This is a genomic window from Aliidiomarina sp. (assembly GCF_022565475.1).
GTDB lineage: Bacteria > Pseudomonadota > Gammaproteobacteria > Enterobacterales > Alteromonadaceae > Aliidiomarina.
Map to the genome: position 1 here is coordinate 1 of NZ_JAIUMR010000007.1, position 57,671 is coordinate 57,671.

A 57,671-nucleotide genomic window follows, 5' to 3' on the forward strand; every position below is an offset into this window, starting at 1 on the left:
CTCCAACCACCTTTTGCACGAAACAGTACAATTTCAAGCAAGTAATTGTCAACCACCTTTTGCACAAAAGAGAGTTGATTCCAGTTTAACTACTCAGATAGAATCCAACCTTGTATTGCAAATAGCCTATTAATCCAGCATTTGCTCGAATTACCGGTTGGAGCCAAGAAGAAATGCTCGGTCAGAGCTGTCGGGTGCTGCAAGGTGAGGGCACGGATCCACGTGCCATTGAGCAAATTCGCAGTCGCTTACGGCGCTTCAAAGAAGTGCAGACGGTGATTCGTAATTATAAAAAGGACGGCACACCGTTCTGGAATGATTTATACATTGCGCCAGTGAAAGACGCCCAGGGCGTGGTGACGCATTTTATTGGTGTCCAAAACGACATTTCTGATCGTAAAAAACAAGAAGAACGCATTGCGTGGCATGCGAACCACGACTCCTTAACGGAACTTCCAAACCGCGCCTTGTTAGCAGATCGACTTGATCAAGCGTTACGTTTTGTCCGTCGTTACCATTTGCAATTAACCGTCATGTTTATCGATTTAGACGGCTTTAAGCCCATTAATGACACCTTAGGTCATTCAGTGGGGGACAAAGTCTTGAAAGTCGTCGCCCAGCGTTTAAGTCAATCACTACGCGATGGTGACACGCTGGCGCGTTTCGGAGGCGATGAATTTGTCATTGTGCTACCGAATGCGGGAAATGTGGACGAAGTGAACAGCATTGCTGAGCGGTTACTGGTGAATCTTTCCGAGCCTTATGAAATTGATGGCAAGGCACTGACACTGACCGCGAGTATCGGTATCGCGCAAGGCAATGAAGACATCAAAGATCCCAATATGTTGGTTCAGCAAGCGGATATGGCGATGTATAAAGCGAAGCGCCGCGGCCACCATAATTTTGAATGGTTTAGCCATGACATTAATAAAAAGGTTGAGCGTCATGTGGTCGTCCGCCATGAAATTCAGGAAGCGATGGCGAATGGCGAGTTTCGCTTGGTCTATCAGCCTATTTTTAATGCGCAGCGGCAAATCGTCTCGGTCGAGGCTTTGTTGCGATGGCATCACCCCGTCCAAGGCGAGGTGTCGCCAGCAGAATTCATTCCCATCGCCGAGCATACCGGACAAATCATCCCGCTCGGCCGTTGGGTGATTGAACAGGTGTGTCGTGATATCGGCCGTTTTCGACAGCTTGGCATTGAGAAAGTCTCGGTGAATTTATCACCCATCCAGTTAAGTCGCAGTCGTTTTGTTGAAAATCTTGAGCAAATCCTCGAACAGTATCAGGTATCACCCGCTCAATTGATGCTCGAAATCACTGAAAATGTCCTCGTCAACGAGCTCACCCATGCCCCTGAATTGCTGCAAACACTGCACGACAAAGGCTTCACCATTGCGCTTGATGACTTTGGCTCGGGTTATTCGAGTTTACGGTATCTCCACGAACTACCGATCGATGTGGTCAAAATCGATCGCGTGTTTACGAGCCATATTGGTGGTCAGCAAGGCAAAGACAGCATTGTGCGAGCCATGTTAGCAATTGCCGCAGAGCTTGACATGAACGTTATCGCCGAGGGCATCGAAACCGCAGAGCAATTGGAATTTCTTCAAGACAAGCATTGTACTGGCTATCAAGGCTTTTATTTAGGTCGGCCGATTGCTATTGAACAGTTTGTTCATTTGATTGGTGCACAACAGTAAGCTCGGCGGGTGAATGCTGGTGAAGAGACGTGCGAACCATGGCAAATCTGTTACAATCGGTCACATCATAACGCCACGGCAAAATTCTTGTGATGTTTAAATGGATTCGACATTGTACTCTGATCGCAGTCACGAGTACCTTACTCGGTTGCTCAATGCTCCCTCCAGCTCTTCCTGGGGTGACTTTGCCGGTGCTCGAAGAACGCACGTTAACCTCGGCTCTATCCCTCGCTGATGCGCAAGAGACCAGTTTAGGCCAAGCGATTACGCCAATGGTCGATGAACATCCCGGCCTATCCGGCATTGTTGCATTAACGGATGCTTTGGAAGCGTTTGCTGCCCGTCTGATGTTAGTTGAAAACGCTGAACGTACGTTAGATGTGCAATATTACATCTGGCGTAACGATGAAACGGGGCGTTTGTTACTGAATGCAATTCATGATGCTGCAGAGCGTGGCGTTCGTGTTCGTTTGCTCCTCGATGACCTTAATTCAGCGCCGTTAGAAGGTGTTTTGGCACATTTACATAGCCATCCATTGATTGAAGTCCGGATGTTTAATCCATTCCCCGCACGAAGTTCACGAACGCTCGGCTTTATTACCGATTTTAATCGGGCGAATCGGCGCATGCACAATAAGTCACTGACTGCAGATAACCAAGCGACCATTATTGGTGGCCGCAATATCGGTGACTCGTATTTTGGTGCTGGTGAAGGATTCTTGTTTACCGATTTGGATGTACTTGCGATTGGTCCAGTGGTGCAGGATGTTTCCCATGACTTTGACCGTTTTTGGAGTAGCCCTTCGGCCTATCCGTTGCATCAGCTGATTGATACGCGACACAAACGATCGCGTTACCAACCCAAGTCTGTTGCCAATATGCTATCGAATAACGCGCAGTTACTCGCCTATGTGGATGAAGTGATGGCCACCGACCTCGCTGCGAACGTTATTCAAGGCGAAGTCGAGTTTCTCTGGGCGCGCACCACCATGGTTAGTGATGATCCCTTAAAAGGGCTTGGTCAAGCGGAAGAGCAAGATATGATTGTTTATCAGTTGCATAAGGCGATTGGCGAGCCGCAACACTATCTTGAGCTCATTTCACCGTATTTTGTGCCTACGCGTTGGGGCGTTGAAGCATTGATTGACCTTGCAGAGCGCGGTGTTGAGATCATTATTCTGACCAATTCACTTGAAGCAACGGACGTCGCCATTGTGCACGCAGGTTACGCAAAATGGCGCAAAAAGTTGTTACGAGCAGGTATTCGTATCTTTGAAAAACGCCAGATTCTCCCCGAAGATCCATTCTTAGACGATGACCCACAGTTGGCTCGCTTGGGCAGTAGTGCTGCAAGTTTACATGCCAAAACCTTTGCCATTGACGGTAAACGCGTCTTTGTGGGTTCCTTTAACTTCGACCCACGTTCAGCACTTTTGAATACCGAATTGGGATTTGTTATCGACAGCCCAGAACTTGCACACATGGTCGACCAAACCTTTACCGAGCGAATGCCGATGCAAGCATACGAGCTGCAATTGTCGCCAGCTGGACGTTTATATTGGTTAGAGCGAAAACCGGGCCACATCATTCGTCATGAGCATGACCCCTACACAACGCGCATGCAACGACTGTCGATGCGTTTTTTCTCCTGGTTACCGATTGATTGGTTATTATAATCGGTCAAGTGCTTCGTTCGTCGAAGAAATTAGGGGTTTCCCCTAGAAATTCCCTGATTTCATGTGCAACGTCATAATTTGTCGCTATAGTCATCTTATCGTACTCATAATAGAAAAATTATCATGCAGAAAAAGGTCCACAACGATGTTGCTGGGGATGCTGACGGTCTGAATATCGATCAGCATGACCAGTATGTGTGGCGCTTAGCTTATTTTGATCCCGTCACACAATTACCAAATCGAACAGCACTGACGGAAACGCTAACGGTGTTGCAAGCGATAATGCAACACCAAGTCAGCGAGCCGTTACCACCGTTTTTCCGCGGTTCAAGCGAGAGCAAGGACGCTGACTCATGCGCTTTTCAGCTTCCTGAAAACCTGCATCATCTTTCGCTGTTGCTGATCAATATTCGCCGCTTCAAAGAAGTGAATGACAACTACGGACTCGACATTGGTGATCGGCTCTTGTCTGCCATTGGCCAACGCTTGCAGGGGCAAGTTGAGGCAGGCAAGTTGGTGGCGCGCACCGCCAATGATGAGTTTGCAATCGTCTTACCGGAAACCGCAGGGATAGCGTTACCTCTGGCGATTGAACATGTGAAAATGGCCTTTATGGAACCTTTTTACATTGATGAGCATCGCTTGACTATCGACGCATACATTGGTGCTGCACAATGCTGTGAATTGACACAAAAGCAGGCAACGGAACACGCGAATTTATTTCAGCATGCTAGTATCGCCCTTGACTATGCACGGCAAGTGGAAACCCAATCGCGAATATATGACGCGTCCATGGGGCGCAAGATTCGTTATCGCCAAAACCTCATTGAACGTTTAAAGACTGCGATTTATCAGGATCAGCTCGAGCTTGTATATCAGCCTCAGTTTTCGCTGACAACGGGTGATCTGGTGGGTGCGGAAGCTTTGTGTCGCTGGCACGACGAAACCTTGGGCTACGTCAGCCCGCTGGAATTCATTCCATTGGCTGAAGAACGCGGCTTGATTCGGGCGCTGGGTGACTGGGTGATTCAGTCCGCGGTTGCTCAGCTTCAGGATTGGCAGCGGGACGGGTTACCACCGCCGGGCTTGTTAAGTATCAATACCTCGGCGCAACAATTTGATACCCCCTATATGGTCGATTACTTTCTCGATCGTACGCGGGCTATTTCCGCTGAGCACATTGGCATTGAATTGACCGAAAGCGTGATGATGCGGCACCCCGAGAAAAGCATGAAACTTTTACAACGTTTACGTGAGCATGGTTTTCACGTTGCCGTCGACGATTTTGGTACGGGGTTCTCGTCGCTGGCTTATTTGAGTCGTTTTCCCGTAACCAGCTTAAAGATCGACAAGTCGTTTGTCGAAGATATGGAAACCAGTCATGACCATTTCACCTTAGTGCAAACGATTGTTGCCATGGCCAAGTCATTGGGCTTAAAAACAGTTGCTGAAGGGGTGGAGAATCATGCCCAGGAGCGCTTGTTAGAGCAACTTGGCTGTGACGCAACGCAAGGATTTTTGCGCGGCAAGCCGGTCGCTGCGAATGAGTTTGCACAGTTGTGGTTAAGCCAGTAAGCTAGGGCGTATATTATAACAATTAGAGGACGTGCTATGGCCATGGGCCCGGTGTTAATGTTGGTGTTTATTCCTGTCGCTGTGATTGCTTTGATTGCTGGCTACCTCATCTATTTTTTCCGCAAAGAAGAAGAAAAACGCACGCAGCAACACAAAAACAGCCAAGAGTAAGTCTGCTTGACACATAATATGAACCGTGATTCACTCTTTGCATGAGACCTTCATGCAAGGAGTAGGTTATGGCCTACCGTGAAACTGAAAAAGTTCGTAGCCGCAAAGCAAAAACCTTCGATAGTATTTTAGTGACAGCATTGTACATGGTGGCTGAACACGGGTTCAGCACGGTACAAATGGCCGAGCTCGCGAGACGCGCCGGCGTTGCAACCGGTACTCTCTATCGTTATTTCCCTTCCAAAGAAGCCTTATGCACCGAAGTATTTAAGCGTGCGACCGAGGTTGAAGTCAGTAAAGTACAGCAAGCGTTAGAACAAACCGTTGGCCATGGTGCCGAGCGTATTGCCGCGGCGCTTACGGTTTTTGCCGAGCGGGCGTTGCGGGCGCCGACCATGGCTTGGGCATTGATTGCTGAGCCGGTCGACCCCTTGGTTGATCAAGCGCGTCTAGATTATCGCCAGCGCTATGCCCGTTTATTTGAACTCGCGATTCATGACGGCATTCGTGACGGTTCGCTGCCCGATCAGAACGCTCAGTTTGCCAGTACGGCTTTGGTCGGGTGTATCGCCGAAAGTTTAGTCGGCCCTTTGGCACCCGCTCGCCAAGGTGACGATGTGACCACGTTAGATTCAGCACACATTATCGCCCCCATTCTTCGCTTTTGTTTACAGGGGCTGACCGCTAGCCCGTATGAGGTTCACCGACATGAACATTAATTTCCTTGGCAATACCCACAGCGTCGATAACCAACCTGCGCCACTGCAAAATTACAATTTATTCACCGCAGACCGTGCTTTGCAAGACGCCGTGCGACGCGAGGGCGCGCAGTGGGCAGCGCAAGAATTGCACGATTTTGGTCGTTTAGCCGGTTTATCGGAAACGATTGCATTAGGCTTCGACGCCAATCACTATAAACCAGAATTGCGTACCCATGACCGTTATGGTCACCGAATTGATCAGATTAACTTTCATCCGGCCTATCACGCGTTAATGCAGATTGCCATCGAACATGGTTTGCATTCGAGTCCTTGGCAACAGCCTCAGCCTGGTGCTCATGTTGCTCGGGCGGCGAAGTATTACCTGCACACGCAAGTGGAAGCCGCGCATGGCTGCCCGATTACGATGACGTTTGCCGCTATTCCTGCGTTGCAGCATCAACCCGATTTGCTCGACCGGTTTGGTGCGAAAATCATGGCGACCACCTACGACCCACGCAATGTACCCGACGGTCAAAAACATGGCTTAACCATTGGTATGGCGATGACCGAAAAGCAGGGTGGTTCCGATGTTCGCAGTAATACCACCCGAGCCTATCCTGTTGGTCAGCGTGGCCCGGGACAGGCTTATGAGTTAGTCGGACACAAATGGTTCGTGTCAGCCCCCATGTGTGATGCTTTTTTAGTGTTGGCACAAACCGAAGGCGGTTTGTCGTGCTTTTTCCTACCGCGTTGGCGGCCTGACGGCAGCAAAAATGAGCTACACATTCAACAGCTGAAGCAAAAAATGGGCAACGTCGCCAATGCCTCAAGCGAAACCGAGTTGCGTGGAGCGTTGGCGTGGTTAGTCGGCGAAGAAGGGCGTGGTGTACGTACCATCATCGAAATGGTGGCGATGACGCGCTATGACTGCATGATTGGCTCGTCTTCGGGTATGCGCCAAGCAACGGTGCAAGCGATTCACCATGCACAGAATCGTATGGCTTTTGGCGCGCGTTTGTCCGCGCAGCCGTTAATGCAAAACGTATTAGCGGACTTGGCGCTGGAGAACGAGGCTGCTATGACGCTGACGATGCGCGTCGCAAGAGCCATGGATCAGCAAGACAATGAGCATGAGCGTTTGTTGTCGCGGATTGCAACGCCCGTAGGCAAGTACTGGATTTGTAAGCGCACGCCAAACCATGCCTATGAAGCGATGGAAGCAATTGGCGGCACAGGCACCATGGAAACGCATATTACCGCACGTTTGTTCCGTGAGTCACCGATTAATGCGATATGGGAAGGGAGCGGTAACGTCCAATGTTTAGACATATTGCGGGCGTTGCAAAAAGAGCCAGAGGTTTTAGCCGCTTACTTCGACGAAGTTGAACGCGCGCGCGGCGCTGACAAACGACTTGATGCCACGATTGATGAACTGAAAAAGCAGTTCGCAGCCGGTGGTGACGCCGAGACGTTGCAATATCGAGCCCGCAGTATGGCCGATCAAATGGCGCTGACCTTGCAAGGTGCATTATTGGTTCAACATGCGCCACAAGCCGTCGCTGATGCATTTTGCCTCGGTCGACTGGGCGGCCAAGAGGGACTGAACTATGGCACCTTACCGCGCAGTGTCGACACAAAAACAATCATAGAGCGCGCAGCGCCGACAGAATAAGACAACAACAAGACTTGGAGGAAACATGAATATTCCAAATTATGTGGCGCGGAATGCCCGCAAGTACACCCGCCACGAAGCGGTCGTGGCTTATGAGCCCACCGGTGCCAGTCGCCATTCGTGGGGGGAACTGAACATTCACGTTAATCAGTTTGCGCGCTACCTGCAAAAAGAGCACGGCATTGAAGACGGTGATCGTGTGGCTTTGTTTTTACCGAATACCTATGCATTTGTTGTGGCACATTTTGCGATTCAACGTCTTGGTGCGATTGTTGTGCCGGTGAATGTGCGTTTAGCCACACCTGAGCTTGCGTATATTTTGGAAAACAGCGGGGCGCGCTTAGTCATCACGTGTAAACTGACTGACGCGGCGGTCAAGCCACTGCAAGAGGACGGTATGCAGGCACTTTGGCTTGACGATGTGAACGCCATGCTCGACGGCTTGCCGGCACAAGAAGTTATTTGTGACAGCGATGCCGAAGATCCCTGTACCTTGTTGTACACCTCAGGGACAACGGGTAAACCGAAAGGTGTGCTGTTTAATCACCAAGCGTTGTTGCACGTCGGCATGATGTTTGCCGTCGAGATGCAGTATCAGCCGCAGAGCCGTTTATTGAGCTTGATGCCGTTCACCCACTCGGCGCCGCTGAACCTTGAACTCATTGGTGGCACGATCATAGGCTGTACGCATGTCATTGCGCCGACGTTCACACCCGACCTATTGTTAGATTTAACTGAAAAAGAACGCACCACGCACTTCTTTGGTGCGCCGGTGGCGTATTTGCTCACGGCGCAGCATCCGAGTATTCAAAGTCGCGACTTAAGCAGCACGACCCATTGGATTTATGGTGGCGGCCCGATGGCCCCAGAACACGCGAAGCTCGCGCAAGCTGCCTTCCAAAGCGATCAGTTTTACTGTGTCTACGGTTTAACGGAGGCGGGGCCAACGGGAACGTTACTGTTACCCGACGAACATGTCGACAAAGCCGGCGCTTGTGGTAAGCGCGCAGCAGTGTTTACGGAAGTACGTTTAGTGGATGACTTCAACAATCCTGTGGGCAACAACGAGCCGGGAGAAATGCAAATTACCGGCGAAGGCTTGATGATGGAATATTGGCAGAATCCGGAAGCAACAGCGGAGCTATTCACCGAAGACGGTTGGATTCGCACCGGCGATATTGCCGTACGCGACGACGATGGTTTTTACTGGATTAAAGATCGCATGAAAGATCTGATTATTTCTGGTGGCGTGAACGTGTATCCGCGCGAAATCGAAGACGCGTTGGCGACTCACCCAGCAGTGCTGGAGGCCGCTGTCATCGGCATTCCGCACCCGGAGTGGGGTGAGTCGGTGAAAGCCTGTGTGGTGTTGAAAACAGAGCTTGCCGCGGCGGAAGACGAGCTCAAGGCGCATTTGCAGCCATTATTGGCGGATTACAAGATCCCGCGTCATATCGAAGTCCTAGCCGAATTGCCGCACAACGCCAATGGCAAAGTTTTGAAACATGTGTTGCGCCAGCAACAAAGCCAATAAGTTGTTGTTTTTGCGAAAATGATTAGCAATTTTTGCGATTGTGGTTAATAGTTTCACTGATTGTACCGCTGATGCGCGGCACAACAGTGAAATTTTCAGCTGAATAGAAGAATAATCACCCAGCGAGAACCGCAATGAGTACGGAAGGAACTGCAAATAAAGTAGAGCAACAGTCTGCAACGATAGAGGCAGACAATCCGCAAGCAGCCGCGCAAAGTTCTGCGCCGATAACGCCAGACCTGTGCGCAAATTGCAGCACTCCGTTACAAGGTGGCTTTTGCCATGCCTGTGGCCAAGAAAACACCAACCCGATTCGTAATATGCTTAGCCTTGTGCACGAATTCTTTGGTGAAATGGGCAACTGGGACGGTCGCTTTTGGCGCACAATCTGGCCGCTTTTAACCAAGCCTGGTTTTCTCAGCAATCAATATGTGCGCGGTAAACGAGTGCCTTATGTGCCGCCGTTGCGGATGTATTTGTTTGTTTCAATTTTTGCCTTTGTGGTCTTTTCACAAGCGTCAGGGAAGCTGAACTTTTTGCAAGGCTCGCCGTTAACTGCGACGACTGATGTTGAGTTGAGTGCGCAGGATCGCGCTGATTTACGTGACACCAATGCGCGTTTTCGTGAGCAATTTGGCCGTGATCTGGTCAACCCTGATCTGCTCCTTGAACCGGAAGGGGATGCGGCCAGCAGTGCTGAAGCGACCGATGCTGCTGACGGTGAAGCGGTTCTTGCACCGCCAAGACCGCCGCGAACCGGCAATGACTTAGATCGCTTAGCCCGCGGCGAAGAATCGTTTTCGGTCGGCTTTTTATCCGCTGAACAAAATGCAGAACTGACCGAAAAGGTGCGGTTCTTGGCGCAGCGTCCCAAGCTCTTAGTCGATCGCTTTCTCTCGATTGCTCCGCAAATGATGTTAATCATGTTGCCGATCTTTGCGTTGGTGTTAAAACTGTTTTACGCATTTTCACGACGTTATTACATTGAACACGTCGTTGTTGCGCTGCATACACATGCGTTTTTGTTGCTGATGACCTCGCTGATTATCGGTGTGAGTGCCTTAAAAGCAGTGTTCGCACACTTAGGGCTCGCTGCCGGCGGACTCGGCTGGATGGTGACGGTTATGTTGTGGTGGATGCCCATCTATTTGCTCCTGACGCAAAAGCGCTTCTATCGCCAGTCGTGGTTACCGACGGTGTTCAAATTTCTCTTTATTGGCTTCTTGTACACCCTGATCATTACCTCGACGATCATCATTGGGCTGATTTGGAGTGTTTGGCGATCCTAGTTGCGCGCAGCTTGCCGCATGGTAGCTGCGGTTAATGGCGTTCGCTCGGTCTTAGTGCTTGAGGCCGCGGGGGAATTCTTATAGGCTCAGCGGTTATAAAAAAAATCCGCACACGAACCGAAGGAACCCCGCTGTGAGCAGTTCAAACACCGAAAGCCAAAAAGGTTTTATTGCCTTTGTTGAGCGCGTTGGCAAACGCATTCCTGACCCCGTCATTATCTTCATTTACTTTCTGGTTGGTGCATTATTGCTGACCGCACTCATTGGTGGTTTAACCTTTGAAACCTACGGTGCGGGCGGCGAACCCGTGGTGCATGAAATCCGTAATATGTTGGCCAGTGAAAACGTGGTTTGGCTGTTTGATAATGCCTTGTTGGCGAATTGGCTCGGCTTCGGTGGCGGCGTCCTCGGTGTCATTTTAATCGTGATGTTAGGTGTGGGCATTGCCGAGCATTCGGGTTTGTTTGCGGCGGTGTTGAAGAAAGTCAGCCGTGGTTTGCCGGTAAAATGGTTGCCGTTATTTTTAGTCTTTATCGGCATCATGTCATCGATTGCCACGGACGCCGGTTATTTGATTCTCATTCCTCTCGCTGGTTTGCTGTATGCGGGACTCGGTAAAAATCCACTTATCGGTATGGCTGCCGCCTTTGCTGGGGTCTCGGCAGGATTCAGTGCCAACCTCATTCCAGCAACGCCGATTGACGTAATCATTGGTGTCAACGCACAAGTCTTTGCCGAAGCGCAAGGGGTGCCATTCGTGAACGCCAATGGTGAGCCTCTGACACCAGCGACCATGCATTACTATTTTATTTTGGTGTCGACCTTTGTGTTGGCAACGGTCGGTGCGTGGGTGACGTTAAAATTTGTTGCTCCGCGTCTTGAGCAAAAAGAATTCACAGTTCCGGAAGAGCTGAAAATCTCTGACTTTGACGTTACCCCGGAAGAAAATCGGGGATTGCGCGCGTCGGGTGTAGCGCTTGTGCTTAGCTTACTGGCCGTGTTCGGTTTGGCCATGGGGCCACTGGCACCTTACACGAATGAAGCCGGGCAGGAAGTAACACCGTACTTGAATAACGTCATTCTGCTGATTACCTTTGTCTTTGCAACCGTCGGTATTGCCTTTGGTGTGGCCAGCGGCAAATTCACCAGCATGATCGATGTGGTCAAGGCCATGGTGAAGCAAATGGACACGATGGGCTATATCTTGGTGTTGACCTTCTTCTGTTATAACTTCCTCGGCGTGCTGAGTTATAGTGGTTTAGGCGCGTACATTACTTATTTAGGCGCAACTGCGCTGACCACGCTCGGTTTGCAAAGTTATCCAGTGTTACTCTTACTGGGTTTTGTGGTCGTGACCGCAATTATTAATATATTTGTTGGCGGTTTAACCTCAAAGTGGATGTTGCTTGGGCCTATCTTTATTCCGATGTTATACATGGTCAACCCAGCAATGACGCCAGACCTTGTCGCCGCGGCATTCCGGGTAGCGGATTCAGCCACGAACATCATTACCCCGATGATGAGTTATGCAGGAATTATTTTGGCCTTTATGCGTAAGTACAATCCGAAACTCAGTTTCGGTGAAATGATTGCCATGATGTTGCCTTATTCGATTGCGTTTATGGTGGTATGGTCGATTCTTTTGGTGATCTTCTTTAGTTTTGGTATTCCACTTGGTTTTTAAGGGGCCCTTGAAAAAGGAGCGTCAGCACCAAATATTACCATTAACTAATTCAAGCGTGGTGACCGTAATGGTCACCACAGGATCAAAAAGGCTAAATCATGAGTGAAGCAGTGATTGTTGCTTGCCCACATTGCGGCCAGCGCAATAAATTTCTGAAAGAACGTTTAAGTCAACATCCGCACTGTGGCGCCTGCAAGCAGGAGCTGGTCACCGGTGTTCCGTTCGACCTGACCGTCAATAACCTGCAAGCACACATGCGCAGCGACATGCCGGTGGTTGTCGACTTTTGGGCGCCTTGGTGCGGTCCATGTAAACAATTCGGCCCGATTTATAAAATGGTTGCAGCACCGTTTGCAGAGCGTGCGCGCTTTGCGAAGTGCAATACCCAAGTCGAAACCACTCTTGGTCAACGCTACAATGTGCGCAGTATTCCGACCACAGCGGTATTTATACGTGATCAAGAGATTGCACGCACCAGTGGCGCCATGCCACCGCAGCAACTGCATCAGTGGCTTGACGGGGTTTTACAACAAGTGGGTTGGTAAGTCGTCTTAGCGTCAGTCAAACGACAAAAACACCGCTCGATGAAGCGGTGTTTTTGTTTTTAAGCAATTAACATGAATAGAATTCATGTTAATTCGTAATAAAATGAATTCAATTCACTTTAGTGGCTGGTATTTCTTGACCGGCTTGGTGAATGACCATGTGCGTAATGACACCGTTTTCGTCGGTTTTGAACTCAAATTCTGCAATTAAGTCTTCGCTAATTAAATGCAGAGGCTTCAGTGCCATCAGTCGACCGGCGTTTTGCCCCGTGCCTTGTAGATACAATTGATCCTTGTCGATGAAGAGCTCAAAGCCAAACTCAGGTGCGAGTTGATAGTAGCCACTGAGCGCTGCCTGTTGCTCATCACTCAGCGTCACTTCATGATAATGTGGCGCTTCAGCATGGATGCGTTCAGAACGGCTTTGTTCGCCAGCGCGGCTGTACAGAACCAATTGTTGCTCGCCAGCCGCATCGGTTTCGAGCGCTAGATAGCTGACGCTGTCGGTGTAGTGTAAATAGCCGCTGCGATCGGGTAACAAGCGAAAGGCACTGCCGTGACCGCGTTGAATATAGAATTCGCCATTCCGCAGACCAATTCGACGCTGTACGCCAGACTCGTCAACCCAGACGCCTTGCCAGTGATCGACCATAGCGTCGGTAACGGCAACATAATGGGGCTCAGGAAATGGCTGGCCCAAAATAGCGGCCGCCAAGCGGGTGGTTACATCGATTGGATCGTAACTGCGTGAATTCACAAACGCAGCAACAAACAGGTTTTCGTCTGGGACAGTGAGTACCGAAGTAAAGTAACCAGGAAAGTAGCCGCCATGTTCAACAGTGGCAAACCCTTGAACCTGTTTAAGCTCCCAACCATAGCCATAACCGGTCGAGCGTCCTGACGTGGTGACATAGTCCGTTTGCGCGGCTTTGAGTTGCGCGGTATTCAATAAGTCTCCGCGCTGTAACGCCAGATGCCACTGGTAGAGGCCTTCCACAGTGCCAATCAATGAGCCAGCCCCAAGGACTTGCGATGGATCGTAAAAGTCAGCAGGGCGGTGACCCGCACCATGAGCAATATAGCCGTTCACATAACCGGGGTAAATACGGCTCGCTTCGTGTGGCCAAATTGCATCAAGGCCTGCGGCATCAAGCAAGTGCTCCTGAATATAAGCGTTAAACGACTGCCCGCTCACTTGCTGGACGATATCGGCGAGCAGGAAGTAACCGGAATTACTGTAATCCCAAGCTGCGCCAGCTGGAAAGCGGGTGGGGAGCTGGCAATACAGCGCATGAATTTCACTACTTTGTGCTGGTAACCGCGCTTGTTCGCGCCATGCGGGCAACTCGAGGTAGTTAACAATACCGGAGGTATGCGTAAGCAAATGTTCAACCGTGATATCAGTCGGCACGGCGCAGCTGTCCGGTAAATAGTGCGCAGCAGGATCGTGCAATGTCAGTTTGCCTTGCTCCACGAGTTGTAGAATCGCAACGGCAGTGAACTGCTTTGCAACCGAACCGATTTGAAAACTGTGATTGATTTGCATCGGTACCGCAAGTTCAAGGCTGGCATAACCAAGGGCCGAATGAAGTAACACCTCACCGTCTTTTACCGCGTATACAATCGCGCCGGGAACGGACTCGGGAATACTGGCTTCAACGATATGCAGCAATTCAGGCCGGGCAGACTGATGTACCTGCTGCGTCCGATTCTGAATTTCGGCCGTATGGGAAACCGCAATGAGTTTAAGTGCGAGTAAGCTCAGGCCAAGGAATCCAAATGCACCGAGCCAAGTTTTGTAGAGTTTCATTGTCTTTCTCTTCTGGTTTGTAATCATAACCAGCAGAAAGCAATTTTTGTGCCAACTTTTATCTATTTGATATTGTTAGATAAATAAGTTTGGGCGGACAGGGCTGGTTGGTAAAAACCACGATTTATTACGGGAAACTATGACTTTTTTGGTTAGGCTTCGGCACTGGCTAATCGCTGCCGAAAGATCGTCGCCAGTTCGGCGCCACTGCCGGTCATTAAGTCCGCTACGGTGTAGTCATGGAGGTACTGATAAAACTCTTCTTTGCCACGTAAAATCAAGCCGCGCAGCTTGCAGGCTGGTACAGCAACACAATAACTGCTGTAACAATCAATCCAAGGTTCGTCGCCTTCAAGTTGGCGGATGACATAGTCGAGGTGAATCTCACTCGGTGTTTTCGACAAGCTAAAACCACCGTTCTTTCCCCGTTTTGTGGTAATCAGCTCAAGTTGGCCTAAGTGATGCACGACTTTATTGACGTGGTTAGCGGACAGGTCGAAAACGTCGCAGATCTCGCGAATGGTGGTGAGCTTATTGTCATTGCGACTGGCTAGATACATCAGTATTCGCAAGCCGTAGTCGGTATATTTTTTTAGCTGCATGAGCACACACGCCTTTCTTCGGTTAGGTCCATTCATAAATGCGGAAGCGCATTTTAATCATACCCTAGTGGCGAGAGGGAAAGAAATAATTCGCGAAACATTGATCTTGATTAAAGATACATTAATAATACGACTTATAAAACATGCAGAAGGAATGTATCTTATGACAGGTCAACGACTGCTGCGCGCTGCGAATACCTCGATGGGTGTAACCTTTGGACTTTTCTGCGGTGCCGCATTTATGGCATGGGGTATGGAAGGGGCGTTTACGCTCATGACAACGGCAATATTGCACTTGTCACAGATCGTGCTCGCCGGTTTATTCAAACTTTCCTACGTCTTTCGCCTGATCGCTCAGAGCCAATTAGGCCAGCGTTTGCGTTGACAACGATGCATTTATGACAGCAAAAGTGTGGGGCTTACGTGGACAAAAAAGCGGATTTTCTCAAGAACCATGCCGATCCAGTAACCTGTTTTGACCAGTTGCGCGAACAGCCATGTCCAGTTCAGGTCAATAACCAACATTGGCCGCTGATGCGTCACCAAGACGTGGTCACCGCGCTGCTGGATCCTGACACGTTTAGCAACCAAGTGTCGAGTCACTTACACATTCCGAACGGCATGGATCCGCCGAAACATGGGCCGTATCGAGCAACTCTCGATCCGTTTTTTACGGCGGAGCGCATGGCTGAATTTCAACCGATTGCGACCGCGATTGCACGCAATGTCCTCAGCACGCTTCCGCGGGCGAGCAATGTCGATGTCATGAAGTGCTGGGCGACGCCGTATGCGGTGCAAATTCTAGCTGCGTTTATGGGCTGGCCGCGACGGTATCAACGACCGCTTGTGGATTGGATCAAAGCCCAGCAACGTGCGACCCATGACCAAGATCGTCGAGCCTTGCAACGGTTAGCGAACACGTTTGACAGCACCATTCGAGAAATAATTGGTTTGCGGAAAAACTCCGGTCATTATCAGGATGTCACCGCTGAATTGTGCCAGCTGAAGGTGAATGGTCGACCGCTCGACGACGAAGAAATTATCAGTATTATTCGTAATTGGACGGTCGGAGAGCTAGGCACGATCGCCGCAGCGATGGGTTCATTAGTGGTGTTCTTGGCGAAGCATCCGAATTTGCAGACTATGCTCCGCAGCCGTACGGATTTGATTGATTACAGTGTGGATGAGATTCTGCGCATTGACGCGCCGCTGTTAAGTCAACGGCGACGGACGACCTGTCCGGTGCACATTGGCGGCGACGATTTAGATCAAGACACCGAAGTGACGATTCTCTGGAGTGCCGCTAATCGTGATCCGCGCGTGTTTCAGCAGCCGACGCAGTTTCGTTTTGACCGCGAACCAGAGCTCAGTTTGCTCTATGGCAAGGGTATTCATCGTTGCCCCGGTGAGCCTTTTGCACGTTTAGTAATGAATACCTTTGTACAGGAAATGTTGAGCATGTATCCGGCGATTGATTTGGCGGTGACCAAGCCATTGCGGGCAAAATTCCCCAGTGGTGGTTATGAGAAAGCTTACATTCACAACCCATCGTTAAAAAAGCGTCGGCGTTAATGATCGAGTGCGTCTTTAAGATAATCCACTAAATGCCTGACTTTGGCCGAGAGATGACGGTTTTGCGGATACACCGCCCAAATCCCTTCGTTTGGCATTTGTAATTCATCGAGGACTGACACCAGTCGTCTCTGCGCAATTTCTTGATGAACGTAATAGTCAGGTAGTTGCACAAAACCCAACCCCATCAAGGCTGCTTCCAATAAGAAGGGGCCGCTATTGCAGTGCACGCGCCCTTGCGGCCGAAATTGAATGGCGTTGCCGTCACTTGTTTGTAACCGCCAGTAATCGACACTCCCACGTAAGCACTGGCTTGCTGTTAGATCGCTCACGTGTAGCGGTCGCCCATGTTGCTCGATGTAGGCGGGGGAGGCGACGATAAACTGCCGGCGTGAACCCAGCCGGCGAGCAATCAAGGATGAACTTTCCAAGGTGCCCAGTCGTATGGCTAAGTCGAAGCCACCTTGAATTAAGTCGAGCTTGCTGTTGGTGAGTTGCAAATCGAGCTCGACCTCTGGGTTACTGAGCAGAAATTGATTCAAGAGCGGAGCGAGCTTGGTCTCACCAAAGTAAACAGGCGCGGTGACTTTGAGTATGCCACGTGGTGTTTGCTTCAATGACGACAAGGCTTGATTTGCTTGCTCTAAACTTTCGACGAGGTGGCGACAGTGGACGAGGTAGAGTTTACCTTCTTCCGTGAGGCTGACACGACGGGTACTGCGATACAGCAGTTTTAATGCCAGGCGTGACTCGAGCTCAGCGATATTACGCGAGACTTGCGCGACGGAAATGTGTAAGTGCTTCGCCGCATCGGTAAAGCTGCCGTGCTCAGCAACAGCAACAAATTCGCTGATTCCTAACCATTGTTTCATTGAGACTCTAATTATTGCATAGATGAAAAAGTAAATTGTAAATAGAGCTATTCACAAAGTAAACGAAATAATTACAATGGGCTACACTTAGAATTTTCCGCACAGACGCAACAAGGGGTGCAACCATGGCAACAATGAAAACACGCGCTGCAGTCGCATGGGCAGCTGGGAAGCCACTGACCATCGAAGAAGTCGACTTGGAACTACCGAAAAAAGGTGAGGTACTGGTTCGGATCATCGCCTCGGGTGTGTGTCATACCGACGCCTATACCTTATCGGGTGCGGACCCCGAAGGCATTTTTCCGGCGATTCTTGGCCATGAAGGTGCTGGTGTTGTTGAAGCCGTTGGTGAAGGTGTCACCTCTGTCGCTGTCGGCGATCATGTGATTCCATTGTACACGCCAGAATGTGGCACCTGTAAATTCTGCACCTCGGGAAAAACGAATTTATGTCAGGCGATACGTGCTACCCAAGGTAAAGGCCTCATGCCTGACGGCACTAGCCGGTTCTCGAAAGACGGCCAGCCGATCTTCCACTATATGGGCACTTCGACCTTTGCTGAGCATACGGTGGTTCCGGAGATTGCCTTAGCAAAAATTTCCAAAGACGCACCACTTGAAAAAGTATGTTTACTCGGCTGCGGTGTAACCACCGGTATGGGGGCGGTAAAAAATACTGCGAAAGTGCAAGAAGGCGATACGGTTGCTGTGTTTGGCTTAGGCGGCATTGGTTTGTCGGTGATCATTGGCGCAGTGATGGCCAAAGCAGGCCGAATTATTGCCATTGATATTAACGAAGACAAGTTTGATATCGCCAAAAAGCTCGGTGCAACGGATGTGGTCAATCCGAACAACTTCGACAAGCCGATTCAAGAGGTCATTGTCGAAATGACCGACGGTGGTGTTGATTACTCATTTGAGTGCATTGGTAATGTCAAAGTGATGCGCGCTGCATTGGAGTGTGCGCATAAAGGTTGGGGTGAATCGGTCATTATCGGTGTCGCTGGCGCCGGTGAAGAAATTAGCACACGTCCGTTCCAACTCGTGACGGGTCGCGTGTGGCGCGGTAGTGCATTTGGTGGCGTTAAAGGTCGTTCACAGTTGCCGGATTATGTGCAACGGTATTTGGACGGTGAGTTCGAGCTTGATACGTTTATTACGCATACCATGCCGTTGGAGCAAATCAACGAAGCATTTGATCTCATGCATGAAGGTAAATCGATTCGTAGTGTCATTCACTTTTAAGTGCAGGAGCCGAAATGAGTATCAGTGTAAAGGAAGAGAAGAAAGTTTTCGGTGGTCGTCAAATTCGCTATGAGCATGCGTCACGTGTGCTCAGCTGTACCATGCAGTTCTCGGTGTTCTTGCCACCGCAGGCAGAGCAAGGATCTGTGCCAGCAGTGTATTGGTTGTCGGGGTTAACCTGTACCGATGAAAACTTTTCCAGCAAAGCGGGCGCGCAACGGGTTGCTGCAGAGCTTGGCTTGGCCTTGATTATTCCCGATACCAGCCCACGTGGCGACGATGTGCCCGATGACGCTGACGGGGCTTATGACTTTGGTAAAGGTGCAGGCTTTTATGTCAATGCAACGCAGGCACCTTGGCAGCAGCATTATCGGATGTATGATTACATTGTCGAGGAACTGCCTGGCTTGGTGGAAGCCAATTTGCCGGTAACGGAAGAGCGGGCAATTAGTGGGCATTCGATGGGTGGGCATGGTGCCTTAGTGATTGGCCTCCGCAATGCCGACCGCTACGCGTCAATTTCCGCGTTTTCACCGATTGTTCATCCGATTGCGGTTCCTTGGGGGAAAAAGGCGTTCAGCGGGTATTTAGGCAGCGACGAAAGCACGTGGCGTGACTATGACGCCACGTTGTTGCTAGCAGCTAGCGAAGGTAAAAACGTGCCCCCGATCTTGATTGATCAAGGGGATGCCGATAACTTTCTCGCCGAACAGTTGCGCACTGAGTTCTTTGTGGAAGCCAACGAGAGCGTTGGTGCTGGCGCGAAGGTGCGTATGCAACCCGGTTACGACCATAGCTATTATTTCATTGCGACCTTCATTGAAGATCATTTGCGCTTTCACGCCAGTAATTTGCGTTAATTGAAAAAGAAAGGCGAAAATTTCAGCAATCAAGCCGGTAGGGGGAGTTTGAAGTGAAAAAACACTTGCACCGCTGCCGGCAAATTACTAATATAGCGCCCGTTCGCAGCAGCGAACTTCATTTCTAAAAAGTGCGTCCGTAGCTCAGTTGGTTAGAGCACCACCTTGACATGGTGGGGGTCGGTAGTTCGAGTCTACTCGGACGCACCAATTTTCCTTCCGTTCCTCTATTTAAAGCATTCATTGTTATATAACTGCCATTGTTGCAGTGTTTTTCGTGCGTGAAAAAAAAACTACGTGGCTATTCGCCACGTAGTTGTTGATATAAAGATTCACCGCGCGAGTGTTTAGGCGCAGGGATGGCGAGGTAGTCAGCGACGGTCGGCGCCATGTCGATCAAACGTGAGCCCGGAATCCGATTGGCTGGGAAGTGTTGGCCGTAAGCACAAGTAACGGTATACATGTCAGGATTAGTCGAGGCATGCGAATGCCCGGCAGAAATACGCCCGTTAACATCAATTGCGGAGGCACCGGTGACGCTGCGACTTGGTGCATAACCTTGAACGGTATCCCAATAGACGTCACCACCGGCTGCACCGCCAATGCCAAGCTCTGGGTGTTCGCTGGCGATATACACACGCTCGATAACCCGATTTCCGTCGCCGTCACGCAAATTTTCGAGCGCGGCAACGATGCGGTCAATGACGTTAGCTTTATCTTCTTCTGCGACTATCCCTCGGCGCCACTCTTGGGTGTTGACGGTAATCCAAGAGGCATTGGGCGAAACCGCCAGCGAGCGGCTTAAATCAACCATGCCGTTGTCATCGAGAAACTGTAAGCCTGCTTCTTGCAACAACACATTCGGTAAGAAACTCTGCCAGCTTGGACGCATACCGTGATCGCCACCGACGAAAAGAGCGCTTTCTGGACCTTGGGTAAGTTGCATTAAGTGTTGCAGACGCAAGTCAACCAATTGCCAAGTGCGAGTGCGTAAGTCGCGCGCACGTGCGGCTACGTCGGGATTATAGTAGGGTGACTCGGCGGCCATATAGCCGGAAATGGTGTGGTCAATGGAGTCACCCATCGGGAAATAATCGACTAAGAGATCGACACCAAGTTCATTCCAAAAGAACGCAGACCCTTTATTGAAAAGACGGGTGGCAAGTTCTGCGGTTTCTAAATAGCGTGCTTCGGCGGTACCGTCACCGTTCTCAAATAAAGGTGCGCCAAAACCGCCACGGCTATAGAGTCGCGTCGATGAATTACCAAACCAACCACGCACTTGGGCATTGTATTGTGCCAGTTGTTCTTGATTATTGATGTCCATAACAAGCATGGCAGGGTGATAGAGTAAGAAATCAGAACCATCGGCTGCCGCGGTGAACAGACGTAAGCGCAAGAAAGTCTCGCCCTGTGCCGTCGTTACTGCTAACGGCTCTGAGAAGTAACGGGCAAGTTCGCGTCCTTGCGGCGGAGTGTCTTCAACCGGGTGCGCAACCGCGACAATCGCGCCGGCGCCATCTGGACTGGTGTTAACGGCAATGCGGTCGTATTGTTCATCACCATAAAAAACGCCGTAGAAAGTGCCGGCACGATTCTGCCAACGGAAATAGCGTGGTGAGACATGTGTATCATCGATGCCTAATGCGCTGGGGTTCTCCCACCGACTATCCGTCAACCACTCGACGTCATCTGCACGCAATGCAGCATCGAAATTAACTTGAATGTTGTAACCGTTCATGACGGTGAGGTTGTTTTGTTCATAGGCAGCTGAAATACGAGCTTGGTCGGCTAAAGCTTGCGCGCTGGGCTGACCGACGCGTGCAGGAAACCCCGGAACTTGCGGAGCTTGGGTGACATGATGACCGCCAGCAGAGCGTCCATTTAAAGCGGCAGTGGCCCAAATGGGTTCGGCTGCGGAATTCGTACTTTCATAGCCGGACACTAGGTTCATTACGGTGTTTTGGTCACGCGGTAAACGATGTGCAGTGTTACCCGTAATTTGACTGACATCGCCAAAAGTACCTGTCCACAGCGCCGAATGGCCTGCGGCGGTGACCGATGGAAAAGTTGGCTGGGCAAATTCTGTGCAAGCACCGTGCTCAAAGAGTCGATAAAAGTTCGGTACTTCGTCTCGGGTAAGACTGTTCTTGAGAATGGCTTCATTGAGCGAGTCGATACTGACCAGAAGTGCTCGGCGTTCCTCAGCAGGCACTGGCGTCTTGACTTGCTGAGTTTGATCGGCCGCAGCACAGCCGACTAATCCAGCCAGTGCAAGGGCACCAAGCAGAGTTTTGTACTTTTGCACAGACGGAAAAGAAAAAGATTCACGAAACATAACAACAGACCTAAGCGATAGACAATGCGGCAAGATTACCAGATCCCTGTGACTTTCGCATTACATGGTCAGATGAGCTAGTATCAATGCCCCATTTACTGCGGTTAATGACGGCTTTATTGAATGTCTTAAACGTTAGGTCATTGCAACGTGTCGAGGTGGTCACGCACCAGCTGCGACAAATCGAGCGCATCTTCGGCTGTCGGCTTAGCTAAGTAATATCCTTGAATACGATCCGCGCCAAGCGCTTGAACGAGCTGCAAGGTTTCGAGGTCTTCGACACCTTCGGCAACCACATCAAGTCCAAGTTCCTTGGCCAACGCAATCGTGGAGCGGACAATCGTTTGTGCGCGTTGCTTCTTTTTCAGAGCCGCAATAAAACTGCGGTCGATTTTAACCTCTTGTATGGCTAAATCGTTTAAATAGGACAGCGACGAGTAGCCAGTGCCGAAATCGTCAACGGCTACTTGCACCCCAAGTTGTCGCAACGCTTTAATACAATGTTGGGCTTGGCCTGAGTCTTCAAAAATGCCTGTTTCAGTGACTTCTAACACGATTCGCGAGGTGTCGAAATCTTGTAATTTATGTTGCAAAAAAGGCAGAAAATCTTCGTCAACCAAGTCGCGGGTTGTGACGTTCACGCTGACCTGCAAGTCAGTGTTGTGGCGTTTAAGCATGGCGATCGCTTCGGCGATGACCCAACGCGTGATCTTACCAATAACACCGGATTCTTCGAAGATGGGAATGAATTTCAGGGGCTGCAAGAGTCCAAGCTCTGGATGGTGCCAACGAATGAGCGCTTCGACGTGAGTAATGGTGTTGGTACGTAAATCAAGCTGGGGCTGATAATGCAATACAAACTGGCTGCATTGGACCCGCTGAAAATCATTCAATAACCGAAGGTTTAAGCTATCGGGCTCGATGTCGGGCGAGTACGAACCTAAGGCAATATTCTTCTTGCGGGCGTGTGCTAGGCCGGTCATGGCGCGACGTATCAGCTCGTTGGCGTCGAGGTTGACAGTGGTGCGCGAAGGGTAGCTCGAGACACCGAACGCAAGCTGTGGCTCGATACCGTTGGCATCAGCAAGCTGCCGTTCCTCGAGATCTTTAACTAAGGCTTCAACGGGTGCAGCCCCGCCATAAATCATGCCGAAAAGACCACTACCAAAGTGCGCAACAACCGAGTCGGGTATCGTTTCTAGAATACGTGCGACCGCTTTAATCGTCCGTAACGAGGTTATATAACCTAAGGTAATACCGATGCGTTCAACGTTAACCACGCTCAGGGTTATGACGGTAAAGTCATTGGTTGCAGCATGTGGCGTTTGCTGTAGTCGTTCTTCGAGTTTTTCAAAAAACGACGTACGGTTGAATAAGCCGGTCGCTGAATCGTGGGCAGCGGTATAACTGAGTCTTTCTTGCAGCTGCTGACTTTTTTTAAGTTCCTGCGACAAAGCTCGCGTGCGTTCATTTACCCGTTGACGTAAGGACCATGACCACAGAATAAAAATGACAGCAAGTAGTGCGATCGCCACGAACAACCAAATGACGTATTGCAAATGATCCCAGGTTGAATGCGGCTTCGACTCGATTTCTGACGCCCATTTTTGATAAACGTCACGATAGGAGCCGTCGACAACGATGTTTGCCAGTTGCGTATTCAGACGATCGAGTAGCGTCGTATTGCCTTTGCGGACGGCAAAGACATAGGCTTGCGGCCAAAACGGGGGGCTCGTGACTTGCACCGGCAAACGATAAATTTGGGCCAGATGGTTGGAGGTGATGGTGACTTCAATACACGCGTCGGCTTCTTGATTGGCGACCAATTGCAGGCAGGTTAATTCATGTTCAACAATAATGGCATTAACAGGCACCGGTAGTGTGTCGATTTCGCCATAAGCAAACGAATCACGAACAAAGGCTACACGTTGATTTTCAAGTTGCTCTAATGAACCGAACTGCGGGCCGGATCGATGGGAAAAGATACTATGGGCGACATAATAAAAGGGTGTGGTGAAGTCGTAGAGCTCACTGCGCGCGTTCGATGCGATTAAGGCAATGACGTCTGCGTCCTGGCTCAGTACCGATTGCTGTGCTGCATGCCAAGATTGTAGGGTGAATTCAACCGAGTCGCCGGTACTAGCGGCCATCGCTCGCACTAAGTCGCTAATGTAGCCTTCGGCTTGGCCTTGATTATTCAGTGATTCAAGTGGTGGATAATATTGTGAGCCGGCGTAGCGGATGGTGCCGGTTTCCGATGCTTGTGCGTTAGCGCCTGCACACCCAAGGGTGACAGCGAACAGAACGACAGATGTTAAACCCGTTCGAGATACCACACGGACACCCTCTCCCGCAGTCAACGAATACCATAGTTGTACTGTAGCACTAGAATTCGGAATTCACCTATTCATCAGTGAATAATGTGTCAATCGAGGTAACAATTTGATCGCGGCCGTTATTTTTGCCGTGATACAGGGCGCGATCTGCTCGAATCAAGACATCACTGGTATCGATATCATCGACTGCAACCTCGGTTACACCTATGGTTGTAGAAATCGATAGCGGCTCATCGTCGAACCGAAACTTGAGTTGGCGAACCCCTGCAAGAATATGATTCAGCGTCGGTAAAGCTTGATTCACTGTGGTGTCGAACATGAGAACAACGAACTCCTCACCACCGGTTCGCGCGACGACATCGCTCGGACGAACAGACTCTTTTAGAAAACTCGCAAGCGCTTTCAAAACTTCATCGCCAGCATCATGACCGTAGGTGTCGTTAATCGCTTTAAAGTGATCAAGGTCGAGTAGGGCCAAAACCCCAGGATTTTCCGCTTTCTTACTTGTTGGCGGCGTACTGATCACCTCGCGTAAGCGCTCAAGTAAGTAACGTCTGTTATAGATCCGCGTCAGTTCATCGGTCTGAGAGAGCTCTGTCAGACGCGTTTCAATGGTTTTTCGGTCCGTGATGTTCTGCATCGTACCGACGAGCATGATGCGGCCGTTCAACTCCGATTGCGTGGCGCGTTCATGAACCCAAACGATGCCACCGTCAGGCCGAATGACGCGATGCTCAAAATCAAATTCGTCACCGTTGACGAGTGAAACCATTTGTTGGTCAAAAAATTCCAGGTCCTCTGGATGAACCAGGCTTCGAAATATCTCTACAGAAGGTTGCTGCTGTTGGTCGTCGAGACCTAAAATTCTATAGATTTTTGGGGACCAAAAGAGCTCTTCTACGGTTGGCGTGGCGGTCCAATAACCGAGGCGACCAATTTCTTGTGCACGTTCGAGGGTGACTTGTTGAGCGATGACTTGCTCTTCGATGTGCTTGTTGGCACTAATGTCGACGTGCATACCAATCACCCATTCGGGTTCGCCCGTTGGCGTGCGTGAGTAGACCCGGCCGGTGTCGCGCACCCAAATCCAGTGCCCATTTTTATGCCGCATACGCAGGTCACAGTGATAGATATTGTCGATATTGGCGAATACACGTTCAAATAATGCAGTGGTCTTGGCGAAATCGTCTTGATGGGAGTATCTTTGAAAAGTCGCGATGGAAATGGGCTCGAGTTCCGCAAGGGTATAACCCAACAACTGGGCCCACATTTCATTAAGAATGAGCTCGCCGGTTTGCACATTCCACTCCCAAGTAGCAGCGCCGGCACTGTGGAGAATGTCTTCGAGTCGTGCGAGTTTTTCTAGGGATGTATCGTTGGGCAATGGGGTTTTCCTTGATGCCGAAGTCGCTGACAGCAGTGGTTTCTACCATTCATATTAAGTGAAAATCGACTGTGCTGCAAAATTAATCATGCTGCGAAATTATGTTCATAAGTCGACATATTTTTCTGCGACAAACTATGACATAATTAACTCATCGCTGTGACAGAATGTCACACCTTATTGTTACATCGAGCGCTGCGCAAGCAAGGAGCCGAAAAGGAAATGGAACTTAGTTATTCAGTAGATTTTGAACGTATCTTTTACAAAAGCGACGCACCAGCGCTTTTGTTAGACCCTTCGTTGACGATTATTTGGTGTAACGAAGCTTATGAACGTTCTGTCGGGCGGCTACGATGCGAGCTTAAAGGTCGTTTTGTATTTGATGCTTTTCCAGTACCTTCGGCGGATCAGCAAAATCCACAGCGCGCATCGCTCGAACGTGTTCTTCATACCAAGCAGCAGGACCAAATTACGCAGTTACATTATGATTTGCTCAGTCAGCAAGCGCATGCCGACGCGCGCTATTGGCAAGTCATGAATACGCCGATTCTGAATGAAGAAGGTGACGTTGTTTATATTTTGAATCAACCGACCGACATCAGCGTATTGGTTAACCTGCAACACCGAGACACTGATTATGTTGCGCGGCTGAGCGAAAACGACGAATCAAGCTTCGAGCCAAACAAAAGCGCTATGCAGATTTTAGCCAAGGAGCGGTCACGCCTTCATGCATTGTTTCAGCAAGCTCCGGGTTTTATTTGTATTCTGCGCGGACGGTCGCACATTTATGAGATGGCTAATCAGTCCTATTTGGATTTAATTGGCCGTACGCAGATTATCGGCAAAACCGTCGCGGAAGTGCTTCCGGAAATCGTTAGCCAAGGCTTTATTAGTTTGCTCGACACTGTATATAAAACGGGAGAACCTTATATCGGTAAAGCCCTCCCGATCCAACTGCAGCGCCAAGGGAACCAGGCCCCTGAGTTTGTCTACCTCGATTTAGTCTATCAGCCGATCACGGATCATGAGAATCAGGTTACAGGCATTTTCGTCCAAGGTTATGATGTCACTGAAGCCCACACCTTGACTCAACAAATTCGTTATGAAGCCCTGCGCGATGGCTTAACGGGCCTATTTAATCGTCGTGAGATGATTAATTACAGTGCCATTTTAGAAGCGACAAAAGGCACACATGCGGTGCTTTATTTAGACTTAGATCATTTTAAAATTGTGAATGATCGTTGTGGTCATCATGCCGGCGATGAGCTCTTGGTGCAACTTGCGCGTCTGATGGAAACGGTCGAACACGAAGGACGACTCGCACGTGTCGGTGGTGATGAGTTTGTGGTTTTATTGCAGGACTGCTTGCCGATTACAGCTGTAAAGATTGCCGAGAGTTATTTACGCATTATTAATGACCATACCTTTATTTGGGAGTCACAGAAATATAGTGTCGGTGCGAGTATTGGCGTGGCGTTTTTTGGTGGTGAAACCGGCTATAATTTTGTCCAGGCGCTTTCCGCTGCAGATTCAGCGTGCTTTTTGGCAAAGGATAAGGGCCGTGGTCGTATCCAAATCGCGGATCCGACTGATTCAGATGTGAAGCAGCAAATTAATGACATGGACTGGGTAAACCGGTTGAAAATCGCGATGCGCGACGATCGGATTATCCTGTTTGGACAAAAAATCGTTGCTTTGAATGAGCCGGATAAACTTTTGCATAAAGAAGTTCTCAGTCGACTTCAAGACGAGAATGGTGAGTTCATTGCGCCCGGCGCATTTATTATTGCAGCTGAACGTTATGGCCTAATAGAGCAGCTCGATCGGCACATTTTAAATAAAGTTTTTCAACGCTTAAATGACGCCGATGTTGCGCAGCCGCGATTGTTTGTGAATGTGTCTGGGATTACGTTGAGTAATCCGAGTTTCGTGCAATATATAGATAGAATGCTCGATCTCTATCCCAATGTTGACACCGACAAATTGTGCATTGAAGTCACTGAAACTGCAGCAGTCACTAATATTCAACGCACCGCTGCGATGATGACGAAAATTCGAGAACGCGGTATCGAATTTGCTCTCGACGATTTCGGTAGCGGCGTGGCAACGTTCAGCTACTTGGATAAACTTCCTATTCGTTATGTCAAAATTGACGGCGAGTTCATTCAAAATGTACAGGACAACCCGGTTAGCCAAGCGATTGTTTCGACGATAAAGAATATAGCCGACGTCATGGATTTAGTGACCATTGCTGAACGAATTGAAGAGGCGGCAATGCTTGAGCACTTGCATTCGCTTGGGATTGACCTCGGGCAGGGCTACGCCATTCATCGACCGGAACCGCTGTAACTTGGGTTGCAGTGTTTTTGGCGTGATTGAGACTTTACAACCGCATCAAAATAAACCACACTGAGTTTCGAATCATTCGAAGAGTGGCCACGGACGATGCTAGATTCAGTTTCATTTGCGCAAAAACAGCGCCTTGCTTATATCGATTTTTGCCTGCTATTTCGCGGTTCAATTTATCGCAACGACTTGATTAACCGTTTTGAGGTAGGGCTTTCTGCCGGTTCTCGCGATTTTAATTTGTACAAGCAACTAGCGCCGCAGAACCTCCGTTATGACCAACAGCAAAAACGCTACTTTCAAACCGACGCGTTTAAGCCGCTGTTTCAACATGATCCGCAACGCACGCTGGTCAAACTCGCCAATGATATTTCCGATGGTTTTGATGCCATTGGCGATATTCATTTTCCGGTTGAAGCGCCGTCGCGTCTGAATGTCCCCGATTTATTTGTGGTGGCGCGCCTCGTGCAGGCGATTTTAAATCAGAAAGCGATTGAAGCGACTTATACCTCCCTTAGCAGTGGCAATTCGGTCAAACAGTTAGTACCGCATGCGATTGTCGACAACGGTTTACGTTGGCATTTGCGGGCGTTTGATCGTGTGTCGCAAAGTTATCGTGATTTTGTGCTGACCCGAATTGAAAAAGTGAACATTTGCGGCACTGCCGAAGACTTTGAAGGCGCAGAAAATGACCATGAATGGCAGCGGATGATTCCATTGCAGCTGGTGCCACACCCGCACAATATCAAACACAAATGCGCCATTGAGCGTGATTACGGCATGAAAAACGGCGTACTAACCGTTGAAGTTAGAGCCGCTATGGCGGGTTATTTGTTGCGACGTTGGAACGTCGACTGCACTGAAGATGCCGATTTGCGCGGTCCAGAGTATCAGTTGTGGCTGCGCAACCGCGTCACCTTGGTGGATACCCCGAATCTGGCGATTGCGCCGGGGTATGGGTGACCTTCGATGAAACAGGGTAATCGCTATGCAGTACCGGGAGATGAAGGAATGTTTGAGCCGGGCTCAAATGAATTAGTTCTAAAGAACTTTCTAGGTATTGTTGATCCAAGCGAAATGAATTTGATCGAGACCGAGCTACTTGATGCTTTGTATATGCATGTGTTTGAAAACTTTCCTGAGAAGATAACGTTTTCAACGATATCTCATTGGCACAAAATGTGGCTGGGTAATGTCTATTCTTGGGCAGGTGAGTTACGAACTGTAAATATGTCAAAGCCTGACATAGATTTCGCAACTCCAAGTCAAATTCAACGACTAGCAGAAAATTTTGAAACATTACTAAGAGAGTTTCAGCATTTGCCAGAGTTGAGCGATCCTGAGCTTTTTTCATTTCTCAGCAAGTTACATGTGGAGTTTATTTTGATTCATCCATTTCGAGAGGGAAATGGACGAATTTCCCGTTTGCTGCTTGATGTCATGTCAGTAAAATCAGGGCTTGAGCCCTTAGACTACAGCTTATGGGATGAACACAAAGAATTTTACTTTAAAGCAATTCAAGCAGGACGTGATGGCGAACTTATGCATCTTGAGCGCCTTGTTCGAGACGTTATTCTGGGGCAAGGAAGTTCTACATCGCAAGGGTGACTTTTTTTGAGCTTTTATCTGAAGCTTTTAAACGCTTTTCGATAAGCTCGATCTTTTCACCTGTCTCAATGGCACTTGAACTGGCAACCGAACGAATGATTCGGCTTCTTGTGACTTTAATCGGTTGGTTTGGTAACTTCCGGTTCATGAGTAGGCCCCACAAGAAAGAGTGCGCATTTAGGTTGTTATTATAGCAGGCGGGAGCATAAAGAGGAATCTTGTCGAGCCTTAGAAACAGATGATTAGCTCCAAAAGCCGCAATTGTTGAATCATTTATGGTGTCATTAAGACAAGGAAGAAGGACATGAAAACACAAAGTATAAAATTGTTCACCAGCGCAGATGGAAAGGCGCAGCTAGAAGTGGCGCTTGAACAGGAAACTGTATGGTTGAGCCAAGACCAGATGGCAGAGCTATTTGGTAAAGCAAATTCGACGGTGAATGAACATATTAAGAACATCTTCATTGAGAAAGAGCTCGATGAATCCGATGTTATGAAGAAATTCGGAAATTCCGAATTTGCTAAGAAGCCTACCAATTTTTATGACCTTGACGTCATTATTTCCGTCGGCTATCGCGTGAAATCACAACGTGGTGTGCAGTTCAGAAAGTGGACGACACAAACCTTAAAAGACCACTTAATTCAGGTCTGCACCCACAATCAACGCCGGCTTGAAGAGCGCGGTATTGAATTTCAGCAAGCGTTGGATTTGGCAACTAGCGATCTTGTATGTCATTAGTCAGACTACTTCGCAAACAGCATGTGGTAGGAAAACTCAGAACTATTCTGATACCGGGTTGCCTGTTATGGTGTCGGTATCCCCAATCTTAATGAGCAGGTGTTATGCAAGACTTGGATCGAAAAGCGCATTGGCAGCGGGTTTATGATAATAAGGACGAGTCGGAGGTCAGTTGGTTTCAAACTGAGCCAACGGTGTCGCTTGAACTTATTGCGAACTGTCAGCTGACGGCAAATCAGCCAGTCATTGACGTCGGTGGTGGCGCTTCAGTGCTGGTGGATCGCATGTTGGCGTTGGGGTACCGCAACCTAACGGTGTTGGATATTTCTTCTGCTGCGCTGGCTAAGACGCAAGCTCGATTGGCGGTCCAGAAAAGTGCAGCGGTTTGCCGGTTGTGCAGTATGATGCCACAACGATCTCGGCTGAGCTCGGTAACGAATTTGAATTAGTAGAAGAACGTTACGAAGAACATATGACGCCAGCTCAGAATGTCCAAACGTTTGTCTATTTTCACTTTATTCGGCGCTAACTTGGAGGTTGTCATGAACAAAGTCGTCACTGCTAACGACGTTCTCGATTTTTGGTTTAACGAGCTGTCGCAGGCGCAATGGTTCAGCAAAGACGACGCGCTTGATCGAACTATAAGCCAGCGTTTTCAGGCAACGCTAAGCGCTGCTGCGCATTGTGAGTTATTTGATTGGCGGGACACAGCGACAGGGCGTTTGGCGGAAATTATTGTGCTCGACCAGTTCTCTCGCAACATCTATCGCGACCGCCCAGACGCTTTCGCGAACGACGCATTAGCACTGGCATTGGCACAAGAAGCGGTGCGGTTAGGCCTTGATCGCGAGCTATCTAGCACACAGAAAGCGTTTCTTTATATGCCGTATATGCACAGTGAGTCGCTAATCATTCATGATCTTGCCTTGCGACTTTACGACCAACCCGGCCTTGAATCTAACCTAGAGTTTGAAATTAAACATCGCGATATTATCGTGCGCTTTGGCCGCTACCCACACCGAAATGCTGTATTGGGTCGTGAGTCAAGCACTGAAGAAGTCGCGTTTTTAAAGCAACCCGGGTCGTCGTTTTAGTTGTTCGTGTTTTCACGTAACCAAAATGCGAGTGAGGCTTTGTCAGTGATTTCGAGTTTTTGATAAACCCGGGCCAGATGAGTCCGTACGGTGGTCGGCGATATTTCGAGGAGTTTAGCGACTTCTTTATGGGTGTGTCCGCTCACGTAGGCCCAAGCAACTTCGTGTTCACGTGTACTCAAATGGACTTGCGGTGCGATACCGGCACGTACCAATAAACGATTGTTAAATGTTTGGGCGTTAAGAACAATGTGACGACCTCGATAGCTTCCGGTTTGCCAAAGCGATTGGGTCACATGTTTTGGTAATTTATGTTCTGCCCAGCGTCCCCATTCTTGCACAACCAAAGCGCGAAAATCGGTTAGTGCAGCATTTAATATTCCGCCTCGATCCATTAAAGCAGCGGGGGTGCGAAGTGCTCGCAAGTGGTGCAGATCATTATGCCGTGCAGCGAGAAAAATATGCTGTGTAATGATGTTCTTTAAAACACACTCTTCCTTGGTATATCGATGTTTTTCTTGGTCGCGCGCTAGCGTAACAAATACGTGCAAGCCCGTTTTCTGATCGACTTCCATCGTCGACATCATTTGTTGTGCGTGGTATTGGCCCCAGTGTTGGCGAAACGCAATGGATTCTTTGAAGTTGGTTACCGACTCAGTTGTCCACGTTTGACCGGTGTTGCCAATTACTAAATTGGCAAAAGGATCGATGTGTTTAACAGGCTCCCAAGTATTAAATAGTGTGTTCACTTGGTCTAAAATCGTTGCGTGATGGAGTTGTCTGTGGCGACCATCACCCGCCCCCCAGATCGCAAAATCGAAGTCAATATAACGGCGGACTTCTTTCAATGTCCATTGTTGAAAGTCTTGTGATGACAGATACATACTGGCGTCATGAAGGTCCAGAATAAACTGATCAAGCCGTTGTTTTTGTATAGTCATTATTGCACCTCCCTGTTTGTTTCGTATTCACTTGTTGAATAATTGTAGTGCAAATGGAGGATAAAATCTTCCCGGATTGTTATTTATGGTAGCTGAGTAAGGTTTCAATGATGATCCGTTGTGTAGCGATAGGCGGCACGATGCAGGAGAGGAAGACACAGTCATGAAAAATTTAATACTAATATGCGCTGTTTTTGCGACGGCGCTCATCGGTTCCAACGCGACAGCAAGTGATAATGGCCAAGCATTTCTGATTGAAGATGGAGCACATATTCACGTCGAGTTTCGTGCACCAAACATGTTGCGTATCAGTGATAGTTCGGGAGACGGCTATATGCTTATGCGTGATAATAAGCTTTACATTGTCGTTGATGATGCGGAACAAGTGATGGTTCTAGACGTTGTTGCGGCCGCTGCGGCATACGGCGATGCGTTTGCCCAGGACACCGTGTGGAATGAGGAAATCCGAGAGATCATCGATTTCAAGAAAACGAATAATCGTGAGAATATTGCGGGGATTCAGGGTGAAGAGTTCGTGATGACGTTTGTCGATGGCAATGGCGATAGACAGACGCAGTCGATGGTGATGAGCCGTGATGCCAAAGTGGTTGCTTTAACGCGAACAATGCATGAAATGAGTAAAATTCTATTGCGCGCGAGCGGTGGGGAATTACCTCAGAGTGTTGTTGCAATGGAACAACTTATTATTGATGAAGGTTGGGGTTTACTTAAACAAGGTACGGAGTTTCAACTAGCGATGATTACCGCCGATGCTCCGCAAGTCACTCGGTTCAACTTACCTGCAGAGCCGATGGCTTTGTCAGCAGCCGAGCATGGTAGCGGAGATACCAATGCGATGGAGCAGTTTTTGGCGCAAAAAGCTGAACGTCAGAAAAACCGCCAAAGCAGTAAAGTGGAACAAGCTGTCGATCGTGCAACTGACAGAGCACTTGACAAGGCGGTCGAAAGAACACTCGGCAGAATATTCAACTAAGGGATTCTGAATGTCGCAAGCACTACGACTTAACAGGGAGATGACAGGCATGAGTGATCGAAAAGTAGTTTTAGTCGCCAGTATGTTGGCGTTACTGACAGGCTGTTCCAATGCAGCAGAGGGTGTTGGCGAGGTAACTGCAGAGTTCGACGATGAGCGTTACCGTGGGATCACCCTCGGGGAAACGCGTGACCACCAAGCAAGCGCGACATGGAGTAGTTTTGGTCCTGTGACTATTTTAAACCTGCAAGCGCATGATCCGCAGGCTGAAAGCATGATGAAGAATGTTTTTACACTCGAGATCAGTGTCATGGAGGCCAGTAATTCGCCGCAAGTCAATAGTGCCTCTTTCAGTTATTGGCCCGAGGGGATGGGTCATAAATTTTATTCGAGTGAGGAAACGGCAGTAACAGTGACGTTAGAGACTTACCGCTTGGGTGAGAATGCACATGCAGTCGGTACCTTCAGTGGCCGTATGTGTGCGAAAGCGAGTTTTTACAGCGAAGCGGATACATCGGATTGCAAAGACGTCTCTGGAACGTTTGATACGCAGTTGCTGAAAGGTTCTTGATTGAATGGAGCGAGTTTGAACTCGAGCTGTTTTTCGATGCAGGTAAAACTAAACGTGGGCAGGTACGCTCACGTTTAGTTTTTTATGGCCGAGAACTCATCGAAGTTTGAGCAAGCGGCGCCCATCGCGAATGATCTCGTATAGCGCAATCCCAGCGACGAAAAGTACAACAACAAACACGCAGCGCTCGATGTTGACGGCACTAATTGCACCTTCCCACGTGGTTTCGCTAATACGCAAGATAGGTGTATTCAGCATCATCCAAAGCGCCATGGCGAGAAACGCACTGCTCACCCCAATATTGATCATGAGTAGGCGAGGGGTCCAGAGGCGGGTGCGCAGTTGCCATAAGCTACTCATTACGGCAATCGCGATTACCGGCGTAAACCACAGTAAAACCGTCCATACTTGCGCATTAAATATACTTTCAATACCGGGGCCCGGGCGAAGAATCGGGTACCAGATAACCAGTGCCAGAAAGAGGGTGGTCGCAAGGTCGGTGAAAATATCTTGCAAACGAATATGCTGCCAACCGTTGACCGCAGGTAGCAATTTCGCGGGGCTCCATGCGCAGGTCGCTGCCGGACTTTGTTTCTTGTTGTCTCGTGTCATGACAATAAAGCCAATCGTCACCCAGGTGAAGGCAAAATAACCCGCATTTAAGAAATGACTAGCTAAGGCTTTCATATATAACAGGAGTGTCATTTCGGTGCCGCTTAACCAACGTGTGGCAACTTCCAACGATGAGATGACAAAGAGAATACCAAGCACCATATAGAGTGTGTTCAGGTAGATGGGCATGAGTTCAACCGAGACTAGAGGTTTCGGTGGGCAGAATTCATGCGCGACTGAGCGCGGATGCCCCATGCTGATCAAGAGCTCACTGACTTGCGCTTCATTTAATTGACCATGCTGCGCTTCGAGCGCTTCAATTTTGTCCATAATATTGGCCTCTAACTCACGGCCAATATCGTCGCGTTTGCGAGATGGTAGTTCCCGTTTTACTGCTGCTATATAGCGTTCAACCATGTCCATCAGTCACTCTCCAATTCATTAGTCGGTCTGAGCAGGGGGCTAAGCGCAGTGTTTAACGCGCTCCACTCCTGCGTGAGTTGTTCCAGCCGCTCACTGCCAAGGGCGGATAGTTGGTAATAACGGCGTTCTCGACCACTTGCATGTTTCCACTCACTGTCCAATAGACCTTGATCGGCAAGTCGGCGAATGAGTGGGTACAACGTACCTTCGTCAATATCAATACCGGAGTCTTGCAATTGTTGGCGTAGCGAATAGCCGTAATGTGGGTCGCGCAATGAAGCAAGTACCGCCAATACCAACACACCACGGCGGAGTTCTAGCTTTAATTTGTCGCTCGGTGCAGTTGTCATTCTGTTTCCTTCTTTCGCTTCAATTTTTACTGTGTGATACATACTGTTTATCACACAGCAACTTGATACTAGGTGAGACACAGTAAAAGCGCAAGAAGAATTATGGAATTTTGCAAGCAGGAAGCAGAAATTCGCTAGAAAATGCTATAAAGCAGTCAGCATGACCTGATTCTTGCCGGTATTTTTTACTGCATAGAGCAACTTGTCGGCGTGTTTAAAGAGTTGACTAAGGCTGTGTTGTTTGGATGTGGCGAGGCCAATGCTGATGGTAACCTGAATACCGGCAACGCTTTCCGCCGAAACAGCTTCCCGCAGTCGCTCGGCATAGGCCTTGGCATGTTCTGCCGATTGCACTTGCGCGACAATGGCGAATTCCTCACCGCCTACTCGGGCGAGTGTATCGGTGTCCCTAACATTCGGTTTAAAGATGTTGGCGATGTCGCGAAGTACTCGATCACCAACATCGTGACCATAGCGGTCGTTGATGGCTTTGAAGTTATCGATATCCATCATGAAAAAGGCGTAGGGACGCTGTTGCCGTTGTGCATCACCAATTAAGATTTCGGCGTTCTCAATAAATGCGCGGCGATTCAATAGCCCAGTTAATTCATCGGTTCTGGCCAGATTCGAGAATACTTCTGCTTTATATTCGAGATGGTTACGCAGATTCACTAATTCCTGATAGAGCTCGTCGCGTTGTTTTGCAGCGGTGATGACCCAATGAATGAGTTCTGGAAATTCCGTCGTAATGCGCGCATTGACCAATACGGGTAAGCGCTCGCCATTCTCCTTTTCTATGGACAGTTGAATTTCGTCACATTGCTGTTTGCTCAGCAGTAATGGCATGACATAGGATTCCAGCATAATTCGTGATGCGTTGGTGAATATGGCGCTAATACTTGCTGAGCTGCCGGGTTGCAGTGGACACAAATCGTAGAAATGCTGATTCGCTGCAACGATGGTGCGCTCGTTACGTTTGGTCACCACCAGACCACAAGGAAATAGGTCAATGGCTGACTGTATGGTTGCGGCTACGTGTGGCACGCTGCTCGAAGCTCGTGGGTTGCGCCATTAGACTTTGCTGGCAAAAACTCATGGATCACCGCGGCGACCGTGTCGGGATGGCTCATATGCAAACAGTGACCTCGCGCTGGAACAACTTGAAGTTGGCTGTGCGGCATGTTTTCAGCCATATACTGACCGACAGTCACGGCGGCTAAAGAATCTTGGTCGCTTTGAATGAGGAGTGTCGGATGCTGGTTTCGCGGTAGTAGTGAGCGATGATCAGAAAAGAAGGTTGCTTTTGCAAACGTTTTCGCAGTGATCGGATTGGTGCTACAAAAGCTTTCGGAAAGCTCGGAGGTTAATGCGCCAGCTTCTGTACCGGTGACTAACGGTGCTAAATAGTTGGCCCAATCAATGTAGTTCTTATCCATTAAATCAAGCAGCTCTTGCAGATCGTCGTGCTCAAAGCCACCTTGATAGTCGTCGCCATCGTTTAGAAAACAGGGAGAAGGGCAGACCATCACAAGATTGGCAATCCGCTCGGGTATTTTCTGCGCGGCAATCAAACTAATCATGCCGCTAACGGAATGACCGACTAACGTCACCTTGTTTAAATCAAGTGCTTCACAGATATCAATGATGTCTTGCGCATAACCGTCAAGTTCGGCGTATTTTTTACTGCAGAACGCGCTGAGGTCACTGGTGTTTGCACCGACATAGTCAAACAAGACAAGCTGAAAACGCTGTGCTAATTCAGGAATCAAAAATCGCCACATCTGTTGATTACAACCGAAACCGTGAGCAAGCATCAACACCTCTGATCCTGTCCCGAGAACTTCGACGTTGTTTCTTTGAATAACGTTTGTCATGACTATATGTAAAATCCATCATTACATAAATTAATAGAAAGTGATGTATTAAACACTTTTTACAATTCTTCTTCAACTTTTTGAGAATAGTCTATAGTCGGGCTTGAGCCAACCTTTATATTTCTGTGGAATTGTGCGAGCTCGAATCGGGGATCTGTGATTGCGGTGTTGGGAAACTCCTCGCCCTGTCGAACGAGGAGTTGTGTTTCATGATGCGGATGGTTTCTTTGCGCTGTTGCGTTGGCCTGAATTCCCACGGGACGAATGTCCACGCTTATTGCCGCTGGTACGTTTCTTGTCTCCGCTCGCTTGAGGTTTACGCGGCGGGCGTTGCCCTTGCTTCGGCGCCGGTGTACTGCCATTCAAGGTAACGTCAGCAAAACCTTCAAGCTTGCAGCGCTCAATGGGTTGACCAATTAGCTTTTCAATCGCTTTCAGGGTTTTGAATTCTTCGTCCATAACCAGTGAAATTGCGTGACCGACTTGGCCTGCGCGACCAGTGCGGCCAATGCGGTGGACATAGTCTTCAGCAACTTGAGGTAAATCATAGTTGATCACATAGGGGAGCTTTTCGATATCAAGGCCACGGGCAGCTATGTCGGTGGCGACGAGCACTTGGACATTGCCAGATTTAAAGTCGGCGAGGGCTTTGGTTCGGGCGCCCTGACTTTTGTTTCCATGAATTGCAGCTGCCAAAAATCCTTCGTTGTCGAGTTGCTTCGCTAAGCGGTTGGCACCATGCTTGGTGCGCGAGAATACAATGACTTGTGGCAAATTTAGGTTGCGCAGAATTTGCATTAACATGCGCGGTTTTTGACTTTTGTCGGCTGCATACATGGTTTGTTCGATGCGCTCGGCGGTCGCATTTGGCGGTGCCACGGAGATTTCAACAGGGTTATTCACTAATCCTTTCGCGAGAGCCCGAATATCGTTGGAGAACGTTGCTGAAAACATCAGTGTTTGGCGCTTCGCGGGCAGAAATTTCATGATTCTCTTAATGTCATGAATAAAGCCCATGTCGAGCATGCGGTCGGCTTCGTCGAGTACCAGCATTTCGAGTTTCGGGAAACGAATTGCATTCTGCTGATAGAGATCTAATAGGCGTCCTGGAGTCGCCACCAGAATATCGACGCCTTTGCGCAGTTTCATCATCTGCGGGTTGATTTTTACCCCACCAAAGACAACGGCGTAATTCAACGGCAAATTCGCACCGTAGGTGGCAACACTTTCGCCAACTTGCGCGGCGAGTTCGCGCGTTGGTGTTAAAATCAGTACCCGAGCTGTGTTCGCCTGCGCTCGTTCGTTACCCTTGAGCATTTCTAAAATCGGTAAGGTGAAGCCTGCGGTTTTACCGGTTCCCGTCTGTGCTGCAGCCATGACGTCATGACCAGCTAAGACTGCGGGAATTGCTTGTTCTTGAATGGGAGTCGGTTCGGTATAACCTTGGCGTGTAAGAGCAGTAAGAATTTCAGGGGAAAGTCCGAGTTCAGAAAATGTCATGTATAAATGTGCAACTTAATAGTGATAAAGATGCTGCATTCTACCTTAGAACCGTGTTCGATGCAGTTAAATTTGCCGTTGACTAGATTTGCAAGCAAGCATGATTGGAAAAAGCGTATATGCTTAGGATGTGCGTTCTTTTATTAAGGACTGTCGTTTTATCATCGAAGGGGGTTTTTATGTCCGCGAAAAAATCTGAATCTTTGATAAGAAATCTCCTGGAAAGTGCAGGTGTAGATATCAATGGTTCGAATCCTTGGGATATGCACGTGCACGATTCTCGTGTGTACGACAGAATTGTCGCGCAGGCGAATCTTGGTTTGGGTGAGAGTTATATGGAGGGGTGGTGGGAATGTGCTCATCTCGATCAGTTTTTTGATCGTATTCTTTGCGCCAACCTGCAGAGCAAGATAAATCCTGTGCGACTGTTTGGCCATTATTTACGAGTCCAGCTTTTCAATCGACAAACGACGAGACGTGCTTGGCAGGTAGGCCAAGCTCATTATGACTTAAATAATGATTTTTACGCGGCAATGCTAGATTCACGAATGACATATACGTGCGGATTTTGGCGTGATGCGCCGACGCTGGAGCAAGCGCAAGAAGCAAAACTCGATCTCATTTGTCGGAAATTACAACTCGAGCCCGGAATGCGATTACTGGATATTGGCTGCGGGTGGGGTAGTTTAATGAGCTATGCGGCTGAAAAATATGGGGTCGAGTGTGTCGGTGTAACCGTATCAAAAGCTCAGGTGGAATGGGCACAACAGCGCTACCGCAAGTTACCGTTAATATTTCGACTACAAGACTATCGTGATCTCAATGAACGCTTTGAACGTGTCGTTAGTGTTGGCATGTTCGAACATGTAGGGCGTAAGAATTACGCGACTTTCTTCGATGTTGCGCAGCGCTGTTTAGCAACTGACGGTTTATTTTTACTTCACACGATTGGCAAAAATAAACGAAATTCAACACCAGATCCGTGGATAGACCGTTACATCTTTCCGAACGGTGAATTACCATCGGTTGAGCAAATAGGTGAAGCATCAGGTGGTAAGTTTGTCATAGAAGATCTGCATAATTTTGGCGCTGACTACGATAAAACTTTGATGGCATGGCATGCAAACTTCACGAATGCTTGGCCACAATTTCAAACGAAACTTGGCGATACATTCGAGCGCATGTGGCGCTATTATTTGCTTTCTTGCGCTGGGGCATTTCGAGCGCGCGATATTCAACTGTGGCAATTGGTTTTATCACCGCGAGGCGTACGTGATGGTTATCAACGTGTATAGCCATGCGGCTAAACCGTGTTCGCCAAAATCACGTTCGCAGGCACTGGTTTATGGAAGTAAAACCCTTGTAATTCGTCGCATGCAAATGATTCGCTAAAGGCGATTTGTTCTTTGGTTTCAATGCCTTCAACAATGACTTTCTTGTTCAATGTTTTTGCCAGCAACATGACCGATTCGGCAATTTTTCTACTTTCACTGCCATTGCTAACCTCAAGAACAAAACTGCGGTCCACTTTCACAATATCGATCGGCAACTTATGGAGCATGCTCAAGCTTGAGAAGCCGGTGCCAAAGTCGTCGAGGGAGACTTGAACGCCAAGTTCGCGCAATTGCTGTAAAACGGTTGTGACGACAACAAAGTCTTCAATAAATACGCTTTCGGTTAATTCGACATGAAGATTACTTGGATTGACGGAATATTTTTCGAGCAGCTGCTTAATGGCCGCTGTGATGTCAATGCGGTCGAATAACTGAACGGAAAGATTAACCGCGACATAACGGTGCGGGTGGTCTTGGTTCAGCTGCGCTAAGAAGGCGATGGAGCGGTCGAGAACAAAATGGCTAATTTCGACGATCTGACCCGTTTGTTCGGCAACTGGAATAAATTCTGCCGGTGAGGTAAACCCACCCAGAGGCTGTGGCCATCGCTAAGGAAAAGACACTGACGGTGTTACCACCGCGTGCTTTCGCTGCTGACATGGCAACGTCAGCATGCTGAATGTGTTGCGTGGCGGTGTTGGCGGTTAACACCACCGGAGCGACACCAATGCTAGCGGTCAGGTGGACGTCCAAGCCATCGACATACACAATAAATTCATCGCTGCTAAAGCGTGCGACTAAAGCCTCTGCGGGCACTGACGTTTTGATTCGCTGGGCAGCTTCGCGAAGAAGTGAGTTGCTATTCGGGGATTTCATGGCGGACAAACTGACTAAAATTGATGGCTGCTGTCAACTGAAAACGTTGGTTATCAGCGTTGACGACCGGTTTACTAAAGATCAGAACCGGCTGTCCCGCCATGACCGAGTCGACGGATAAGGCATAGGCTTCAGTGCCAAAGACTTCCTGCAACCATAATTGGCGAAACATAAAAGGCTAAGGGAGTATTTTCAGGAATTTGACAGATGATCGTGTACAGAACAAAACTTGCGTAACCCAAACTTACAGCGGCAACCGGGAGTTTAAGTAACCAGCGTGCAGTGAGTGTCGATAACAGGCTTGCGCCCAGAACAATACAGGCAATACCGGCAAAGGCTAAGAACCGCGGATAAATACTGCGGTGCCTCGACCAAGTAGAGCAGAGGGCACCGCCGTCTATTGTTTAGACTTTGGACCGAGAATTGTGGCACTCGACTGCGCTAATGTGTTGGGATAATCGAGTGTGTAATGCAGGCCACGGCTCTCTTTACGCTGCATCGCACTGCGAATAATTAATTCAGCGACTTGAGCGAGGTTACGCAGCTCGAGGAGATTATTACTGACGCGGAAATTGGCGTAGTAGTCATGAATTTCTTGCTGCAACAGCTCGACACGCCGCAATGCGCGTTCGAGACGTTTGGTTGTTCTGACGATACCGACGTAGTCCCACATAAACAGGCGTAATTCGTGCCAGTTATGTTGGATAACGACTTCTTCATCGGAATCTGTGACGAGACTGTCATCCCACAAGGGTAACTCTGCTGGCAGGGTGACTTCAGGAAGCTTTGCCAAAATATCTGCCGCCGCCGCACGCGCGAAAACGACACATTCGAGTAACGAATTGCTCGCCATACGATTGGCACCATGCAAGCCAGTATAAGCAACCTCGCCAATCGCATACAGTGCATTGATATCGGTTCGTGCCGAGAGGTCGGTCACGACGCCGCCACAGGTGTAATGTGCTGCTGGAACCACCGGCATGGGTTCTTGGGTAATATCGATACCAAGACTCAGGCATTTTTCATAGATGGTGGGGAAGTGCTGCTGAATAAAGTCGCTTGGCTTATGCGAAATGTCTAAATACATGCAGTCGGCGCCGAGGCGCTTCATTTCAAAGTCGATTGCGCGAGCAACGACATCACGCGGCGCTAGCTCAGCGGCTGGGTGAAAGTCGGGCATAAAGCGGCTGCCGTCGGGACGCTTTAATATCGCGCCTTCACCGCGTAAGGCTTCGGTTAATAAGAAATTATGCGCTTTAGGATGGAACAGGCAGGTCGGGTGGAACTGGTTAAATTCCATGTTAGCGACACGACAACCGGCACGCCATGCCATCGCAATGCCGTCACCACTGGCGACGTCTGGATTTGATGTGTATTGATACACTTTACTCGCTCCGCCCGTACATAACGCAGTGAAACGCGCACCGATGGTGTGTACGTTGGCGTCAAGGCGGCTCCACACGTAAGCTCCGAGACATCGTGTTTGTCCTGAGTCATCTTGCGTGGTGATTAAATCCACCGCGTTATAATGTTCAAGTACACGAATATTGGGGTGATTCAATGCTTGCGACGTCAGTGTGCTTTGCACCGCACGACCGGTGGCGTCAGCAGCATGAAGAATCCGACGGTGGCTGTGTCCGCCTTCACGAGTAAGATGAAAACGCGGCTTGCCGTCTTCATCCGCTTCGCGGTCAAAGGCGACACCGAGCTCAATTAACCAATTTAAGCTGGCCTTTGCATGTTCAGCGGTATAGCGCACAACATTGTCTTCACACAGCCCCGCACCGGCGATAAGCGTGTCTTGAATATGCGACTCGATACTATCATTTTCATCGAAGACGGCTGCGATTCCACCTTGAGCATAATAGGTCGAACCTTCCGCCAGCGGTCCTTTGCTGAGGACGATGACTTGCATGTCTTGGGCGAGCTGTAACGCCAGTGAAAGACCGGCAGCACCACTGCCAATCACTAATACATCACAGGTAATCGTAGCGTCTGAAGTCATGATGATTTATCGTATGTGGAATTATTTTATGAATTTTACCTTTGTTTGTTGTCAATTTGCGAACTTTTTCACAAAGGGCTGGTCTAGTACTGCAGAAGAACAGCGGGCCCGGTTGATAATAACCTCAAAGGGTAGTGGAGAGAGTGGGCTCGAATGAGCGAACAGGAAATCGATCAACAGCTGGTAGAACGCGTACAGCGTGGCGACCAACGTGCTTTTGATGTCTTGGTAAAGAAGTACCAACATAAGATTCTAAGCCTCGTTGCTCGTTATGTGAAACATCCAGGGGATGTGCCAGATGTCGCCCAAGAGGCGTTTATCAAGGCCTATCGCGCATTGCCGAATTTTCGCGGTGATAGTGCGTTTTACACATGGCTGTATCGTATTGCAGTAAATACAGCGAAGAATTATTTGGTCTCGAAAGGTCGCAAACCACCGTCATCAGATATTGATGCACAGGATGCGGAATTTTTAGATAATGGACATGGTCTGAAGGATATAGCTTCACCCGAAGGCATGTTGTTGTCCGATGAATTGAAGCGAACGGTGATGGCTGCCATTGATAGTTTGCCCGACGATTTAAAGCAAGCGATAACCTTGCGCGAATTGGACGGCTTAGGCTATGAAGAAATAGCGATTACCATGGATTGTCCGATTGGGACGGTACGCTCTCGAATATTCCGGGCGCGGGAAGCGATTGATAAAGCCATTCAACCGCTACTTGAACAACATTAAGCGATTTGAGGATAGGATCTGATGACAGAACACCAACAAGAAAAGCTGTCAGCACTTTTAGATGGTCAGCTCGATACCGATGCGATGCAGGATCTGGTTGAGAATGCAGCCCATCGCGAACGTTGGTTTCGCTACCAACTAGTTGGCGCTATGCTACGTGGTGAAGTTAAAGAAGGTCAGTCAGTTGACATTTCTGCTGCCGTTGCCGCTGCTGTTGCAGCAGAGCCTCAATACGCTCAAGCCGGTTCTAATGCGCATTCAGCTTGGACGCGCTTGAAACTGTGGGCCGGTCAGCGCAATTGGGTGCGTCCAGCAGCGAATGTTGCAGTGGCTGCAAGTGTAGCTGTTGTGGCTATCGTTGGTATTCAGAATTTACAACCGATTGACGATGGTGCTCCTGCGCTTGAATCGACTCAACGTTCAGCAACCGTATTGGAAACGATGCCGCTGGGTGGTGTGATTAATCCGGTTAGTTTTAATACCGTCGCGGCACCTGCAAGCAATGAAGGCGATGCCGATTTTGAACGGCGCTTATTGCAATCCTTCTTCATGGACCATCAACAACAGTTACAGTTAAATGAACAAGCAGAAGTCGAGTTGCACGATGTCAACATCGACAAACAGGATCCGTAAATATCGTATGCAAAACTATGTTGGCGCATTGTTCCTTTGTGGAGTTTTAGGTTCCAGCGCTGTGCTTCCAGCAGCTGCGCTAGCGCAGTCGGTTGAAGCACCGGTCCAAGAGCCGATTGAGCGGACTGTGGAACAGTCGATTCAAGACGGTCGAATTTGGTTTGAGCGCATGCAGCATGCGTTAAAAACAAAGAATTTCAGTGCCTCTTTGGTCCATGTTCAAGGTCAGCGTGTTGAGTTGTTCCGCTGGCTGCATGGGCATAGCGAAGAAGGCCAAGATCTTGAAGTTCTATATAGTTTGAATGGTCCGGAAATTCACATTGTTCGCCGGGCACAACGTGTTTCTTATTTTCATCCGATGATTTCGCCCTACAGTGTGCGGGCGAAAAGCCTTTTTGGTCCGATCCCTCTCGGTTTTTATGCTGATTTCAACGAACTCGCTGAGTCATACAATGCGGTGGCGATGGGCGGTGCTCGTGTGATTGATCGTCCTGCGGTGCATGTGCGTCTCGTACCGAGGGATCAAGAACGCTTCGGTTATTCGCTTTGGCTTGATCGCGAGACTGGAATGCTGCTGCGTATGGCAACGATTTCACCCTCCGGCGACATCCTTGAGCAAATCCAAATGACGTCTTTGGAATTATCGGATCAAATTAATCCTGACTTGTTACAAATTCAGCAAGTGGGTTTACCGCCGCTTGCACAAGACGAAATGAATCAACAAACGGTTCATCATGAATGGCAGAAGAATTGGTTGCCGCAGGGGTTTAAACGTGTCCGCGCCAATCATCATCGCTTACCCATGACCGGCATTGCCGCCGATTACTTTTTGTATTCCGACGGCATGACGCGTATTTCCGTGTATGTGAGCGAAGATCCGAAAGCGGCCAGTGCCCTGAGCTATGAAGGTTTAGATTCGCTCTATAGTCACCACCATCAAGACTATACAGTCACCGCCGTAGGTCGAGTGCCGATGGCGACCCTGCAGCGAATTGCACTATCGGTGCGGCGATGATTCGAGAGCTCGGTGAAGTCATTGCCGTGGATGGTCATTCAGTGACTATTCAAACCCAGTTAAAATCAGGCTGTAGCGGCTGTCAGCAACAAAATCATTGTGGCGCAGGCTTACTCGCGAAAGCCTTTCCAGATCGGCGGGGAGTTTTCGACGTTTGGTTGGAGAATCCACCGACCGTCGGCGCTCAGGTTGAGTTACTTATGCCTGAAAAGGCGATGATGCAATTTTCCGTGCTGATGTACTTACTACCTATTTTTGCTCTTTTTGCTGGTGCTATGATCGGTAGCTGGCTAGTGCCCGCTCATGAATTAGTCACGATCGGCCTGGCTGCTGTTGCCTTTGCGATGAGCTTTTATGGTTTGCGCCGCTACTTGCGCGCGCGCGATGCTCGGGTGCGGACCTTGTTACAAGTCCATCTTATTTCACCGCAATAGGCAGCTATTGAGCAAAAGCAATAGGAAGAACCCCGTTTTCGCGAGGAATAAGGCGAAAATCGTGCCATCCCGAGCGGCTTTGATTGTTTCTCTGCGCTAAAAAAAGTAAAATTCGCCGCTTATAGACGGGAAATAGTCACAGCATGTTGCTGGCTGACCGGAAATTGAGGTGTACATGAGCCAAGCTGGCATTCCGAAGAAAAATATTCGCAACTTTTCTATTATTGCGCACATTGACCATGGTAAATCCACACTGTCCGACCGCTTGATTCAATTCTGTGGTGGCTTAGCCGATCGTGAAATGTCGGCACAAGTTCTCGACTCGATGGATATCGAGCGTGAACGCGGAATCACGATTAAAGCGCAGAGTGTGACGTTGTTTTACGATGCAAAAGACGGCGAGCGTTATCAGTTGAACTTTATTGACACGCCCGGCCATGTGGATTTTTCTTATGAGGTTTCACGTAGCCTTGCTGGTTGTGAAGGCGCGTTGTTAGTGGTCGATGCGGGACAGGGGGTCGAAGCACAAACGCTCGCTAACTGCTACACCGCGATTGACATGGATCTTGAAGTCGTTCCTGTCCTTAATAAAATCGATTTACCGCAAGCGGAGCCGGACCGTGTCGCTCAAGAGATTGAAGACATTGTTGGTATTCAAGCGGTTGACGCTGTGCATTGCTCAGCGAAAACCGGTGTTGGTATCGAAGATGTGCTGGAACGTATCGTTAAGCAGATCCCAGCTCCGACGGCGGATGCTGACGATGAGGCACCGCTGCGTGCGCTGATCATGGATTCTTGGTTTGATAACTATCAAGGTGTCGTCTCGTTAGTGCGTATCAAGCAAGGTGTATTGCGCACCGGTGATAAAATGCGCGTCATGTCGACGGGACACGATCACATTGTCGATAAAGTTGGGATTTTTACGCCGAAGCAAGTCGACACGGGCGTTCTCCGTGCCGGCGAAGTTGGCTATGTGATCGCTGGTATTAAAGAGATTCACGGTGCGCCGGTCGGTGATACCTTAACCCATGCGAAACGTCCAGCTGAAAAGCCGGTTCCAGGTTTTAAGAAGGTTCAGCCGCAAGTTTACGCGGGTATGTTCCCGATTTCGTCAGATGATTACGAAAGTTTCCGCGACGCTCTCGATAAGTTGAGTCTGAATGACGCTTCGTTGTTCTTTGAACCGGAGAACTCAGGTGCACTTGGCTTTGGCTTCCGTTGTGGTTTCCTCGGTATGCTGCACATGGAAATCGTTCAGGAACGGCTTGAGCGGGAATATGATATCGACTTGATCACGACAGCACCAACGGTGGTCTATAAAGTCGAAACCACGAAAGGCGAAACGCGGATGGTGGATAACCCTGCGTATTTGCCGGCGGTAAACGATATTAAAGCGATTTACGAACCCATTGTCGAAGCGCATATTTTAGTGCCGCAAGAGCACGTGGGCAACGTCATTACCTTGTGTATCGAAAAACGTGGTGTGCAAACCAACATGGTTTATCACGGTAAGCAGGTGGCATTGACTTATGAGCTACCGATGGCTGAAGTGGTGATGGATTTCTTCGACCGACTGAAGTCCACCAGCCGTGGTTATGCTTCGTTGGATTATCACTTTAAGCGCTTTGAAGAATCAGACATGGTGCGTGTTGACATCATGATCAACGGCGAGCGCGTTGACGCACTTGCGATGATTTTGCACCGCAGTCAAGCGCAATATCGTGGCCGTGAAGTCGTCGATAAAATGCGTGAACTGATTCCGCGTCAAATGTTTGATATCGCGATTCAAGCGGCAATCGGTAACCACGTCATTGCACGGAGCACGGTTAAGCAATTACGTAAAAACGTAACTGCGAAGTGTTATGGTGGTGACGTCAGCCGGAAGAAAAAGCTGTTACAGAAGCAGAAAGAAGGTAAAAAGCGGATGAAGCAGTTAGGTAATGTTGAAGTGCCGCAAGAAGCCTTTTTAGCGGTACTGAAAACCGGAAAATAAGCGCGTGAAAGCCCTGTCATGGGGACGGGGCGTGAGCGCAAAGGGACGAGTCTATGACCACATATTATTTCTCCTTACTGTTGGTGATCGCCACTGTCTTAACCGGCATTATTTGGGCGATTGACCATTGGGTGTGGAAACCAAAGCGAAAAGAAACGGTTGCTGCAACCGAGAAACAGTCAGGTCTGAAATTAAATCAAGAACAAGCGCAGCAATTGGCGCCACAGTCCGCATTAGCTGATTTCTCGCAAGCAGCATTCCCGGTATTGCTGGGTATTCTGATTTTGCGTTCGTTCTTATATGAGCCGTTTCGGATTCCATCGGGTTCGATGTTACCAACGCTGCTTGTGGGTGACTTTATTCTGGTCGAGAAATTCCGTTATGGTTTGCGTGATCCGATTAAACGTCACGAGTTGATTCGTACTGGACGTCCTGAACGTGGCGACATTGCGGTGTTTAAGTATCCAGTTGACCCCGATGTTGACTATATTAAGCGCGTGATTGGTTTGCCGGGCGACCGCGTGGTTTACCGTGATAAAACGTTTTTTGTGCAACCGAGTTGTTTTCAACAATGCGGCAATGTTAAGCCGATTGAGTTGCAACAGGAATTAGTGAACTCTGGCGATTTCTTTCGGCAGAACACACCGTTACAAAAATATAGCGAATCGACCGGTGACGTCAGTTATGAAATCCTCGTCGATCCATCGCGTAATATTGTCAGCCAAGCATTCCAATGGGATGTGCCAGAAGGACATTATTTCTTTGTTGGCGACAATCGCGATAACTCACTAGACTCAAGATATTGGGGGATGGTGAATGAAGACCTGCTGGTCGGTCGTGCGGTGTTTGTTTGGCTCAGCCTTGAGTTTGAGCGCAGTCCTGACAGTGTTTTACCGCGTTGGATGCCCAGCAAGGTTCGCTTCGATCGTTTAGGGAGAATAGAGTGAGTTTATCGGCGTCTGAGTTTAAAACGCTCGAAAAACGGATTGGCTACAGTTTTAAAGATCGCGCACTACTGGTGCAAGCCTTAACGCACAGAAGTGCCAGCGACGCCCACTATGAACGGCTTGAATTTTTGGGTGACTCGATTCTTTCAGTTGTGATTGCGGAAGCACTTTATCATCGTTTTCCAAAGTCGCCGGAAGGCGAATTAAGCCGTATGCGCGCGACTTTGGTGTGTGGTCAAATGTTAGCGAAAATAGCTCGCCAATTCGAGCTGGGACCTTTCTTGCAGTTAGGACCAGGTGAGTTAAAAAGCGGTGGATTCCGCCGCGATTCAATTTTGTCGGATGCGGTCGAAGGCATTATTGGTGCGATTTTTTTGGATAGTGATATTACTCAAGCGCAAACGATTGTTCGTGCTTGGTTTGAGCCCTTGTTGCAAGAAATAAAACCGGGGAACAATCAAAAAGATCCAAAGACACGTTTACAAGAATATTTACAGGGGCGGCAGTTCGAGCTTCCCATCTATGAAGTGCTGGCAACAACCGGTCAGGCACACAATCAAAAGTTTTCGGTGAGTTGTTCAGTCGAGCCGTTGCCCGCACCTGTGGTTGCATCGGGCACGAGCCGCCGCAAAGCGGAACAGGCGGCTGCGGCTGCCGCAATTGAGCAGCTTGCTGCGCTGCCGGAAGGCAAGGAATTACGATGAATTTAGACGAGTTTTTAGCGCAAGAGAGCGGTAAAACTGATGACACTTACAATGGCTTTGTGGCGATTGTTGGTCGCCCAAACGTGGGCAAGTCGACCCTGTTGAATCAGCTGTTGGGTCAAAAGGTAAGTATTACGTCGAAGAAAGCACAAACAACCCGCCACCGGATACTCGGTATTGATACTGAAGGTCCGTATCAGACCATTTACGTCGATACTCCGGGCTTGCATAAAGAAGAAAAAAGGGCAATTAACCGTTTAATGAATCGTGCTGCCAGTTCGTCGATGGGCGATGTCGATTTGGTTCTGTTTGTCGTTGAAGGTACGCATTGGACCGACGACGACGAGATGGTGTTGAATAAGATTAAACGCGCCAATCGCCCGGCGATGCTGATTATCAATAAGATCGACCAGGTGAAAGACAAAGGTAAATTACTACCACATATTCAGAAAATCAGCGCTGAATTTGAATTTAAAGAGATCATGCCAATTTGCGCCATGTCGCCAGAGCACATGCCGAAAATCAAGGAATTAGTGCGAGCCTATTTACGCCCAGGTATTCATTTTTATCCTGCTGATCATGTCACGGATCGCTCTGTTCGCTTTATGGCTGCTGAAATCGTGCGTGAGAAACTCATGCGCTACACCGGTGATGAACTGCCATACTCAACGACGGTCGAGATTGAGAAGTATGAGACGGGCACCAATGGCGTCGTACACATTCATGCCCTGATTTTGGTCGAACGCGAAGGCCAAAAGCGCATGGTCATTGGCAACAAAGGTAGTAAGTTAAAAACGATCGGTGGTGATGCACGGCGCGACATTGAGAAGCTTATCGATACCCAAGTCAACTTGCAGCTGTGGGTCAAAGTGAAGTCGGGCTGGGCAGACGACGAGCGGGCACTGCGCAGTCTAGGCTACGGCGAGGAATAAGGTGCACGCCATTGTCCTGCATCGTTGGCCATGGCAGGAGCATGGATTACTCGTCGACCTTTTTACTGCTGAGAACGGGCGCTTTCGTGTCATCGCCCGTTCTGCTCGCAGTGCGAAAAGCGCCTTGCGAGCGACGCTACAACCCTTCCAACTCTTAGACATCGACTTCAGTGGCCGTGGCGAAGTAAAAACCCTGAAACGTGCTGATCTACAACAGGCATTTCCTCTGACGCGTCTTGCCTTATATAGCGGTTTGTATTTAAACGAGCTATTGCAACGGCTACTCCCGAATGACACTGAATTGCCTGACTTATTTAAAGCATACCTCGATGCGCTGGAGTTATTGCAAAAAGAAGACCTTATTGAGCCGATCTTACGTAAGTTTGAGTTAGTGTTATTGGAACAGCTTGGTCATGATTTCTCATTTCACGAGGAAGCCGACAATGGTCACCCGATTCTACCGCAGCATATGTATCGATTCATACCGGGCCAGGGCTTTGTGGTTGAGCATGGTGTCAGCGAATCTGATTTATCATTGATTTTAAGTGGCCAAGAAATTCTGCAATTAGCAGACTTCCAGCATCTAGATCTGGCATTATTACAGCAACTCAAGAAATTAATGCGCCTCGCACTGCAACCGTACCTTGGCAGTAAGCCATTGCAAAGCCGAGAATTGATCAGCGCCGTATTAAAACAAAACGCACAACAACCAAATCAAGAGGGTAAATCATGAATCCTGTTTTACTGGGGGTTAATATTGATCATATTGCAACCTTGCGGAATGCCCGCGGTGTTGCTTATCCCGAACCAGTGCAGGCAGCGGCTATCGCCGAGCAAGCAGGTGCTGACGGTATTACAATTCACTTGCGTGAAGACCGTCGTCATATTACGGATCGCGATGTACGTGTATTGGCGGAGACGATTCAAACCCGGATGAATTTAGAAATGGCGATGACCGACGAAATGGTGGCGATTGCGAAAGCAACGAAACCTGAATTTGTCTGCTTAGTTCCGGAAAAACGGGAAGAGCTAACCACTGAAGGTGGTTTGAATGTTGCTGGCCAGTTGCAACGAACGAAAGATGTGGTGGCTGAATTGAATGATGCTGGAATTCTAGTTTCCCTGTTTATTGATGCCGAAAAAAGTCAAATTGACGCGGCTCACGAGGCCGGAGCGCCATTTATTGAATTGCATACGGGGCATTATGCCGAAAGCCATGGCACTGAGCAGCAAAAGGCGTTAGCGCAATTGCAAGAAGGGGCTCGTTATGCCGCCAGTCTTGGATTGACGGTGAATGCCGGGCATGGATTGCATTACCACAATACGCATCCGATTGCGGCGATCCCAGAAATTTACGAACTGAATATTGGTCATGCCATTATTGCTCGCGCTGTGTTCAGCGGTTTAGCGGATGCGGTACGGGAAATGAAAGCAATTCTGCAAGGAGCACGATGAGCGTTTATGGCGATCATTGGGGTTGGTACTGATATAGTCGAAATTGCCCGTCTGCGCCAAGCGCTGGAACGTCAGCCAGCACTTGCGCAGCGCCTACTCACCAGTCGTGAGCAAGCGCTAATGTTGGCGTCGAAGCAGCCTGAACGTTATTTGGCCAAACGTTTCGCCGCAAAAGAAGCTGCATTAAAAGCGTTGGGAACTGGCTTGCAAAATGGGTTAAGCTGGCAGCATATAGAAATTAGTAACGATGCTCTGGGACGACCCTTGCTCGCTTTCAGTGAGAACGCATTGGCGTTAGCTGACTCGTTAGGAGTGACGCAAGCCCATGTTTCACTCAGTGATGAAGTTGACTATGCACAGGCGTTTGTAATTTTAGAGGGTTCGTAAGCCATAGTAGGGAGGAGTTATGGTTCAGGTTCGCAATGTCCATGTTGATCGAAAAGGTTCTCAGCCGGAAAATTGGCTCGGGGACATTCTGCAACCTGAAATCCGTGAACAGCTCACCGACGTCGCGCACACACTGAGTCAAATTCAACACCCTGAGACTGAAACCTTGCTTTTAAAAGGGCAGGAGATGGTCGAGATTCTTGCCGAACTCAATCTTGATCGGAAAGGACTGCTGGCCGCACTTGTCGTTCCCTTCTATGAAGCTAATCTTTGTGACGACGACTGGTTGCAGGCGAACTTGGATGCGGAAATGGCGCAGTTAGTTGCGACCGTCCAGCAAATGCAAAGCATCAGCGAGCTGCAACATTTTCGTCATGGCAAGCCCGGCGAGGCGCAAATTGACGCCGTGCGGCGAATGCTGTTGGCTATGGTGGAAGATGTCCGTGCTGTTTTACTGAAGCTGGCTGAACGCGTCTGTTATTTGCGTCAAGTAAAAAACCTTGATGAGGAAACGCGTGTACTTGCAGCCAAAGAATGTAGCGAGATTTATGCACCCTTGGCAAATCGCTTAGGCGTTGGCCAACTTAAATGGGAGCTTGAAGACCTCGCGTTTCGCTACTTACACCCCGATATCTATATGGCCATTGCCAAGCAACTTGATGAAAAACGCTGGCAGCGTGAAAAGTTTATCGAAGCATTCGTCACCGACTTGCAAAGCGAACTGGATGCGCAGCATGTGGACGCCAAAGTCTATGGTCGTCCCAAGCATATTTTTAGTATTTGGAAAAAGATGCAGAAGAAAAATCTGCAGTTTGATGAGTTGTTTGATATTCGTGCGGTGCGAATTATTACGCAGTCGTTGAAGGATTGTTATGCGGCGTTAGGCATCGTTCATAGCAAATGGCGGCATTTAGCCTCCGAATTTGATGATTACGTCGCGACGCCGAAAGCCAATGGCTATCAGTCAATTCATACCGTGGTGATCGGGCCCGAGCAGAAAAACGTCGAAATTCAGATTCGCTCTGAGCAAATGCACAACGACGCAGAACTCGGTGTTGCTGCGCATTGGGTTTATAAAGAGGGGCATGGCAGCGGGCGATCGCAAGGCTACGAAGATAAAATTTCATGGTTACGGAAATTGCTCGCGTGGCATGAAGACATGGCGGAAAACGAAGAGCTGGTGCAAGAAATCCGCAGCCAGGTGTTTGAAGACCGCGTTTATGTATTCACCCCAAAAGGTGATGTGATTGATTTACCCGTGGGTTCGACGCCGCTTGATTTTGCCTATTATATCCATTCCCAGGTCGGTCATCGCTGTATCGGCGCTAAAGTCGACGGCCGCATTGTGCCGTTCACGTATGAATTAGGCAATGGTGAGCGGGTTGAGATAATGACCCAGAAAGAGCCGAATCCGAAACGTGATTGGGTGAACCCAGCGCTGGGTTATTTGAAATCGGCGCGCGCACGCAGCAAGGTACAGGCCTATTTTAAGAAATTTGATCGCGAACACAATGTTGTCGCTGGTCGCGAATTACTGGAACAAGAGTTACACAAACATAAGTTGACGCTGCAGGATGCGCAAGGGGCAGTTGAACGCTTTAATATGAGTCACATGGATGACTTATTGGCGGCCGTTGGTGCCGGTGATGTGCGTTTGCATCAAGTCGTCAATTTTGTCCGTGGCCCAAGTGAAACGCCACTTGATGAGTTAGAAAAGCTGACGACGAAACGGCGGTCACCAGCAAAAGCAGGTAAACAACGCGAAGGTGTTAAAGTTGCCGGCATTGGTAACTTAATGATGAATTATGCACGCTGTTGCCAGCCGCTCCCGGGTGATCCCATCATGGGCTATATCACCCAGGGGCGGGGGGTGTCCGTACACCATCAGGATTGTGAGCAGCTCCAGCATTTATTGCAACAAAATCCGGCGCGCGGCATCGAGGTCGATTGGGTGGACGACCAAAAACAACCTCGATACGTAGCTAAGTTAATGATTATCGCCGACGATCGCTCCGGTTTATTACATGATATCACCAGTATTTTGAGCCATGAAAAAGTGAACGTAAATCAGGTAAGCACGCGAATGGATGCGGACACGCAGCAGGTGATGATTGAGCTGGAAATTATGGTGCGGCATAACAGTGATGTGCAGCGGCTGCTGGCTCGGATTCAGCAAGTTAGCCATGTACGCAGTGCACAACGGAAATAATTATGCCTGAAGACTCGAAAATAACAGCGTCACCATTACCCCATATGCAGCGTCTCCTCGAGATAATGGCAGCGTTGCGCAACCCCGACGGTGGTTGTCCCTGGGACTTGCAGCAAACGATGCGTTCGCTGATTCCGTATACGTTGGAAGAGGCTTATGAAGTTGCAGCAGCAATTCACAGCGGCGATGTTGACGCAATCCGCGATGAGCTGGGCGACCTGCTTTTTCAAGTGGTGTTCTATGCACGCTTGGCGGAGGAAGCTGGCGACTATGACTTTGACCAAGTGGCAGCAGCCATCGCTGACAAGCTAGTGCGTCGACATCCCCATGTTTTTGGTGATGCGCAAGCGAATGATGCTACAGAGGTGCTCCGACAATGGGAGCAAATCAAACGACAGGAGCGTGCAGAGGCAGCAACAGATACCAGTGTCTTTGCTGATATACCGCAAAATTTACCGGGGCTTCTGCAAGCCATGAAGATACAAAAGCGTTGTGCTGCGGTTGGCTTTGACTGGGATAATGCGCAGCAAGTGCTGGCTAAAGTTGGCGAAGAGCTTGATGAAGTAACCGTCGAACTCGAAGCGCTGCAAGTCGCAGCAGTCGACGCCGAGCAAGCGACAATTCAGGATCGCGTTGAGGATGAAATAGGTGACTTGTTATTTGCGGTGGTGAACTTAGCCCGTCATGCCAAAGTCAATCCCGAAACAGCCCTGGGTCGAGCGAATCAAAAGTTTATGCGTCGTTTTCGCCAGGTCGAGGCTCTCGCCGCTGCTGAGCAGCGTGAATTAGCGGAGCAACCCTTGTCTGAACTCGAATTACTTTGGCAACAGGCAAAACGCGAACTTTCATGATTGCCGCAGCGGCAATGCTCGGGTATACTGTTTTCCCGTCTTAAGTTCCTTTTCCACGATTCATTTACCCTGACGCAGCAGGTTTTGCATGGCGACTAAATATATTTTTGTAACCGGCGGTGTAGTTTCTTCGCTGGGGAAAGGTATTGCGGCGGCTTCGTTAGCTTCTATTTTAGAAGCGCGCGGACTCAAAGTAACCATCATGAAACTGGATCCGTATATCAACGTTGATCCAGGAACCATGAGCCCCATTCAGCACGGCGAAGTGTTTGTCACTTGTGACGGAGCTGAAACCGACCTCGATCTTGGCCATTATGAGCGTTTTATTCGTTCACGCATGACCAAGAAAAATAACTTCACCACAGGCCGCGTCTACGAAGACGTGATTCGCCGCGAGCGTCGCGGTGATTATCTGGGTGCAACGATTCAAGTGATCCCGCACATCACCAATGAGATTAAGCGCCGAATTATTGATGGTGCTGAGGGCAACGACATTGCCTTAATTGAAATTGGCGGCACTGTGGGTGATATTGAGTCGCAACCTTTCCTGGAAGCCATTCGCCAGTTGTCGGCTGAAGTTGGCCGCCATCGGACGCTTTTCATTCATTTGACGCTAGTGCCATTCCTTGGTGCAGCCGGCGAAGTGAAAACCAAACCAACCCAACACTCAGTGAAAGAGCTGCGTTCATTGGGGATTCAACCTGATATTCTTATCTGTCGTTCAGACCGGACAGTCCCTGCTAATGAGCGGGCGAAAATTGCGTTGTTTACCAATGTTTCAGAGCGTGCGGTTATTTCTTTAAAAGATGTGCCAAGCATTTATAAAATTCCAGCGATTCTGAAATCGCAAGGGATTGATGACTTAGTGCTTGAGCGCTTTGGTATGGACTGCCCAGAAGCCGATTTGAGCGAGTGGGAAAAGGTTCTCTATCTTGAGTCGAATCCAGTTGGCGAAGTGACGATTGGCTTTGTCGGCAAGTATGTTGAATTACCAGACGCCTATAAATCGGTCAACGAAGCTCTAGCGCATGCGGGCTTGCACAACCGTGTGACGGTTAATATTCGCTATATCGATTCCCAAGATGTCGAAACCAAAGGTGTTGCTAAACTTGAAGGTGTCGATGCGATTCTAGTGCCTGGAGGTTTTGGTGGCCGTGGTATTGAAGGCAAAATCATGGCGGCACAATATGCGCGTGAGAACAATCTGCCGTATCTTGGTATTTGTTTAGGCATGCAGGTTGCACTGATTGAGTATGCACGCCATGTTGCCGGTCTCGAAGGTGCCAATAGTACCGAATTTGATGAACATACTGCACACCCAGTTGTCGGTTTAATTACTGAGTGGATGGATGAAAACGGTCAGAAAGAGATTCGTGATTCAGGTTCCGACTTAGGTGGAACCATGCGGTTAGGCGCACAGCAGTGCCATTTATTGCCGGATACCAAAATCCGCGCAATTTATGGTGCAGAAACGATCGAAGAGCGTCATCGTCATCGTTATGAAGTGAACAATAATTATCGCCAGCAACTGAGTGATGCGGGGCTGACCTTTTCTGGTCTTTCCGCCGACAAACGGCTCGTGGAAACGATTGAGATTGCTGAACATCCATGGTTTGTCGCGGTGCAGTTCCATCCGGAATTCACCTCAACGCCGCGTGATGGTCATCCATTATTTGCAAGCTTTGTTGAAGCAGCGCGTGACTATCAGCAACGCCAACGGAATTTGCAACCGATCAGCGATTAATTCAAGACTAAATTCAGTAAGGATCAGATGATGAGCAAGATAGTTAAGATTATTGGTCGTGAAATCATGGATTCACGCGGTAACCCAACGGTCGAAGCCGATGTTTATCTTGACGATGGCAGCATGGGTCGTGCCGCTGCGCCAAGTGGCGCATCGACAGGTAGCCGCGAAGCTCTAGAATTACGCGATGGTGACGCCGGTCGTTATCTCGGCAAAGGTGTATTACAAGCGGTTGCGAATATTAACGGTGCGATTGCGGAAGTCTTAAATGGCATGTCAGCGCTGAATCAAGAAGCGATTGATAACGCGATGCTTAAGTTGGATGGAACTGAGAACAAAGAGAAACTCGGTGCTAACGCAATTTTAGCGGTTTCTTTGGCTGTGGCCAAAGCAGCGGCGGTGAGCAAAGGCGTTGAACTCTTTGAGCATATTGCTGACTTGAACGGTACATCAGGCGAGTACAGCATGCCGTTGCCGATGATGAATATCCTCAATGGCGGTGAACACGCGGATAACAACGTTGATATCCAAGAATTCATGGTGCAACCGGTTGGTGCGAAGAGCTTCTCTGAGGGATTACGTGTCGGTGCGGAAATTTTCCATGCACTGAAAGCCGTGCTGAAAGCGCGTGGTTTAAGCACGGCAGTCGGTGACGAAGGTGGTTTTGCACCAAACTTGGCCTCGAACGAAGAAGCGCTAGCGGTGATTTCCGAAGCGGTAAAAAATGCCGGTTACCAGCTGGGTAAAGACGTTACCTTAGCACTTGACTGCGCGGCATCAGAGTTTTATCGCGACGG

55 protein-coding genes and 1 tRNA gene (1 of these 56 running past the window's edge) are annotated in these 57,671 nt (G+C 49.0%); 39 read left to right on the forward strand and 17 right to left on the reverse strand.

Annotated elements, in window-relative coordinates; translation table 11 throughout:
- The first annotated feature begins 128 nt into the window (after positions 1–128).
- The 10 genes from LAT77_RS07345 (at position 129) to trxC (ending at position 12,550) form a co-directional block, all read left to right on the forward strand.
- Entirely contained in the window at positions 129–1,703 is a 1,575-nt protein-coding gene (locus LAT77_RS07345) for an EAL domain-containing protein (protein WP_290564050.1), read from the forward strand.
- A 155-nt stretch (positions 1,704–1,858) separates the two neighbouring features.
- A complete protein-coding gene (locus LAT77_RS07350) occupies positions 1,859–3,379 on the forward strand; it encodes a phospholipase D family protein (RefSeq protein WP_290563912.1) in 1,521 nt (506 codons plus the stop codon).
- Between the two features lie 123 nt (positions 3,380–3,502).
- Complete coding sequence (locus tag LAT77_RS07355; RefSeq protein WP_290563913.1) at positions 3,503–4,954, forward strand: bifunctional diguanylate cyclase/phosphodiesterase; 1,452 nt, start codon at positions 3,503–3,505, stop codon at positions 4,952–4,954.
- Positions 4,955–4,990: 36 nt separating this feature from the next.
- The gene (locus LAT77_RS07360) at positions 4,991–5,125 is read left to right on the forward strand and encodes a hypothetical protein (protein ID WP_290563914.1); all 135 of its coding nucleotides are present in this window, start codon (positions 4,991–4,993) and stop codon (positions 5,123–5,125) included.
- A 68-nt stretch (positions 5,126–5,193) separates the two neighbouring features.
- Positions 5,194–5,844 (forward strand): TetR/AcrR family transcriptional regulator, encoded by a 651-nt coding sequence (locus tag LAT77_RS07365; RefSeq protein ID WP_290563915.1) that lies wholly within the window; start codon positions 5,194–5,196, stop codon positions 5,842–5,844.
- Complete coding sequence (locus tag LAT77_RS07370) at positions 5,834–7,498, forward strand: isovaleryl-CoA dehydrogenase (protein WP_290563916.1); 1,665 nt, start codon at positions 5,834–5,836, stop codon at positions 7,496–7,498. Before LAT77_RS07365 ends, LAT77_RS07370 begins: the two co-directional genes overlap by 11 nt.
- A 25-nt stretch (positions 7,499–7,523) precedes the next feature.
- Positions 7,524–9,032, forward strand: a complete 1,509-nt coding sequence (locus LAT77_RS07375) for a class I adenylate-forming enzyme family protein (protein WP_290563917.1) — start codon at positions 7,524–7,526, stop codon at positions 9,030–9,032.
- Between the two features lie 134 nt (positions 9,033–9,166).
- Positions 9,167–10,321 (forward strand): DUF3667 domain-containing protein, encoded by a 1,155-nt coding sequence (locus LAT77_RS07380; protein ID WP_290563918.1) that lies wholly within the window; start codon positions 9,167–9,169, stop codon positions 10,319–10,321.
- 133 nt (positions 10,322–10,454) lie between these two features.
- Complete coding sequence (locus LAT77_RS07385) at positions 10,455–12,005, forward strand: AbgT family transporter (protein ID WP_290563919.1); 1,551 nt, start codon at positions 10,455–10,457, stop codon at positions 12,003–12,005.
- Between the two features lie 98 nt (positions 12,006–12,103).
- Positions 12,104–12,550: a thioredoxin TrxC gene (gene trxC / locus LAT77_RS07390; protein ID WP_290563920.1), complete on the forward strand. Its 447-nt coding sequence runs from the start codon at positions 12,104–12,106 to the stop codon at positions 12,548–12,550.
- 109 nt (positions 12,551–12,659) lie between these two features.
- Here the strand turns inward: trxC and LAT77_RS07395 are convergent, their stop codons facing one another.
- Together LAT77_RS07395 and LAT77_RS07400 are read right to left on the reverse strand one after the other, a co-directional pair.
- Positions 12,660–14,360, reverse strand: coding sequence for a serine hydrolase (locus LAT77_RS07395; RefSeq protein ID WP_290563921.1), 1,701 nt, complete (start codon positions 14,358–14,360; stop codon positions 12,660–12,662).
- 152 nt (positions 14,361–14,512) lie between these two features.
- Positions 14,513–14,962, reverse strand: a complete 450-nt coding sequence (locus LAT77_RS07400; protein WP_290563922.1) for an Rrf2 family transcriptional regulator — start codon at positions 14,960–14,962, stop codon at positions 14,513–14,515.
- A gap of 163 nt (positions 14,963–15,125) precedes the next feature.
- Between LAT77_RS07400 and LAT77_RS07405 the strand changes: the two genes are divergently transcribed.
- Together LAT77_RS07405 and LAT77_RS07410 are read left to right on the forward strand one after the other, a co-directional pair.
- Entirely contained in the window at positions 15,126–15,347 is a 222-nt protein-coding gene (locus LAT77_RS07405) for a hypothetical protein (RefSeq protein ID WP_290563923.1), read from the forward strand.
- Positions 15,348–15,385: 38 nt separating this feature from the next.
- Positions 15,386–16,534, forward strand: coding sequence for a cytochrome P450 (locus tag LAT77_RS07410; RefSeq protein ID WP_290563924.1), 1,149 nt, complete (start codon positions 15,386–15,388; stop codon positions 16,532–16,534).
- Here LAT77_RS07410 and LAT77_RS07415 read toward each other — a convergent pair.
- Positions 16,531–17,406, reverse strand: a complete 876-nt coding sequence (locus tag LAT77_RS07415; RefSeq protein WP_290563925.1) for a LysR family transcriptional regulator — start codon at positions 17,404–17,406, stop codon at positions 16,531–16,533. The genes LAT77_RS07410 and LAT77_RS07415 overlap by 4 nt on opposite strands.
- A gap of 125 nt (positions 17,407–17,531) precedes the next feature.
- Between LAT77_RS07415 and LAT77_RS07420 the strand changes: the two genes are divergently transcribed.
- The 3 genes from LAT77_RS07420 (at position 17,532) to LAT77_RS07430 (ending at position 19,720) form a co-directional block, all read left to right on the forward strand.
- The gene (locus LAT77_RS07420) at positions 17,532–18,650 is read left to right on the forward strand and encodes an S-(hydroxymethyl)glutathione dehydrogenase/class III alcohol dehydrogenase (protein WP_290563926.1); all 1,119 of its coding nucleotides are present in this window, start codon (positions 17,532–17,534) and stop codon (positions 18,648–18,650) included.
- 14 nt (positions 18,651–18,664) lie between these two features.
- Positions 18,665–19,510, forward strand: a complete 846-nt coding sequence (gene fghA, locus LAT77_RS07425) for an S-formylglutathione hydrolase (protein ID WP_290563927.1) — start codon at positions 18,665–18,667, stop codon at positions 19,508–19,510.
- Positions 19,511–19,643: 133 nt separating this feature from the next.
- Positions 19,644–19,720: transfer RNA gene (locus LAT77_RS07430), tRNA-Val, on the forward strand.
- Positions 19,721–19,811: 91 nt separating this feature from the next.
- On the opposite strand, the gene LAT77_RS07435 is transcribed toward LAT77_RS07430, so the two are convergent.
- The 3 genes from LAT77_RS07435 to LAT77_RS07445 form a co-directional block, all read right to left on the reverse strand.
- Entirely contained in the window at positions 19,812–21,848 is a 2,037-nt protein-coding gene (locus LAT77_RS07435) for an alkaline phosphatase family protein (protein WP_290563928.1), read from the reverse strand.
- A gap of 140 nt (positions 21,849–21,988) precedes the next feature.
- On the reverse strand, positions 21,989–24,184 hold the full coding sequence (locus tag LAT77_RS07440) for an EAL domain-containing protein (protein ID WP_290563929.1): 2,196 nt from the start codon (positions 24,182–24,184) through the stop codon (positions 21,989–21,991).
- Between the two features lie 67 nt (positions 24,185–24,251).
- Positions 24,252–25,568, reverse strand: a complete 1,317-nt coding sequence (locus tag LAT77_RS07445) for a sensor domain-containing diguanylate cyclase (RefSeq protein ID WP_290563930.1) — start codon at positions 25,566–25,568, stop codon at positions 24,252–24,254.
- 222 nt (positions 25,569–25,790) lie between these two features.
- Between LAT77_RS07445 and LAT77_RS07450 the strand changes: the two genes are divergently transcribed.
- The 3 genes from LAT77_RS07450 to LAT77_RS07460 all read left to right on the forward strand — a co-directional run bounded on the left by LAT77_RS07450 (position 25,791) and on the right by LAT77_RS07460 (position 29,522).
- A complete protein-coding gene (locus LAT77_RS07450; RefSeq protein ID WP_290563931.1) occupies positions 25,791–27,917 on the forward strand; it encodes an EAL domain-containing protein in 2,127 nt (708 codons plus the stop codon).
- A gap of 96 nt (positions 27,918–28,013) precedes the next feature.
- Entirely contained in the window at positions 28,014–28,877 is an 864-nt protein-coding gene (locus tag LAT77_RS07455) for a WYL domain-containing protein (RefSeq protein ID WP_290563932.1), read from the forward strand.
- Between the two features lie 6 nt (positions 28,878–28,883).
- A complete protein-coding gene (locus LAT77_RS07460) occupies positions 28,884–29,522 on the forward strand; it encodes a Fic family protein (RefSeq protein WP_290563933.1) in 639 nt (212 codons plus the stop codon).
- On the opposite strand, the gene LAT77_RS07465 is transcribed toward LAT77_RS07460, so the two are convergent.
- A complete protein-coding gene (locus tag LAT77_RS07465) occupies positions 29,506–29,670 on the reverse strand; it encodes a hypothetical protein (protein ID WP_290563934.1) in 165 nt (54 codons plus the stop codon). The genes LAT77_RS07460 and LAT77_RS07465 overlap by 17 nt on opposite strands.
- Positions 29,671–29,826: 156 nt before the next feature.
- On the opposite strand from LAT77_RS07465, the gene LAT77_RS07470 reads away from it, so the two are divergent.
- The 3 genes from LAT77_RS07470 (at position 29,827) to LAT77_RS07480 (ending at position 31,355) form a co-directional block, all read left to right on the forward strand.
- The gene (locus LAT77_RS07470) at positions 29,827–30,261 is read left to right on the forward strand and encodes a RhuM family protein (protein ID WP_290563935.1); all 435 of its coding nucleotides are present in this window, start codon (positions 29,827–29,829) and stop codon (positions 30,259–30,261) included.
- Positions 30,262–30,365: 104 nt separating this feature from the next.
- Positions 30,366–30,710 (forward strand): hypothetical protein, encoded by a 345-nt coding sequence (locus LAT77_RS07475; protein ID WP_290563936.1) that lies wholly within the window; start codon positions 30,366–30,368, stop codon positions 30,708–30,710.
- Between the two features lie 93 nt (positions 30,711–30,803).
- Positions 30,804–31,355 (forward strand): DUF924 family protein, encoded by a 552-nt coding sequence (locus LAT77_RS07480; protein WP_290563937.1) that lies wholly within the window; start codon positions 30,804–30,806, stop codon positions 31,353–31,355.
- Here LAT77_RS07480 and LAT77_RS07485 read toward each other — a convergent pair.
- On the reverse strand, positions 31,352–32,296 hold the full coding sequence (locus LAT77_RS07485; protein WP_290563938.1) for a helix-turn-helix transcriptional regulator: 945 nt from the start codon (positions 32,294–32,296) through the stop codon (positions 31,352–31,354). The two genes, LAT77_RS07480 and LAT77_RS07485, sit on opposite strands and share 4 nt — an antisense overlap.
- 163 nt (positions 32,297–32,459) lie before the next feature.
- On the opposite strand from LAT77_RS07485, the gene LAT77_RS07490 reads away from it, so the two are divergent.
- Positions 32,460–33,290 carry a hypothetical protein gene (locus LAT77_RS07490; RefSeq protein ID WP_290563939.1) on the forward strand — a complete coding sequence of 277 codons (831 nt, stop codon included), beginning with the start codon at positions 32,460–32,462 and terminating at the stop codon, positions 33,288–33,290.
- Positions 33,291–33,339: 49 nt separating this feature from the next.
- The gene (locus LAT77_RS07495) at positions 33,340–33,861 is read left to right on the forward strand and encodes a hypothetical protein (protein WP_290563940.1); all 522 of its coding nucleotides are present in this window, start codon (positions 33,340–33,342) and stop codon (positions 33,859–33,861) included.
- A 96-nt stretch (positions 33,862–33,957) separates the two neighbouring features.
- Here LAT77_RS07495 and LAT77_RS07500 read toward each other — a convergent pair whose 3' ends face one another.
- The 5 genes from LAT77_RS07500 to LAT77_RS07520 all read right to left on the reverse strand — a co-directional run bounded on the left by LAT77_RS07500 (position 33,958) and on the right by LAT77_RS07520 (position 38,620).
- The gene (locus tag LAT77_RS07500; RefSeq protein WP_290563941.1) at positions 33,958–34,896 is read right to left on the reverse strand and encodes a hypothetical protein; all 939 of its coding nucleotides are present in this window, start codon (positions 34,894–34,896) and stop codon (positions 33,958–33,960) included.
- On the reverse strand, positions 34,896–35,246 hold the full coding sequence (locus LAT77_RS07505) for a PadR family transcriptional regulator (protein ID WP_290563942.1): 351 nt from the start codon (positions 35,244–35,246) through the stop codon (positions 34,896–34,898). Before LAT77_RS07505 ends, LAT77_RS07500 begins: the two co-directional genes overlap by 1 nt.
- Positions 35,247–35,390: 144 nt before the next feature.
- Positions 35,391–36,290, reverse strand: a complete 900-nt coding sequence (locus tag LAT77_RS07510) for a GGDEF domain-containing protein (RefSeq protein ID WP_290563943.1) — start codon at positions 36,288–36,290, stop codon at positions 35,391–35,393.
- Positions 36,278–37,120, reverse strand: coding sequence for an alpha/beta hydrolase (locus LAT77_RS07515; protein ID WP_290563944.1), 843 nt, complete (start codon positions 37,118–37,120; stop codon positions 36,278–36,280). The genes LAT77_RS07510 and LAT77_RS07515 overlap by 13 nt, the downstream gene beginning before the upstream one ends.
- A gap of 207 nt (positions 37,121–37,327) precedes the next feature.
- The gene (locus tag LAT77_RS07520; protein ID WP_290563945.1) at positions 37,328–38,620 is read right to left on the reverse strand and encodes a DEAD/DEAH box helicase; all 1,293 of its coding nucleotides are present in this window, start codon (positions 38,618–38,620) and stop codon (positions 37,328–37,330) included.
- 179 nt (positions 38,621–38,799) lie between these two features.
- Between LAT77_RS07520 and cfa the strand changes: the two genes are divergently transcribed.
- Positions 38,800–39,915, forward strand: coding sequence for a cyclopropane fatty acyl phospholipid synthase (gene cfa, locus LAT77_RS07525; RefSeq protein WP_290563946.1), 1,116 nt, complete (start codon positions 38,800–38,802; stop codon positions 39,913–39,915).
- A gap of 8 nt (positions 39,916–39,923) precedes the next feature.
- Here the strand turns inward: cfa and LAT77_RS07530 are convergent, their stop codons facing one another.
- The 4 genes from LAT77_RS07530 to nadB form a co-directional block, all read right to left on the reverse strand.
- On the reverse strand, positions 39,924–40,547 hold the full coding sequence (locus tag LAT77_RS07530) for an EAL domain-containing protein (RefSeq protein WP_367118142.1): 624 nt from the start codon (positions 40,545–40,547) through the stop codon (positions 39,924–39,926).
- Positions 40,477–40,830, reverse strand: a complete 354-nt coding sequence (locus LAT77_RS07535) for a hypothetical protein (protein ID WP_290563947.1) — start codon at positions 40,828–40,830, stop codon at positions 40,477–40,479. Before LAT77_RS07535 ends, LAT77_RS07530 begins: the two co-directional genes overlap by 71 nt.
- Entirely contained in the window at positions 40,814–41,002 is a 189-nt protein-coding gene (locus LAT77_RS07540; RefSeq protein WP_290563948.1) for a hypothetical protein, read from the reverse strand. Before LAT77_RS07540 ends, LAT77_RS07535 begins: the two co-directional genes overlap by 17 nt.
- Positions 41,003–41,227: 225 nt before the next feature.
- Positions 41,228–42,835, reverse strand: a complete 1,608-nt coding sequence (nadB, locus tag LAT77_RS07545) for an L-aspartate oxidase (protein WP_290563949.1) — start codon at positions 42,833–42,835, stop codon at positions 41,228–41,230.
- A gap of 153 nt (positions 42,836–42,988) precedes the next feature.
- On the opposite strand from nadB, the gene rpoE reads away from it, so the two are divergent.
- From rpoE to eno, 15 genes are all read left to right on the forward strand, one after another.
- Positions 42,989–43,570, forward strand: a complete 582-nt coding sequence (rpoE, locus tag LAT77_RS07550; RefSeq protein WP_290563950.1) for an RNA polymerase sigma factor RpoE — start codon at positions 42,989–42,991, stop codon at positions 43,568–43,570.
- A gap of 21 nt (positions 43,571–43,591) precedes the next feature.
- Positions 43,592–44,203: an RseA family anti-sigma factor gene (locus LAT77_RS07555; RefSeq protein ID WP_290563951.1), complete on the forward strand. Its 612-nt coding sequence runs from the start codon at positions 43,592–43,594 to the stop codon at positions 44,201–44,203.
- A gap of 7 nt (positions 44,204–44,210) precedes the next feature.
- Positions 44,211–45,218 (forward strand): MucB/RseB C-terminal domain-containing protein, encoded by a 1,008-nt coding sequence (locus tag LAT77_RS07560; protein ID WP_290563952.1) that lies wholly within the window; start codon positions 44,211–44,213, stop codon positions 45,216–45,218.
- Entirely contained in the window at positions 45,215–45,652 is a 438-nt protein-coding gene (locus tag LAT77_RS07565) for a SoxR reducing system RseC family protein (protein WP_290563953.1), read from the forward strand. Before LAT77_RS07560 ends, LAT77_RS07565 begins: the two co-directional genes overlap by 4 nt.
- 175 nt (positions 45,653–45,827) lie before the next feature.
- Positions 45,828–47,645 carry a translation elongation factor 4 gene (gene lepA, locus LAT77_RS07570; RefSeq protein WP_290563954.1) on the forward strand — a complete coding sequence of 606 codons (1,818 nt, stop codon included), beginning with the start codon at positions 45,828–45,830 and terminating at the stop codon, positions 47,643–47,645.
- Positions 47,646–47,698: 53 nt separating this feature from the next.
- On the forward strand, positions 47,699–48,592 hold the full coding sequence (gene lepB, locus LAT77_RS07575) for a signal peptidase I (protein WP_290563955.1): 894 nt from the start codon (positions 47,699–47,701) through the stop codon (positions 48,590–48,592).
- Positions 48,589–49,296, forward strand: a complete 708-nt coding sequence (gene rnc / locus LAT77_RS07580) for a ribonuclease III (RefSeq protein ID WP_290563956.1) — start codon at positions 48,589–48,591, stop codon at positions 49,294–49,296. Before lepB ends, rnc begins: the two co-directional genes overlap by 4 nt.
- A complete protein-coding gene (gene era, locus LAT77_RS07585; RefSeq protein WP_290563957.1) occupies positions 49,293–50,228 on the forward strand; it encodes a GTPase Era in 936 nt (311 codons plus the stop codon). Before rnc ends, era begins: the two co-directional genes overlap by 4 nt.
- Before the next feature lies 1 nt (position 50,229).
- Positions 50,230–50,961, forward strand: coding sequence for a DNA repair protein RecO (recO, locus tag LAT77_RS07590; RefSeq protein WP_290563958.1), 732 nt, complete (start codon positions 50,230–50,232; stop codon positions 50,959–50,961).
- Positions 50,958–51,683 (forward strand): pyridoxine 5'-phosphate synthase, encoded by a 726-nt coding sequence (gene pdxJ, locus LAT77_RS07595; protein ID WP_290563959.1) that lies wholly within the window; start codon positions 50,958–50,960, stop codon positions 51,681–51,683. Before recO ends, pdxJ begins: the two co-directional genes overlap by 4 nt.
- Before the next feature lie 6 nt (positions 51,684–51,689).
- Positions 51,690–52,070, forward strand: coding sequence for a holo-ACP synthase (gene acpS, locus LAT77_RS07600; RefSeq protein ID WP_290563960.1), 381 nt, complete (start codon positions 51,690–51,692; stop codon positions 52,068–52,070).
- A gap of 19 nt (positions 52,071–52,089) precedes the next feature.
- Positions 52,090–54,279: a GTP diphosphokinase gene (gene relA / locus LAT77_RS07605; RefSeq protein WP_290563961.1), complete on the forward strand. Its 2,190-nt coding sequence runs from the start codon at positions 52,090–52,092 to the stop codon at positions 54,277–54,279.
- A 2-nt stretch (positions 54,280–54,281) separates the two neighbouring features.
- Positions 54,282–55,130 carry a nucleoside triphosphate pyrophosphohydrolase gene (gene mazG, locus LAT77_RS07610; protein WP_290563962.1) on the forward strand — a complete coding sequence of 283 codons (849 nt, stop codon included), beginning with the start codon at positions 54,282–54,284 and terminating at the stop codon, positions 55,128–55,130.
- An 88-nt stretch (positions 55,131–55,218) separates the two neighbouring features.
- Positions 55,219–56,874: a CTP synthase gene (locus LAT77_RS07615; RefSeq protein ID WP_290563963.1), complete on the forward strand. Its 1,656-nt coding sequence runs from the start codon at positions 55,219–55,221 to the stop codon at positions 56,872–56,874.
- 30 nt (positions 56,875–56,904) lie between these two features.
- A protein-coding gene (gene eno, locus LAT77_RS07620) for a phosphopyruvate hydratase (RefSeq protein ID WP_290563964.1) crosses the window boundary here: on the forward strand, positions 56,905–57,671 show its 5' portion. Its footprint extends 523 nt past the window's final position; only the first 767 of its 1,290 coding nucleotides appear in the window; it begins with the start codon at positions 56,905–56,907; its stop codon lies off the right edge, out of view.

Coding starts and splice junctions, on each gene's coding strand:
- LAT77_RS07350 (WP_290563912.1), top strand. CDS start 1,859: ATGCTCCCTCCAGCTCTTCCTGGGGTGACTTTGCCGGTGCTCGAAGAA.
- LAT77_RS07355 (WP_290563913.1), top strand. CDS start 3,503: ATGCAGAAAAAGGTCCACAACGATGTTGCTGGGGATGCTGACGGTCTG.
- LAT77_RS07360 (WP_290563914.1), top strand. CDS start 4,991: ATGGCCATGGGCCCGGTGTTAATGTTGGTGTTTATTCCTGTCGCTGTG.
- LAT77_RS07365 (WP_290563915.1), top strand. CDS start 5,194: ATGGCCTACCGTGAAACTGAAAAAGTTCGTAGCCGCAAAGCAAAAACC.
- LAT77_RS07370 (WP_290563916.1), top strand. CDS start 5,834: ATGAACATTAATTTCCTTGGCAATACCCACAGCGTCGATAACCAACCT.
- LAT77_RS07375 (WP_290563917.1), top strand. CDS start 7,524: ATGAATATTCCAAATTATGTGGCGCGGAATGCCCGCAAGTACACCCGC.
- LAT77_RS07380 (WP_290563918.1), top strand. CDS start 9,167: ATGAGTACGGAAGGAACTGCAAATAAAGTAGAGCAACAGTCTGCAACG.
- trxC (WP_290563920.1), top strand. CDS start 12,104: ATGAGTGAAGCAGTGATTGTTGCTTGCCCACATTGCGGCCAGCGCAAT.
- LAT77_RS07395 (WP_290563921.1), bottom strand. CDS start 14,360: ATGAAACTCTACAAAACTTGGCTCGGTGCATTTGGATTCCTTGGCCTG.
- LAT77_RS07400 (WP_290563922.1), bottom strand. CDS start 14,962: ATGCAGCTAAAAAAATATACCGACTACGGCTTGCGAATACTGATGTAT.
- LAT77_RS07405 (WP_290563923.1), top strand. CDS start 15,126: ATGACAGGTCAACGACTGCTGCGCGCTGCGAATACCTCGATGGGTGTA.
- LAT77_RS07415 (WP_290563925.1), bottom strand. CDS start 17,406: ATGAAACAATGGTTAGGAATCAGCGAATTTGTTGCTGTTGCTGAGCAC.
- LAT77_RS07420 (WP_290563926.1), top strand. CDS start 17,532: ATGGCAACAATGAAAACACGCGCTGCAGTCGCATGGGCAGCTGGGAAG.
- fghA (WP_290563927.1), top strand. CDS start 18,665: ATGAGTATCAGTGTAAAGGAAGAGAAGAAAGTTTTCGGTGGTCGTCAA.
- LAT77_RS07435 (WP_290563928.1), bottom strand. CDS start 21,848: ATGTTTCGTGAATCTTTTTCTTTTCCGTCTGTGCAAAAGTACAAAACT.
- LAT77_RS07450 (WP_290563931.1), top strand. CDS start 25,791: ATGGAACTTAGTTATTCAGTAGATTTTGAACGTATCTTTTACAAAAGC.
- LAT77_RS07455 (WP_290563932.1), top strand. CDS start 28,014: ATGCTAGATTCAGTTTCATTTGCGCAAAAACAGCGCCTTGCTTATATC.
- LAT77_RS07460 (WP_290563933.1), top strand. CDS start 28,884: ATGAAACAGGGTAATCGCTATGCAGTACCGGGAGATGAAGGAATGTTT.
- LAT77_RS07465 (WP_290563934.1), bottom strand. CDS start 29,670: ATGAACCGGAAGTTACCAAACCAACCGATTAAAGTCACAAGAAGCCGA.
- LAT77_RS07470 (WP_290563935.1), top strand. CDS start 29,827: ATGAAAACACAAAGTATAAAATTGTTCACCAGCGCAGATGGAAAGGCG.
- LAT77_RS07475 (WP_290563936.1), top strand. CDS start 30,366: ATGCAAGACTTGGATCGAAAAGCGCATTGGCAGCGGGTTTATGATAAT.
- LAT77_RS07480 (WP_290563937.1), top strand. CDS start 30,804: ATGAACAAAGTCGTCACTGCTAACGACGTTCTCGATTTTTGGTTTAAC.
- LAT77_RS07485 (WP_290563938.1), bottom strand. CDS start 32,296: ATGACTATACAAAAACAACGGCTTGATCAGTTTATTCTGGACCTTCAT.
- LAT77_RS07490 (WP_290563939.1), top strand. CDS start 32,460: ATGAAAAATTTAATACTAATATGCGCTGTTTTTGCGACGGCGCTCATC.
- LAT77_RS07495 (WP_290563940.1), top strand. CDS start 33,340: ATGAGTGATCGAAAAGTAGTTTTAGTCGCCAGTATGTTGGCGTTACTG.
- LAT77_RS07500 (WP_290563941.1), bottom strand. CDS start 34,896: ATGGACATGGTTGAACGCTATATAGCAGCAGTAAAACGGGAACTACCA.
- LAT77_RS07505 (WP_290563942.1), bottom strand. CDS start 35,246: ATGACAACTGCACCGAGCGACAAATTAAAGCTAGAACTCCGCCGTGGT.
- LAT77_RS07515 (WP_290563944.1), bottom strand. CDS start 37,120: ATGACAAACGTTATTCAAAGAAACAACGTCGAAGTTCTCGGGACAGGA.
- LAT77_RS07520 (WP_290563945.1), bottom strand. CDS start 38,620: ATGACATTTTCTGAACTCGGACTTTCCCCTGAAATTCTTACTGCTCTT.
- cfa (WP_290563946.1), top strand. CDS start 38,800: ATGTCCGCGAAAAAATCTGAATCTTTGATAAGAAATCTCCTGGAAAGT.
- LAT77_RS07535 (WP_290563947.1), bottom strand. CDS start 40,830: ATGAAATCCCCGAATAGCAACTCACTTCTTCGCGAAGCTGCCCAGCGA.
- LAT77_RS07540 (WP_290563948.1), bottom strand. CDS start 41,002: ATGTTTCGCCAATTATGGTTGCAGGAAGTCTTTGGCACTGAAGCCTAT.
- nadB (WP_290563949.1), bottom strand. CDS start 42,835: ATGACTTCAGACGCTACGATTACCTGTGATGTATTAGTGATTGGCAGT.
- rpoE (WP_290563950.1), top strand. CDS start 42,989: ATGAGCGAACAGGAAATCGATCAACAGCTGGTAGAACGCGTACAGCGT.
- LAT77_RS07555 (WP_290563951.1), top strand. CDS start 43,592: ATGACAGAACACCAACAAGAAAAGCTGTCAGCACTTTTAGATGGTCAG.
- LAT77_RS07560 (WP_290563952.1), top strand. CDS start 44,211: ATGCAAAACTATGTTGGCGCATTGTTCCTTTGTGGAGTTTTAGGTTCC.
- LAT77_RS07565 (WP_290563953.1), top strand. CDS start 45,215: ATGATTCGAGAGCTCGGTGAAGTCATTGCCGTGGATGGTCATTCAGTG.
- lepA (WP_290563954.1), top strand. CDS start 45,828: ATGAGCCAAGCTGGCATTCCGAAGAAAAATATTCGCAACTTTTCTATT.
- lepB (WP_290563955.1), top strand. CDS start 47,699: ATGACCACATATTATTTCTCCTTACTGTTGGTGATCGCCACTGTCTTA.
- era (WP_290563957.1), top strand. CDS start 49,293: ATGAATTTAGACGAGTTTTTAGCGCAAGAGAGCGGTAAAACTGATGAC.
- pdxJ (WP_290563959.1), top strand. CDS start 50,958: ATGAATCCTGTTTTACTGGGGGTTAATATTGATCATATTGCAACCTTG.
- acpS (WP_290563960.1), top strand. CDS start 51,690: ATGGCGATCATTGGGGTTGGTACTGATATAGTCGAAATTGCCCGTCTG.
- relA (WP_290563961.1), top strand. CDS start 52,090: ATGGTTCAGGTTCGCAATGTCCATGTTGATCGAAAAGGTTCTCAGCCG.
- mazG (WP_290563962.1), top strand. CDS start 54,282: ATGCCTGAAGACTCGAAAATAACAGCGTCACCATTACCCCATATGCAG.
- LAT77_RS07615 (WP_290563963.1), top strand. CDS start 55,219: ATGGCGACTAAATATATTTTTGTAACCGGCGGTGTAGTTTCTTCGCTG.